Here is a 55,303-nt window from a genome sequence, read left to right as displayed (position 1 = left end):
TCACCCGGTTCCAGCCGCTCTCTTCGACGCCTTTACCGATCAGGATCCCCAGCACCAGACCCGGTACGGCGTTACCCATAATCAGCTGCGCGGCGCCGCCGAAAATCGTCGCCCAGAAGCCTGATTTTTTACCGGCATCGATCGCCGCCAGCCAGAAGATCACCGGCATCACGGTGTTTACCAGCAGGTTTGCCGCCGGCACCAGTACCTTAACGGCGGTCACCTGCAGCGCTTCCGGTACGGACGAGGCGGTCAGGTTGAGGAAGGCGACGACAATCATGCCGATGATGCCGCAGGAGATGGCCATTTTTTTCGGATCGTGCAGCGTTTCGCCGACGTTACGATTTTTCAGCATCAGCGCCGCCGCGCCCCAGTTGGGTATAATGCGGTGGTCAACATCCTGGGTGAAGGAGCCTGCTGCAACGGAAGAGGCCCAGGCGTTAAAGAAGAAGCCAAGGCCAAAGGAGAAGTGGGAGGCCGGATCGCCCTCACAGGAATTCAGCTCGCCCAGGGTTCGAAACGCCCCCATCCCCTGCGTGGTGGGGGCATGAAACATGCGTGCCGCTCCGGCGCCCACGCCGACGCCGACCAGGCCGCCGATGATAAGCGATTTTATTAAAATTATCAGGAACATAGTCAGACCTTATGCTAACAATCAGGTTTGCGTGACGAAATCCACTTTATCGAGATCGATGGCGGTCACGTTGACGGTGACGTCCAGCTCCACGCTGTAGGTCCGTCGTTCACGGCGCAAAAAGAAGAACAGAAACGCCTCTTTTCGTACCGCTTCGCGCGCATGAACAACCGTCACGTCCTGTGGCTCAATACGCAGTAGGATGCGCGAGGATGATTTCATCACCGCAGCCTGCACATGGTTCAGGGCATCGGCGAAGGCCCGTGATTTGCTTTCGCCTTTGCCGGCAACCCTCACCGTGGTGGTGAATTGCTCTTTCATACTTATGCGCCGTATTTCTTTTTCCAGGCTTCTACCAGCCGCTCGCCCAGCTCTTCTTTATCCATAAAGCCGAAGCCCAGCACGTTGCAGCCTTCGTTGATAGCGGTGACGCCCTCATCAATAGAGCGCATACCGTATTTTGCTTTGTAGCCGTATTTGGTCTGGGCGGTGATGGCGCCGGCGCCGCCGCTGCCGCAGAAGGAGATGCCGAAGGTGGCATTTTCCGCTTTCATTATGTCGCCAAGCTTCATGTCGGCCGCAACGCCAGGGACGACCACAGCACGTGCGCCCGCTTTTTCAGCGCCTGCGGCGACTTTTTGGCCTTTACCCAGACGGTCGCCAATGACTACGGTGATTTGTTCCATGTTTTGCTCCTTACAGGTTATCTTTCGCGACTTCGAAGTGGACGGAGAGCAGCCAGGCCTCTTCATCAGGCAGGTTGCCGAACTGTGCGACCACTTCGCGGGCCAGCATCATTGAATCTTCAGAAATTTCTTCGAACAGACTGGCATCCACTTCCGGTAGCGGTTCGCCGCTGATTGACCGGTGGGCCATGGCCCGCACGTGGGAAGTCAGCATTTGCTCCTGAACGTCGTTAGGGACGATGTCGTGACGGCTTAACAGGGCGAATACCTGCTGTAACATCTTGTCAGCCAGGCGTTCGGTCTGCGCCGCCTGCTCCCCTACGTCGTTTATTACCGCTCCGTTATTCACTTGTGTTACCCCGCTGATGTCTCTGGAAATCAAGGTAGCGCCGGGGGTCAGGAGTTTGTAGCGAGTTGTTTTCCACTTCGAAGTGGAAAGGGAGGCGGCAGGGGTGATCGACCCCACATATTCACAGGGAAAAGGTAAAAACGACGGCTATGGCGTGAGATGTATCACAACAATGAGCGTGGACAAGGCGCCCGCGGCAGCGGAAAGGCCGAAAAAAGAGAGTGGAAAAATGTGATATCGGTAGGCTTTCAGGTGGGAGGCATCGGCTGATGCCTCCCGAAAAGAACGGTTAGCGGTACTTCTTATGATAGGTGTTGCGGGTGGTTTTAAACTCCTCCGCGGCGGCCTGCGCCTCTTTCACCTTGCCTTCGTTCGCCAGCTTCAGCGCACCGTCGATCTGGCCGATCAGAATATCCAGACCGTGACGGTAATCTTTCATCTCAGCGCTGTCGGCCGCTTTGCCTTCCAGCTTCGGCGGGGTCTCTTTCTGAGCATCGACCGCGGCGGTACGCATCTTATTCAGCGCCGCTTTCAGCTCGCCGGCGTCGGAGGTCTTCTGTACCACTTGCAGGTTTTCTGCCAGAGTGTCCATGTCTTCGCCCAGGTCGGCGAAGGCCGACGCTGAACCGAGCGCAAAAGCAGAGACAGCCAGCATCGCTAACAGTTTTTTACGCATTGCTCACTTCCTTTTTATTATTTAAGCAAACAGGTGTTATTGCCCGGCGATTTTCATCTCCGGCAGCAGCACAGAACCACACTGAATGTTGCTGCGCGTTTCAATATCATCGCCAATGGTCACGATATTACGCCACATTTCTTTCAGATTACCTGCAATGGTGATCTCACTGACAGGATATTGAATTTCGCCGTTTTCTACCCAGAAGCCGGATGCGCCGCGTGAGTAGTCGCCGGTGACGCCACTGACACCCTGCCCCATCAGTTCGGTAACCACAAGACCGGTGCCCATCTCTTTAAGCATCTTTGCAAAACTCAGGCCGCGGCCGTTAATGCGCCAGTTGTGGATGCCCCCGGCGTGGCCGGTGCTTTTCATCCCCAGCTTGCGCGCTGAGTAATTGGTCAGCAGCCACTGGGTCAGCACGCCGTCTTTGACGATATCGCGACGTTCGGTGCGCACGCCTTCGCTGTCGAACGGCGTGGAGGCCAGCCCTTTCAGCAGGTGCGGATGCTCTTCAATGGTCAGCCACTCCGGCAAAATTTGTTTGCCCAGCGAATCGAGCAGGAAGGTCGATTTACGGTAGACCGCGCCGCCGGCAATCGCTCCGACCAGGTGGCCAAACAACCCGGTCGCCACTTCGTTGGCGAAAATAACCGGCGCCTTCATGGTCGACAGCTTACGCGGCGCCAGGCGTGACAGGGTGCGGCGGGCGCACTCTTCCCCGACCCATTCCGGGGACTGCAGATCCTCGATCGCCCGGCCAATGGTGTAGGCGTAGTCGCGCTCCATATCGCCGTCATCTTCCGCAATGACGCAGCTGGAGAGGGAGTGGCGAGTCGAGCAGTAACTTTGCAGCATGCCGTGACTGTTACCGAACACTTTAATGCCGTAGTGGCTGTTAAAGCTGCCGCCTTCGGTGTTGGTGATGCGTTTATCGGCCTTCAGGGCCGCTTGCTCCGCGCGGGCGGCCAGTTCGATGGCGTCGTCCGGGGAGACCTCCGCCGGGTGGAACAGGTCCAGATCCGGGGCGTCAAAGGCCAGCAGATCTTTATCGGCTACGCCGGCAAACGGGTCCGGGGAGGTATAGCGGGCGATATCCAGCGCCGCCTGCACGGTGCGGGCGATAGCGTCCGGGCTAAGATCGGTGGAGGAGGCGCTGCCCTTGCGGTTCTGATGGTAAACCGTGATGCCTAATGCCCCATCGCTGTTGAATTCTACATTCTCCACTTCGCCATAGCGGGTGCTGACGCCGATGCCCGTGGTTTTGCTGACGGAAACTTCCGCACCATCAGATTTACCTGCCGCCAGTTCCAGTGCCGTGGTAACGGCTTCTTCCAGCGTCTTACGCTGCTGTGCAACTTGAGAGATGACTTTCATTGCTAATGCCATAATGTAAGAAGGAGTTAACTGAAGTCTAACAGAGAACCGTTTTTCAGTGCGCGCCTTAACTGGTAACATTAGCCTCTTTTTTTAAGGAGCCTGAGATGACAAAGCAGCCCGAAGACTGGCTCGACGACGTGCCCGGTGATGACGTTGAAGATGAAGATGATGAAATCATCTGGGTCAGTAAGAGTGAAATTAAGCGCGACGCGGAAGAACTGAAGCGTCTTGGCGCGGAACTCGTTGACCTGGGGAAAAACGCGCTGGATAAAATTCCGCTGGATACCGACCTGCGCGACGCCATCGAACTCGCCCAGCGAATCAAAAAAGAGGGTCGCCGCCGCCAGCTACAGCTTATCGGCAAGATGCTGCGCAACCGCGATGTCGATCCGATTCGTCAGGCGCTGGACAAGCTGAAAAACCGTCACAACCAGCAGGTTGCGCTGTTCCACAAGCTGGAGCAGATCCGCGATCGACTGATTGACGACGGGGATGACGCCATCGCTGAAGTGCTGAACCTGTGGCCAGATGCTGACCGTCAGCAGCTGCGTTCGCTGATTCGCAATGCGAAGAAAGAGAAAGAAGGCAACAAGCCGCCGAAATCGGCGCGCCTGATCTTCCAGTATCTGCGTGAACTGGCGGAAAACGAAGGCTAAGTCCCGCTGTTTTTGCCCGCAATAGTCTCCCGGATGGCGGCGCGCTGCGCCTTATCCGGGCTACGGTTCCCTATATCAAACGGTTACTCAACACCGTAGGCCCGCGCAAGCGCAGCGCCGCCGGGCAAGCTGTACCAGACTCCGTTCCCGTCGTTATGCCGGATGGCGGCTACGCCTTATCCGGCCTACGGAGCCCGGTATATCAAACGGTTATCCAACACCGTAGGCCCGCGCAAGCGCAGCGCCGCCGGGCAAGCTGTACCAGACTCCGTTCCTGTCATTGTGCCGGATGGCGGCTAACGCCTTATCCGGCCTACGGAGCCCTGTATATCAAACGGTTACTCAACACCGTAGGCCCGCGCAAGCGCAGCGCCGCCGGGCAAGCTGTACCAGACCCCGTTCCCGTCGTTGTGCCGGATGGCGGCTAACGCCTTATCCGGGCTACGGTTCCCTATATATCAAACGGTTACTCAACACCGTAGGCCCGCGCAAGCGCAGCGCCGCCGGGCAAGCTGTACCAGACTCCGTTCCCGTCATTGTGCCGGATGGCGGCTAACGCCTTATCCGGCCTACGGAGCCCTGTATATCAAACGGTTACGCAACACCGTAGGCCCGCGCAAGCGCAGCGCCGCCGGGCAAGCTGTACCAGACTCCGTTCCCGTCGTTATGCCGGATGGCGGCTACGCCTTATCCGGCCTACCTTCACCCCACCTCTAAGGCTTGCGCCAGCAGGGGGATTCCCGTCGCATCGCCTGAATCCCCTCATCCACACGACGATACGTTTGTTTATAGCCTGACTTATCAAGCTGAATCGTTAAAGCTAAAAACAATATAGATCACATATTCTGGTGATAAATACGTATTACATAGCAAGATAATACGACTTCCATCCCATTTATCCTCAGCAAATCGGCCGTTTTCTCACCAGGTGAGGCGCTTCACATTTTAATCACCCCCATGCCGGTAGATTTCACACGTCAATGACACAATCGATTCAGCAAAAAGGGAATAAAAATGAAAAAGACATTGGTTCTGACGACGATCGCCCTGCTGGTTTCCGGCTCGGCCGCGGCAAAAACATGGGTGCTGACGAACGCTGAAGAGGGGATGGATAAAGGAAACTGGCAGATCAACAGCGATCAGCTGAAGGTGAAAGATCATGCGTTCAGCATTGAGCAGAAAGTCCTGCACGGCGGTAAGCAGGAAGGCAGCAAAATCCTCACCATTCATAGTAAAGACGGCCTGACCATCACCCTGAGCCCGACACGCGGCATGAACTTGCTGCGTATTGAGGGTTTCGGCAGCCGGATGGGCTGGGATTCGCCGGTTAAAGAGGTCGTCAACCCGGCGTTTATCAACCTGGAAAGCCGCAATGGCCTCGGCTGGCTGGAAGGATTCAACGAGATGATGGTCCGCTGCGGCTATGAATGGACCGGCCATCCGGTGACCGCGGACGGGCAAATTTATACCCTACACGGCAAGGCGGGCAACACGCCGGCCTCTCTGGTGGAGGTGGAGGTGGCCGACAGCGCGCCGTATGAAATCCGCATCCGCGGGCTGGTGAAAGAGAGCACCTTTAAAAAAGCCGATCTGCAGACCCTGACCGAACTGCGCTACGTGCCGGGCAGCAACAGCTTCAGCTTACATGACGTCTTAACCAACCATGCCGACTATCCGCATGATTATCAGATCATCTACCACAGCAACTTCGGCACCCCGATCCTCGAAGAAGGCGCGCGTTTCCTCGCCCCGATGTCCAGCATCAGCCCGTTCAATGATTACGCTAAGAGTGGGTTAAAAACCTGGCAAACCTATCAGGGACCGACCAAAGATTTTGACGAGATGGTATTTAATATTCAGCCCCTGGCCGATGAAAATCACCAGACCCTGGCCGCCGTGGTCAACAAAGCGGGCGATAAAGGGGCCTCTATTCAGTTTGATACCCGTCAGCTGCCGGTCCTGACGCTGTGGAAAAACACCGATACCGTCAAGCAGGGCTACGTCACCGGTATCGAACCGGGGACCAGCTACGCCTATCCGGTCACCATTGAACGCAAACAAAAACGCGTGAAACAGCTGCAGCCGGGCGCCAGCGCGCAGTTTGATCTAACCTACACCCTGCTGCACGACAGCGCCCAGGTAGCCGCCGTTGAGCAGAAAATCGCTAAGATTCAGGGCGATAACAAAGTCGCGGAGAACGAGACGCCGATCGCCAAAGAGTAACAGCGCCGCCAGTCGAATGCCCGGAGCGGTACGCCGAGCCGGGCTACTCCCGCCCCATCACCTCGTGCCCGAGATCCCGGGCAAACTGCTGATACTGCCGCTCATCGATCGGCTGCGGGTAGCTCAGCACCAGCAGCTCATGATCCGCAATGCCCTGATGATAGCTCGGGTGATGATGCGCCCAGGGATTAGCATGGAACCCCATCGACTGATAAAAGCGCAGCCGTTTATGGGCGATGGCCGTGGTTAGCGGATCGATTTCCAGAATGGTCAGCGGGGCGCGCGTCAGGATCTGCGCCAGCAGCTGTTTACCATAGCCGCGGGAGCGCAGCGTGTCGTCGATCGCCAGATGTTCGATATAACCGTAGCCGGCAAACTGCCAGCAGCCGCTGAGGCCGACAAAGACGCCTTCATCGAACCATGCTTCCAGCGCGTAGCGCGGGTGGCTCAGCGCCTGACGTTTGGCCTCGCTTTCGCGCTGCTCGTGCCACGGAAAGGCGCGCGCGTAAAGCGCGTCCAGCATGGCGAAATGGGGCGAGTCGGTAGAACGTACGCTTTCGCAGGTCAGCATCACACAATTCCTGGTAGCTAAAATAAAACTGCCCTCACGCGGAGGGCAGTTACCGGAGGCGTACGCGCTTATTCAGCCGCGGCCGCTTTTTGCGCCAGCTTATCCAGCAGCTTCTGATGAATACCGCCGAAGCCGCCGTTGCTCATCACCAGGATATGGTCGCCCGGGTGGGCGGTTTTGACCACCATCTCCGCCAGGGTATCGACGTCGGCGCTCCAGTGGGCCGGCTGGACGCAGGCTTCCGCCACTTCCGCCACCTGCCACGGAATATGCTGCGGCTGCAGGAGGAACACTTCATCGGCGCGGCCGAGTGACGGCGCCAGATCGTCCTTGCAGACGCCCATTTTCATGGTGTTAGAGCGCGGCTCCAGCACGGCGAGAATGCGCGCGGTACCGCCTACTTTACCGCGCAGCGCCTGCAGCGTGGCGAGGATTGCCGTCGGATGATGGGCGAAATCGTCATACACGGTGACGCCGTTGGCTTCGCCCCGCAGCTCCAGGCGACGGCGGGCGTTGATAAAGCTGCCCAGCGCGTTCGCGGCATCCGCCGGCAGCACGCCGACGTGACGCGCCGCGGCAATCGCCATCAGGCCGTTATGCATATTATGCTCGCCGACCAGCGCCCACTTCACTTCGCCGACCTTTTCGCCGTCGAGTAAGACTTCCCACTGCGAGGCGTCGGCGTTCAGTTTTTTCGCCTGCCAGTGGCCCTGCTCGCCCACCAGCTCCTGCTCGCTCCAGCAGCCCATCGCCATCACCTGCTTCAGGTTGATGTCGTTCTCCGGCAGGATAATTTTGCCTTTGCCCGGCACGATGCGCACCAGATGGTGGAACTGTTTCTGAATCGCCTTCAGGTCATCAAAGATGTCCGCGTGGTCGAACTCAAGGTTGTTGAGGATCAGCGTCCGCGGGCAGTAGTGAACAAACTTGGAGCGCTTGTCGAAGAAGGCGCAGTCATATTCGTCGGCTTCAATGACGAAGAACGGGCTGTCGCCCAGGCGCGCGGAGACGTCGAAATTGCCCGGAACGCCGCCAATCACGAACCCCGGTTTATAGCCGCAGGCTTCAAGGATCCAGGTCGCCATGCCGGCAGTGGTGGTTTTGCCGTGGGTCCCGGCGACGGCCAGCACCCAGCGATCGCGCAGCACGAAGTCGTGCAGCCACTGCGGGCCGGACATATAGGGAATATTATTTTCCAGCACCGCTTCAACGCACGGGTTGCCGCGAGTCATGGCGTTACCGATAATCACCAGGTCCGGCCGGGGCTCCAGCTGGCTGGGGTCATAGCCCTGAATTAAATCAATCCCCTGGTTTTCCAGCAGGGTGCTCATCGGCGGATAGACGTTAGCATCCGACCCCGTTACCTCATGACCGAGGGAGCGCGCCAGCATGGCCAGCCCCCCCATAAACGTGCCACAGATTCCTAAAATATGAATGCGCATTCGTCATTTCCTTTTCTTATCCGGGGCACATTTTACCCATATCCCGGGCCCTGGCGAAATGCATTTCAGGCGAATCTGTATTTTGCTGGCGCGATTCACCTGTGCGCACTTTTTTGATTCTTTGTTAAGATTGTTGCGTTCGTTTTACTCAACATAAAAATGCAGGGAACGAGTTATGAAAACGTTAGGTGAGTTTATTGTTGAAAAGCAGCACGAGTTCTCCCACGCCACCGGTGAGCTGACTGCTTTGTTGTCAGCAATAAAGTTGGGCGCCAAGATCATCCACCGCGATATCAACAAGGCCGGTCTGGTCGATATCCTGGGTGCCAGCGGTGCTGAAAACGTTCAGGGCGAGGTTCAGCAAAAACTCGATCTGTTCGCTAATGAAAAATTAAAAGCCGCACTGCGAGCACGCGATATTGTTGCCGGGATTGCCTCTGAAGAAGAAGATGAGATTGTCGTCTTCGAAGGGTGTGAACACGCCAAATACGTGGTGCTGATGGATCCTCTGGATGGCTCCTCTAACATCGACGTTAACGTCTCTGTCGGTACGATCTTCTCTATCTACCGCCGCGTGACGCCTGTCGGCACGCCGGTGACAGAAGAAGACTTCCTGCAGCCGGGCAACAAGCAGGTGGCCGCGGGCTATGTGGTCTACGGATCGTCGACGATGCTGGTGTATACCACCGGCTGCGGCGTTCACGCCTTCACCTACGACCCGTCCCTTGGCGTCTTCTGTCTATGCCAGGAGCGCATGCGCTTCCCGGAGAAGGGCAATACCTACTCCATCAACGAAGGCAACTACATCAAATTCCCGCAGGGCGTGAAGAAGTACATTAAGTACTGTCAGGAAGAGGACAAAGCGACTCAGCGTCCTTATACCTCACGCTATATCGGCTCGCTGGTGGCGGACTTCCACCGCAACCTGCTGAAAGGCGGCATCTATCTCTATCCGAGCACCGCCAGCCACCCGGAAGGCAAGCTGCGCCTGCTGTATGAATGCAACCCGATGGCCTTCCTCGCCGAACAGGCGGGCGGTAAGGCCAGCGACGGTAAAGAGCGTATTCTGGATATTATCCCGGAAAGCCTGCATCAGCGTCGCTCCTTCTTCGTCGGCAACAACCACATGGTAGAAGACGTCGAGAACTTTATTAAAGCGTTCCCGGACGCCTAAGCGCCCTGCCCGCTCCTCCCGCGCCTGCGGGAGGAGCATTTCTTAGCGACTCCCCGCCCCGCTCACCCGCGTCACCGCCGCATTCTGCCGATTTTCCCACAGCACGGTCAGCCCACGCTGCAGCGCGATAAAGATAAACAGCAAAATGCCGATGGCGATTTTCGTCCACCATGAGCTGAGGGTGCCGTCGAAGTTGATGTAGGTCTGAATCAGTCCCTGGATCGCCACCCCGAACAGCGTTCCCAGCACGGTACCGACGCCACCGCTGAGCAGCGTACCGCCGATCACCACCGAGGCAATCGCATCCAGCTCGACGCCGACGCCCGCCAGCGCATAGCCCGCCTGGGTATAAATGGAAAAGACGATCCCGGCCAGCGTCGCCAGTCCGGTGGAGAGCATATAGATACGGATCGTGGCGCTGCGAGTCGAAATCCCCATCAGATTCGCCGACGTGGCGTTGCCGCCGATGGCATACACCTGGTTGCCAAAGCGGGTGCGATGGGCGACAAAAATACCGGCCACCACCACCAGCAGCATCAGCAGTCCCATGGCGCTGAGACGACCGCCGCCGGGAATGGTCCATGCCAGCCCGGACAGGGTGTCGTACACTGGGTGGTTAATCGGAATCGACTCCTCTGACACCAGATAGCTCACGCCGCGCAGGAAGAACATGCCGGCGAGGGTAATGATAAAGGCCGGGATCTTCAGGGCGTCAATCAGCAGCCCCATAAACGCGCCGAAGGCGCAGCCCATCACCAGCACCAGCGGAAAGGCCACCAGCGGCGAGATTCCCCAAAAGCCAATCGCTTTGGCGAGGAAGACGCCGGTAAAGGCGATCACCGACCCCACCGACAGATCGATCCCGCCGGAGAGGATCACGAAGGTCATGCCCACGGCGATGATCCCGAGGAAGGCATTATCCGTCAGGATATTGCAGATCACCCGCGTTGAGGCAAAACCGGGGAACTGGGTCAGGCAGTAGAGGTAGCCCAGCACAAACACCGCAAGGGTGATCATCAATGGTAAATTACGTTTTATCATGGCCGCGTACCCCTTTCAGTAAACCGATAAAGCGCGGCGACTGGACAATCAGTACGCACAGCACCACCACCGCTTTCACCACCTGGTTGAGCTCCGGCGGGAAGCCGGAGAGCAAAATCCCGGTGTTCATTCCCTGGATAATCAGCGCCCCCACCACCGAGAGCAGCAGGTTAAAGCGCCCGCCCATCAGCGAGGCGCCGCCGATGACCACCGCCAGAATGGCGTCCAGCTCAAGCCATAGCCCGGCGTTATTGGCATCCGCGCCGCGGATGTCCGCCGCCACGATGATCCCGGCGATCGCCGCGCAGACGCCGCTCAGGACATAGGCCAGCATCACCACGATGCGGGTATTGACGCCGGCGTTTTTCGCCGCGCGGATGTTGATCCCTACCGCCTCAATAAACATGCCCAGCGCCGTTTTACGGGTAAACAGCCAGAACAGCAGCAGCGTAGCGGCGGCGACGATCACCGGCGTCGGAAACAGCAGAAACGATCCGCTGCCGAGCCACGCCAGGGCCGGGGAATCAAAGGTGACGATCTGCCCGGCGGTGATCAACTGCGCCACCCCGCGCCCGGCCACCATCAGGATCAGCGTCGCCACAAAGGGCTGGATCTTAAGGACCGCCACGAGGATGCCGTTCCACAATCCGGCCAGCGCGCCCGCGGCCAGCGCGGCCAACAGCACCACCGGCAGGCTGTGCCCGGCGACGGTCATCGAGGCGGCCGTCGCGCCGGCAATCGCCATCACCGCCCCTACCGACAGGTCGATGCCGCCGGTGGCGATCACCAGCGTCATGCCAATCGCCAGCAGCGCCACCGGCGCGGCGCGGTTGAGAATATCGATCGGGCTGCCAAACAGGCGGCCATCCTGGAGCACCACCTGATAAAAATGGGGCGCCACCAGGCTGTCTACCAGCAGAACCAGCAGCAGGGCAATAATCTGCGGGGTGCCCTTCGGCCAGGTGAAGCGTCGCTTCTCCGGGCCGGTTTGCGAAAGAGATCGAGGCATCATGGGTTACTCCTTATGCCGCAATAGCGTTCATGATCGCCGGAACAGAGAGCTCGGCGAGCGGGATCTCCGCCACTTGTCGGCGATCGCGCAGGATAATGACCCGATCGGCGTAACCCACCAGCTCCTCCAGTTCAGAAGAGATAACCAGCAGCGCCAGGCCATCGGCGCAGAGGGTTTCAATCAGGCGAATAATTTCCGCATGGGCGCCGACGTCGATGCCGCGGGTCGGCTCATCGAGGATCAGGAACTGCGGTTTGGTCAGCAGCCAGCGGGAGAGCAGCACCTTCTGCTGGTTGCCGCCGGAGAGAAACTCGATCGGCTGCTCGGCGCTCGGGGTACGGATCCCCAGCTGGCGAATAAAGCGCTCGGCGATCTCATTCTGCTCCCGGCGGGGGATCGGCCGCAGCCAGCCGCGCTGCGCCTGCAGGGCGAGAACGATATTTTCCCGCACCGAGGCAGCGGCGATAATGCCGTCGGTTTTGCGATCTTCAGGACAGAAGCCGATCCCGAGGCAGGAAGCCTGATGCGGGGAGCGCAGGGTCTGAGGTTTGCCTTTGATCCACGCCTTCCCGCTGTCCGCCGTTTTAATGCCGAAGATCACCTCGGCGGTTTCCGTGCGTCCGGAACCCAGCAGGCCGGCGAGGCCTACAATTTCGCCCGGGCGGACCTGCAGGTCAAACGGGGCGATGGTTCCTTTTTTACCGTAGCCTTCAAACGCCGCTACCGGTTTATCGCTCAGCAGGGTACGGCCCGCCCGCTGCAGGGCATTGTGGTCCAGTTCGCGACCCAGCATCATTTTCACCAGCTCAATCTGCGGCAGCTCGCGGGTCTCGCGGCAGCCGACGAAGCTGCCGTTACGCAGCACGGTGATGCGGTCGCTGACCGCATAGACCTGGTCGAGAAAATGGGTGACGAAGATCAGGCTGACGCCGTTATCCCTGAGCTGGCGCATCAGGGTGAACAGCATCTCCACCTCCTGGGTATCGAGGCTGGCGGTGGGCTCGTCGAGGATCAGCACTTTGGCCGACAGGTCGATGGCCCGACAGATAGCGACGATCTGCTGCATCGCCACCGAAAAGCGGTTCAGCGGCTCGCGCACGTCGAGGGAAAAGCCGTAGGAGGCCATCAGCGCCGTCGCCCTGGCCTCCATCTCTTTACGTCGCAGCAGACCAAACCGCCGCGGCTCACGGCCGATGAACAGGTTATCCGCCACCGACATATTGGGCAGCAGGTTCACTTCCTGGTAGACGGTGCCGATCCCCAGCTGCTGGGCATGGGCGGTATTTTTGGGCGAAATAGCCTGGCCTTCCAGCCAGATAGTGCCGCGATCGGCATGGTAAACGCCGGTCAGCGCTTTGATCAGCGTCGATTTTCCGGCGCCGTTTTCGCCCAACAGGGCCATGATTTCGCCGCGCCGCAGGCTAAAGTTGACGTTATCCAGCGCCTTAACGCCGGGGAAGAATTTACTAAGTCCTTCGGTGCGAAGGATCTCCTGGTGTGCCTCGGCGCTCATAATCGATGTCACCTTCAAATGATGTCAGGTTACCCCGGGTCGCGCTTGGCTTCCCGGGGTTTCTGGAACGCTGCTTTTTACCCTCTCCCACCGGGGGGAGGGATGGAATGAGGGGCTCCCCACTCAGTAGCCCATATTTTTCTTCTTCTCTAACTCTTCTTTCGCCGTATCCGGCAGGTACAGCGTCGATTTGGTAATGGTCAGCTTCTCCGGCAGGGTGCCGTCTTTTTTGTATTTCTCCAGCGCATCAAACGCCGGGCCGGCCATATTTGGCGTCAGTTCGACGCTGGCGTTGGCTTCTCCGGCGATCATCGCTTTATAGATATCCGGCACGCCGTCGATGGAGCCGGTCAGAATATCTTTGCCCGGCTTCAGACCAGCTTCTTTAATGGCCTGGATGGCGCCGATGGCCATATCGTCGTTATGAGCGAACACCATGCAGATGTTTTTGCCGTTATTCTCAGCTTTGATAAAGCTCTCCATGACCTCTTTCCCTTTACTGCGGGTGAAGTCGCCGGACTGGGAGCGGATAATTTTGATATTCGACGCTTTGGCAATCGCGTCGGCGAAGCCTTTCTTACGATCGATGGCCACGCTAGCCCCAACGGTGCCCTGCAGTTCAACGACGTTACACGGCTTACCGTCGACGGTTTTCACCAGCCAGTCGCCAATCAGCTGGCCTTCCAGCACGTTGTTGGCGGTCACGGTGGTCATGTAGAGATCTTTATCTTTAACATCAATGGAACGGTCGAGGAGGAAAACCGGGATCTTGGCCTCTTTCGCCTCTTTCAGCACCGGTTCCCAGCCGGTGGCCACCACCGGCGCAATGAAGATCGCGTCGACCCCTTGAGCAATAAAGGAACGCACTGCTTTGATCTGGTTTTCCTGTTTTTGCTGACCATCAGCGATCTTCAGGGTGATACCGCGCTTGGCGGCCTCCTCTTTCGCGACGCTGGTTTCCGCCGCACGCCAGCCGGATTCAGAACCGACCTGCGAAAAACCTACGGTTAGCGGGGCAGCTATCGCCATAGACGACATAGCTGCGGAAACTGCTGTGACAAGAAGTAAGCGCTTCCACATAAGGGTATCCTCGTAGGGTTATTGTTGGTTAAAGTCTCACCTGCGGACAAACTATAGACAATCGGTGATGTAACTGAATGCGTTACATCACACTTCAAAAAAGTAAATGAGATGTTAATGCCGGCCCTACTTCCCAGCGGAGAGCCGATAAGGCTTCGCAGGGAGCGCGGCTGTTGCGGTTTATGACGTTTTTTTAAGCAGTATGATAAATCAATCACATGCAATGAAAACGGTTACATAAATTTATTCATGATGTGGCTATGTTTATGGATTTTCATGTCATTATTACGCGAAAAATTCGGAGCACTCTGCGGCGATATCGGGAAAAAGAAGCGAAGACTTTCGATGTGAGTTGGCTATAATACCGAGCACTTGTTTGCCATACATTTTAAAGGAAACAGACATGAGCTTACTCAACGTACCTGCGGGCAAAGATCTGCCGGAAGACATCTACGTCGTGATCGAAATCCCGGCGAACGCAGATCCTATCAAATACGAAGTCGACAAAGAGAGCGGTGCACTGTTCGTTGACCGTTTCATGTCCACGGCAATGTTCTATCCGTGCAACTACGGCTACATCAACCACACCCTGTCCCTGGACGGCGACCCGGTTGACGTGCTGGTCCCGACTCCGTACCCGCTGCAGCCGGGCTCCGTGATCCGCTGCCGTCCGGTTGGCGTTCTGAAGATGACCGACGAATCTGGTGAAGATGCGAAACTGGTTGCCGTACCGCACACCAAGCTGAGCAAAGAATACGATCACATCAACGATGTGAACGACCTGCCGGAACTGCTGAAAGCCCAGATCACTCATTTCTTTGAGCACTACAAAGATCTGGAAAAAGGCAAGTGGGTTAAAGTCGACGGTTGGGATAACGCGGAAGCGGCGAAAGCCGAAATCGTTGCCTCTTTCGAGCGCGCTAAGCAGAAGTAATTCTGTCTCAGGCAGGGTCATCCCCTGCCTGATTGCGGCACGGATAGCCGCGATAACACCATGGAGGGTGTCCCGTGAAAAGCGTTCGCTATTTCACCCTTAACTTTTCTGGCTTCACGACCGCCGCCTGTGAAAAACAGGGGTATCTGCGTCTTATCGCCGGCGACCATGTCTTTTATACCGATAAACGCTATTTTAACGACCCCTCGCTTTTTGACCGCCTGACGATCAATCAGCCTCTGCACCTTGGCGTCCGCCGCCTGGACAACGGCAGTTACTGGATCCACTGGCTCAGCGATGGCGAAACGCTCCTTGAGCCCAGTCAACGGGTAAAGCGCTGGGCCCGGCCGCTGCTGATTATCAGCCTGCTGACGCTCATCGTCGCTCTTATCCCGCTCGTGATGAGCACCTCAGAATGGGGAAGGTTCGGCTTCGGCATTATCGCGATACTGGCCTTCATCGCGTTGTTAACCGGCCTCTGCGAGCTACTGTTCCACCGGGCGCTAAAAATGCACCCCGCCATGCGCGATCTGTTGGCGAAGATGGCGCAGGCCCGCCGCCGCGACTTTTCCTTTTGCCAGCCGCTACCGACTACGGCGCAAACCCTCCGCCAGTCGGCGAAGCCTTTTACGCAAGCCCTGCCGGAACGCTATGCCGTCCGGACGGGAAAAATTAGCAATATCATTTTTAAGAAATGGTTCGCGGGGAACCCAACGCGGGAATACCATGGCGTTGGGATACAATGCGACACGGCGCCGCTGGCCTTCTTCTGGCAGAACGGCTTCGCCAACTTCGGCCTACATCCCTTTTTTTACCGCCGTCAACCGCCCTTTCTCGCTATCGGCGATCGGATAGTCGTCGTCTACCAACGGAAAGATAACGACGTCCAGGCGTTATACAACGTCAGCGACGGGGGCGCTTTTCTGAAAAATCATCCCTGTTATCCCGGTGATCGGCAAATGTCGCTAGTCTATAACCTGTTTTATGGCATGGTGCTGGTGATTTACCTCCTCATACTCGGCATGTCGCTAAATAACCCATACAAACCAGCCAGGGGATTTGGGTGGTTAATTCAGGATTCACTGGACATGCTGTCCCTATTATTACTCAGTTTCGGCGGGATCCTGGCGGTACTGGAGTTGATTGGCCCGACGGCCTGGTTATTGTCACACCGGGTGGCTGACTGGATGAAGATGCGCTCGGCGATGCGGCACTACCTGCAGGGAGCGGCCCGCCATACCGCGCTCGAGGAGATCATGTAATGTTCAGCACCCCAACACGACGATTATTATTCCTCGCGCTGACGACGTTGGCTTCCGCGATGTGGCTGGCGAAGGATCATCTCCCGCTCTGGTAAGGAGTGGGTCGGCAACGCGTGATACGTAAAACACCATCATTTCATCAAGGAAGGAACCTTGTGAAACAGACCCATTATTTCACCGTGAATTTTACCGGCTTCACCACTGCCGCCTCGGAAGAGCAAAGCTATTTACGCCTCATTGCAGGCGAGCATGCCTTTTATACCGATAAACGCCATTTTAAAGACCCCTCGCTTTTTGACCGTCTGAGGCTCGGCCAGCCGCTACATATCGGCACTTGCCGCCTAAAGGATGGCAGTTACTGGATCCACTGGTTAAGCGATGGCCACATTTTGCTCGAACCTTCCCGGCAGCCGCTGAGTATTAAAAAGCTTCTTCGACCTGTCGGCTTGGTCTTTTTTGTTTGCTTGATCATTCTCGCTTGTGCTCCATGGTTGGATATTTTTTTATTATTATGTTTTATCACAATGTTGGTGAATCCCTTCGGCATCTTCTCTTTTTGCTCTTGCAATTTCTCACTCAGGTTACGTGTTCTCAATGCGAAAATGCAGCGAACGAAGCAAGGCGATATTTCATTCTGTCAGCGTCTGGAAATTCTACCCGCTACTTCTGAAAGGCATCCACCATCGGCCAACAACGAGATAGCGCTGCCAAAAGAATTTGCGCTTGAAGAAGGCGTGATTCTGAATAGTTATTATCAAATATGGTTCGCTACGAGGGTAAGGCCTTATTTTATCAAAGAAGGCGCCTGTTTTCAGCTGGCGACTCGTCACTCGTTTTTTTCAGCGCGCTTGACCTGGCTGAGCGATGCCCTGAATAATCGTTGTCGCCCGCCATTTCTTGCCGATGGGGACTGGGTTATCGCCGCACGCCGGCATGGATACGATGATCTTCAGGCGTTATACAATGTCAGTGATGGCAGTGTTTATTTAAAAAATAGCCCCTTTCATCCCGGCAATCAGCAGATGGCATCAATTTATAAAATCGCGTACGGCCTCGTACTCATAGTGATGTTTTTTACGCTCACCATCAAACTGCACGACCCCATGCTTAATCTGGGCAGTTGGCCATTTTATCGTGAAATGCTTACCAGGCTGACAGGCACCCTGCTCCCGATTAACCTGCTGTTAATAGTGATGGAGTTTGTCCGTATGATTGCCCATCCCCTGTCACGTCGGGTGGCCGGTAGAGTGAAGGTACATCAGGCCATATTACGTTATGCCAGACGTCAGGGCGCCAGAATGACGCCATGGGAACTGAAGTAATAAAAAACAACGCCACCCGAAGGTGGCGCTGTCGTGGTTAATACTGGTCGCGATCCAACCAGTTGCCGTTCGCTATCAACGTACAACCCTCAACGGAACGTTGATAGACATACATCCATGCGCTGCCGTAAGGCGTCTGAATCAGGTGGCGCGCATACTCGCCCCCCTTGGTGCGCAGCGCATCCAGTTCGGCCAGCGTCGATGCATCAATACGATAAACTTCACCATGTACTGTGCCTTCGCCGGGCACCGCGCCTGGATAGTGGCCCAGGCTGTACAGCTGATAATCGTCGACACTATGAGCGCCCAGCCACTGGGCGTTGGTCATCCAGTGGCTGTTGCCTTGTTTGCGTCGTAAACTGCCGTAAACAAATATTCGCATTGCTAAAACTCAAACTGATAGAGCAAATCGAGCGCCTGGTCGATGCCAGACACCGCTTCCACATATAGCTTAGGCATCAGGCGATAACGTAAAGTCAGCGTCGCCAGGGAATCGAAGATACCGACCCCGTATTTTACCTGCAGACCCGGCAGTACATAGCCGCTGACCACCACCTGGGAAGAATCGCCTACCCCTTCGGTGTCCAACGCCAAGTTGCTTACGCCAAACGTCTCGCCGATTTTACCCACAACCTGACCACTTTGTGCAACCCCCATACCAATAAGCATTGAGGTCATCGCGGCGCTATCGCTCTGACCACTACTCAAACCCTGGCCGCGCAGCAGATAAGACAGCGCTTCCTGCTGGGACATAACCGGATCAGAGAAGATCTCCGCTTTCGGCTGATCGGCGGAGCCAGTGACGCGAACGCCGGCGATCACATCGTCTTCGGTGGCATCCGGGTTACGAATCGCTTCGATATTCAGCAACGGCTGATCCGGCGGACCGGAGAACAGCAGCTCCCCTTTGCGGACAATCAAGTCCTGACCATAGGCGTGGAAACGGCCGTCCGGAATATTAATCTGCCCGTTGAGGCCCAGCCCCTGCTTGTCCTGCGCCACTTTCAAATCACCGGTCAGACGCGCTTTCAGGCCGAAGGCTTCCAGACGAACGTTGTTGCCGACGTGAATGGTCAGGTTGCTGTTGATCGGGATGCTGGCGCTCTGCTGCTTAATCGGCTTGAGGTTTTTATCCAGCATCACTTCATCAGAGGAGACACCGACCGCGCTCTCCGGCACCTCGTTGACCACGATCCGCGCCCAGGGCACATCCACTTTGCCGTCGAGATTGAACAGGCTTGGCGTGGCGGTAAACACCACATCCGGCGATACATCGAGACGCACCATCGGCGGCACCGTGATCCGCACCCGGCTGCCTTTCGCCGCAATTTGCGCCCGCCAGTTATCGATCTGCGTCCAGTCGGCGTTACCGCTGAGGGCGATTTGCCCCTGGCGGGTGTTCACCGTCCCCTGCAGGGTCGAGCGCGTGCCGTTGAAGTTCATCGCCAGCTGGCTCGGCTGCATATCAAACGGCATAAAGTTGCCGTCGATATCCACCCCGCTCAGCTGCATCTGGCCGAACAGCTGCGGACTTTTCACATTGCCGCCCAGACGCAGACGGGCGTTGAGCCTTCCCTCTGCCTTTTCACCACGAGCGAAAATCGGGTTGATCATCGCCAGCGAGAAGTTGCTGATATTGACGTTGCCGCCGAGATTACGCCGCCCCTGCGGGTCGGTAACCTGCACTTGCCCATCCAGTTGACCATTGTTGGTCAGGCGGATAAGCCAGCCCAGCTCGGCGCGATTGTTGTGCAGGTCGGCGCTGAGGTTCAGCGTATCGAACGCCACCGGCAACGGCGCGTCGTTGACGACCTGGGTCACCTTGACGTTGCGCCCGCTGAGGGTCACTTTGCCCTGCGGCAGTCCCTCTTTGGTGGTGTCCCAGCTCACATCGGCATTACCAGTAAACACGCCGCTGGCCTGGGTCGCCTCCGGCATAAACGGCTTGAGCATCGCCAGATCGAAGCGGTTGAGATTCACCCGCGCCCGTCCGCTGGCGCCCGCGTCAATGGTTTCAGGCACGCAGAGCTCGGCGTTCGGGTTGGTCCAGCAGTGTGGCCCGATGCTGATTTTCTGCTCCAGATTGCGATAGTCCAGCGCAATGCTGCGCGTCAGCGCTACCGGCCCCACCGGCGTCTGGAAGCGGGTATCGCTCAGCGAGCCTTTCCAGCGTTCGGCCTGACGATCGAAGCTGCCTGCCAGCGCCAGCTGGCCGGAAACCGGCTCGCCCTGCACGCGCAGCCGCAGCTCATGCTGTTTCTCTGTACCTTTGGCATTGAGCTGCACCAGGCTGATATTGACCCCCGGCTGGCTGATGCGATCCACCCGCACGTCCAGGTTACCGCCAATCTGATCGGTGGATTTCACATCCCCTTTGACGTTGACCTGGGCGATGGTCAGCTCCTGCCAGCGCAGCGCCCGGGCGGTGATATCGGCCAGCAGCTGCGGCGCATCGACTGTGCCGCGCACTTTTACCAAGCCCTTCGCCGTCCCGCCGAGCCCCGGCAGCGCATTATCCAGGTGCGGCGCATCGATGGTGGCGTCGAGATTAAGATCCTTCACCCCCAGCTCGCCTTTGATATCAGCGCTGTTCGGGCCTAACGCCAGATGCAGTCCCGGGATTTTCCACTGCAGATAGCTGTTACCCTGCAGCGAGCCCGCCACATCCACTTTGTTCTGCTTCACGTTGCCGGTAATTTTCAGCTCCGGCACCGACATCTGCCAGCTGCCGCCGTACAGGCTGCCCTGGGTCTTGATCCGGCCGTTAAGCTTCGACGGCCAGTCCGGCACCTCTTTGGCGGTGTTGATGCCGTCGAGGGTCAGCTCGCCGCGCCAGCTGATCGCCTGCTGCCAGTCTAGCAGCGCCTTCAGCTCGGTTTTCCCTTCCAGGGCATTGACCGTCAGCTTGTCGAGATTGATCTGCCGTTCATTGCCTTTGGCGTTGAGGGCGATTTTCGCCGGCGGCAGCGATTGACCTTTCACCGCGGTGGAGAAGGCCAGCGCATAGTCGGTCATTTTGCCGCTGAACTTCAGCTGGACATCGTCGGCCTGAAACTGCTTCTCGCCGCTGAACGGCCAGGCGAGCTGCTTACTCTTCAGCTCCATATTGAGCGGCAGCCCTACCTCCGCCAGCTGCGCATCCGCGCGCAGCGTGGCCGCGACCGGCCCGCTTAAGTCCACTCCGACTTTGAGCGTTTTACGCACTTCGCCGCCCACCTTCAGCTGCACCTTCTCCCCTTTCATCGGGTCGACGTTCAGGGTTCCGGCGAGGGTAATGTCCACCGGCCAGTTATCCTGCAGCTGCGCGCTGCCCGAGGCGCTAACCTTGCCCTGATCGGAGTCGATATCAAGGGCGTCGAGCTTCATCTGGCCGTCAATACTGCTGACTTTCAGCAGCAGGTTATACACGGTGATATCGGTATCGCCGGTCAGGCGCAGCTGCTCGCCGCGGAACGCCTGAATATTGAGGTTCAGCGGCAGATGGACATCGGTCATCGCCGGCAGCACCGGCTGCGAGAAGAGGTCGGTCATCGTCTCGCCGAGCGGTTTTTCCTGCGGCTGCGGGTTGTCAATTTTCGGCTCAACCACCTGCTCCTGCGCCACTTTCGCCACCTTAGGCAGGGCGATCAGCAGCCCCTGCAGCGAGGTCGGCGTCAGGGTCAGATTTTTCTCCTGCCAGTTCAGGCCGGTGGAAAAGTCGCGTACGGAGACCGCGGTATCATCGATTTTGACGTTGACGTTATGCAGCGCGACGCGGCTGAGGGTGATCGGATAAGGAGTGGAGAGATTCAGCGGCCCGCTGTCCTCTTCCTCGACCGGCGCTGAGGGCGGCATCTTCTTGGTATCGACGGCGACGTAAATATCGCGCAGCGCGATGTCGTTTACGCACAGGCTGCTGTCCCACAGGCAGCGCAACCTGACGCTGAGGTGAAACTGACCGGCGGTCACCGCCACGCCGGGCTGTTCGTAGCGAACATTATCGAGGGTTAAATCACGCCAGCCACCGGTCACTTTGCCGATTTCCAGCCCCGGTACCCAGCGATCCGCCGCTTTGAACACCAGATGCAAGCCGGTGGTGGTCCCCACCAGGAACCCGACGGTGCCCAGCAGGAGCACCAACACGATTAAGACGCCGAGGCTTATCTTCTTCCATAAACTCATAATTCAGGCCCCAGACCGATGTAAAACTGTAAACCATGCTCTTCTTTGTCGCCGATCGGCCGGGCGATATCCAGCTTGATCGGCCCCACCGGCGACTGCCAGCGCACGCCCACCCCGGCGCCGGTTTTGAAATCGCTCTCGCGAATATCGCTGACCGCTTCGCCGCTATCGACAAACACGGCGCCCCACCATTTACCACTGACGTTGTACTGATACTCCAGCGAGCCGGTGGCCAGCTTCGAGGCCCCGATCAGCTTGCCGTCATCGTCCTTCGGCGAGATAGATTTGTATTTATAGCCGCGAATACTGCGATCGCCCCCGGCGAAAAAACGCAGATCTGGCGGCACCTTGTCAAAGTTGTCCGCTTCGATCCAGCCAAGGTTGCCGCGCACCACAAAGCGGTGGCGGTCATAGAGGGTACGGATCCAGACGTCCTGGGCCTGCATCACGATGAAGTTGATGTCCGAGCCCCACATGGTGTTGGAGTAGTCCACCGAGTAGCGCTGGGAATCGCCCCAGGTAGGCATCAGGCCGCCGCGGGAGCGAGTGCGGTTCACCGAGACCCCAGGATAAATCAGCATGGTGGTGTTGGTGACGTTCGCCTGGGTAAAGTGATCCAGGCTCCAGCGCAGGTTAATCGCTCGCTGCCAGCCGCTCGACATCTCCCAGAAACGCGAGACACCCAGGGTGGTAGAGTCGGCCTGGGTATCATTGAGGTCGGTACGCTTAAAACCGCCCTGCATCAGATAATACTGTTCGAGGGGGCTCTTCAGCAGTGGGACTTTATAGGTAAAGTCGAACTGCTGCTCCGGGGCGGAGAGGCTGACGCTGGAGGTCAGGCTGTGGCCATACGAGTTGACCCATGGTTTTTTCCACGTGGCTTTCACCCGCGGACCGACGTCTGTGGAATAGCCGACCCCGGTTTCCACGGTGTTCTCTTTGCGAGGCGAGACAACGCCCTGCAGAGGCAGCACCTTGGTTTTCCGCGACTTAGCAAAATCAGGCGCCACCACCACCGAACTGAACCAGCCGGTCGCCGCCAGGCGGCGGTTTAGCTCGGCCAGGTCCTGTGAGGTGTAGTAGTCGCCCTCTTTAAACGGCACGAGGTTTTGCAGGTATTCATCGCGGATTTGCGAGCCAGAGAAAGTGACGTGGCCAAAGCGATAGCGTTCGCCGCTGTCGTAATCGATATCCCAGAACGCCTGATGACGGTCGAGGGAGACCCCGAGCTGGCTCTTAAGAAACTCGCTGTCAAAGTAGCCTTTGCGCAGGGCGACGCGGGTCAGCGAGCTCTTGAAGCCGTCATAATCCCCGTGGTTGAGCACCGTCCCGATGGCCGGGCGCGTTTTCAGCAGCGCCAGGTAGTCGCTATCGGTGCGGGCGCCGCCGCGCAGAATCACCTCGGTTCCGCCAATGCGCACCGGTTCTCCCGGGGTCACTTTGGCGATCAGCACCTGACGTCCCCTTTTCGGCGGCGGACGCAAATCAAATTCAATCGTCGGCTCGTAATAACCCAGCGCTTTCAGGCCTTCGCGAATGGCGTCATCGACGCGCGCGCGAAAGCGACGATCCGGCGTGACTTCATCGCTCTGGATGGTGGAAAGCTGGGCGCGAACGTTTTTCTCCAGCTCCCCGGATAATCCCTCAACCTGCAAACGCACATTCGCTGCGCTGGCGACCCCGCTGACCAGCAAAAGGCTGGTGACACATAACTGGCGGATTTTTAGCACATTTTCTCCTGAATATCCCTGTTTCCTCTACAGGAAACACTGGCGCCGCTCCACGGCTTAACAAAACCCTAACAACATAGGGTTGAAAAAGTGGCAATAACCCAAATAATTCTTATGTATTAATCTAGACGTATTACGCGTATTTATTGTGTTAAAAGACACGCTTCGTTACAACCTTAACGACGATTTCTGTATTGAGAGGCCAACCGTGAGTCTATTTGATAAAACGCATCTTGTCGCCCAGGCGGATGCGCTGCCTGGACGCAATACCCCCATGCCAGTGGCGACGCTCCACGCAGTTAACGGCCACTCGATGACCAACGTCCCGGCGGGGATGGAAGTGGCGCTGTTCGCCATGGGCTGCTTCTGGGGAGTTGAGCGCCTGTTCTGGCAATTGCCGGGGGTTTACAGCACCGCCGCAGGTTACACTGGCGGCTATACGCCCAATCCGACCTATCGCGAAGTGTGCAGCGGCCAGACCGGTCACGCGGAAGCGGTACGCGTAGTTTATGATCCGCAGGTGATTAGCTATGAGCAGTTATTGCAGGTGTTCTGGGAAAACCACGATCCGGCGCAGGGTATGCGACAGGGTAACGACCACGGCACCCAGTACCGCTCGGCGATTTACCCGCTGACCCCGGAACAGACGGAGGCGGCAAAGGCCAGCCTCGCGCGCTTCCAGGCGGCGATGAACGACGCGCACGATACCCGTCACATCACCACCGAGATCGCCACCGCCAAACCGTTCTACTATGCCGAGGACGATCACCAGCAGTATCTGTATAAAAATCCGCACGGCTATTGCGGCATCGGCGGCATTGGCGTCTGCCTGCCGCCTCAGGCGTAATTCTGATTTCCGCCTCAACAGCGAGGCGGTCAATGAACGCTCTGGCGGCTTTACATTCCCTTACGCTATACTAGCCAGTGTGACAGCCGGTCCAGCGCCTTCGGACCGGTTTTTTATGTATTCCACATTTGAGTTATCAACTTCCCTTCCGAGGATCTGGCCTCAACGGTCAGAAAAGATATGTTAAACAGTATTTTAGTAATACTCTGTCTGATAGCCGTCAGTGCGTTTTTTTCGATATCGGAAATTTCACTGGCCGCCTCACGTAAAATCAAACTGAAACTGCTGGCCGATGAAGGCAACGTCAACGCACAGCGGGTGCTGAAGATGCAGGAGAACCCGGGCACCTTCTTTACCGTCGTGCAGATTGGCCTCAACGCCGTCGCCATTCTTGGCGGTATTGTGGGCGACGCGGCTTTCTCACCGGCGTTTCATAGCCTGCTCAGCGGGTATTTGTCGCCGGAGCTCTCCGAGCAGCTGAGCTTCATCATCTCTTTTACCCTGGTCACCAGCTTGTTCATCCTGTTTGCTGACCTGACTCCGAAACGCATCGGTATGATTGCGCCCGAAACAGTGGCCCTGCGCATCATCAACCCGATGCGCTTCTGCCTGTTAGTCTTCCGCCCGCTGGTGTGGTTGTTTAACGGCATGGCCAACATGATCTTCCGCATCTTCAAACTGCCGATGGTGCGGAAAGACGATATCACTTCCGATGATATATATGCCGTGGTCGAGGCCGGCGCGCTGGCCGGGGTGCTGCGCAAGCAGGAGCATGAGCTAATTGAGAACGTGTTCGAGCTGGAGTCCCGCACCGTTCCTTCCTCCATGACCCCGCGTGAAAGCGTCATTTGGTTTGATTTGCACGAAGACGAGCAGAGCCTGAAGAATAAAGTGGCCGAACATCCGCACTCGAAGTTCCTCGTCTGTAATGAAGATATCGACCACATTATCGGTTACGTCGATTCAAAAGATCTGCTGAACCGCGTGCTGGCGAACCAGAGCCTGGTGCTGACCGGCGGCGTACAGATCCGCAACACGTTGATCGTGCCGGACACCCTGACCCTGTCGGAAGCGCTGGAAAGCTTCAAAACCGCCGGGGAAGACTTCGCGGTGATCATGAATGAATACGCGCTGGTGGTCGGGATCATCACTCTCAACGACGTAATGACCACCCTGATGGGCGACCTCGTCGGCCAGGGGCTGGAAGAGCAGATTGTCGCCCGCGATGAAAACTCGTGGCTGATCGATGGCGGTACGCCGATTGATGACGTGATGCGCGTGCTGGATATCGACGAGTTCCCGCAGTCCGGGAATTACGAGACCATCGGCGGCTTTATGATGTTTATGCTGCGTAAAATCCCCAAACGCACCGACGCGGTGAAGTTCTCCGGCTATAAGTTTGAGGTCGTGGATATCGATAACTACCGTATCGACCAGCTGCTGGTGACCCGCATCGATAACAAGCCAACGGTGCTGGTGCCGAAGCAGGCGGAAACGGCGGAAAGCCAGAACGCCTGAGCGTAATCTTTTCTCTCTCCTAAGGGCGGATGACCATCCGCCCTTTTTTATGGCCCAAATGGTTATCCCACACTCCCACTTAACAAAATTGCTTTATCGGTGGGCTACAGCGATCCGGTCTATTTCACCCGCTTGTTTCGTAAACATAACGGCATCCCACCGGGCGAATATCGCAAACGCTATGCGGAAATGAAGGGCTAAAAACATCAACGGCTCCCATCGGGAGCCGTCTTTTACCTACTACGTACTGCTACGTGCCAGGCTATGCCATCTCAGTTTGCAGACGCAACACCTGACGATTGACTTCGGACATCACTGACAGATGCAGCTTGTCCTTGACCTTCGGGATAAGGATTTTGCCCTTATCAAATTCAAATGCGCCAACGTCCTTGATGTACAACCGTCCACGAAACAGGATCTTCACGTACTTCGCCACTTGCAGCGGATTGTAGCGTTGGAAAATTTTCATTCTTCTCTCCTGCCAGGGTTACGCTCTTGTGGTGCCACAGTTAGCCCACGTCTTGGGAGCGCAAATTTTAATGCCCTAAAACTATAGTCCAGAATCTCAGAGGGACCCAGTATGTATAAGTTTATTTACCCTTTGATGACAATAATTCAGAATTTTCGTTTCAGACATACGATGAAGTAAGTATAAGTCGCCGTTTTACGACTAATTTGTGCGTCAACACGCAAACTGGCATCCTCATTGCGGGTAATCACCGTCAATCGCACTTATGATTAAACGAGACCAAGTGGTCGGATCACCTGCATAAAAATGATTAAGGATTGCGCATGACCCTACGTAGCATACTGGCCGCCTCGTTACTGCTTCTCCCGCTGCTGGCCACAGCGCATAACTTCGTCGACGGCCAGCGCGTGGCGCCCGTTGGCGTCGCGGATCGGGGAGAGCTTATTCTGGATAAGGATAAGTTTAGCTATAAAAACTGGAATAGCGCCCAGCTGGCGGGAAAAGTGCGCGTGGTCCAGCACATCGCCGGACGCTCGTCAGCAAAAGAGAAGAATGCCAACCTGATCGAGGCGATTAAAGCGGCGGGCTTCCCGCACGATCGCTATCAGACCACCACCATTGTAAACACTGACGACGCCATCCCGGGCACCGGGATGTTTGTACGCAACAGCATTGAAAGTAATAAAAAGCTCTTCCCATGGTCGCAATTTATCGTCGACAGCAACGGCCTGGTGCGGAAGGCCTGGCAGCTGGACGAGAAGAGCTCAGCGATCGTGGTGCTGGATAAGAACGGGCGTGTGCAGTGGGCTAAAGACGGCGCCCTCACCCAACAAGAGGTGCAGCAGGTGATCGACCTGCTGCATAAATTGCTTAATAAATAGAGACCCGGAAGCCGGGGTTAAGGAAGGATTCACGCGGCGTGTAGTCGAGGGTTTTCCCCTGCCAGTCGTGAACATGCGCCCCGGCGGCCACCGCGACCGCATGGCCGGCGGCGGTGTCCCAGGTGCTGGTCGGCCCGAAGCGCGGATAGAGCTGGGCCTGACCTTCCGCCACCAGGCAGAATTTCAGCGACGAACCGATTGAGGTGGTCTGGTGTTCGCCAAGTTGCTCAAGATACTCCTGCAGCTCCGGATCGTTGCTATGGGAGCGGCTAATCACCACCAGCGGCGGACGGGCATCGCGGACCTGGATCTGCTTGCGTACGCCGCACTCTTCTTTCCAGGCTTTGCCATTTTGCGCGCTGTACATCACCTTCATCACCGGCGCATAGACAACGCCCAGCGTCGGCTTGCCGTTTTCAATCAGCGCGATATTGACGGTGAATTCGCCGTTACGCTTAATAAACTCTTTGGTGCCGTCCAGCGGGTCGACCAACCAGTAGCGCTGCCAGTGCTGGCGCACTTCCCAGGACGGCGGGTCCTCCTCGGAGAGGATCGGGGTATCCGGATCCAGCGCCTGCAGGCCGCTGACAATGACTTTATGCGCTGCGATATCCGCCGCCGTGACCGGAGAATCATCTTTCTTGCTGGCGACGTTGATCGGCTGGTTTCCATCGTAGACTTCCATGATGGCATCGCCCGCATTCCGTGCAAGCTGACATACTTGTTCTAACATTCTCCACCTCGTCTGGTTACAGTGGCGTTAACTCGTTGTTTTATTTATATCGCATCACCGCGAGTTCCGCTATCTGTGATAACGATGGCGGTTTCTCTGCCCGCTTTTCTGGCAAGATTCACATTTCTGTAAGCAACAGAATATAAATACATTTTCTTCTGTGCTATCGCTCATAAAAAAGGACGCCTCTGATGATTAAGTTTAGCGCAACGCTCCTGGCCACGCTGATCGCCGCCAGCGTCAACGCCGCGACGGTCGACCTGCGGATCATGGAAACCACCGATCTGCACAGCAATATGATGGACTTCGACTATTACAAAGATGCCGCCACGGAGAAATTCGGCCTGGTGCGTACCGCCAGCCTGATCGAACAGGCGCGGGCAGAAGTTAAAAACAGCGTGCTGGTGGATAACGGGGATGTGATCCAGGGGAGCCCGTTAGGCGACTATATGGCGGCAAAAGGGCTCAAAGAGGGCGATGTACATCCGGTGTATAAGGCGATGAACACCCTGAATTACGCCGTCGGCAACCTGGGCAACCATGAGTTCAATTACGGTCTCGACTTCCTGCACAAGGCGCTGGCCGGGGCGAAGTTCACCTACGTGAACGCCAATATCATCGATGCCAAAACCGGCAAACCGATGTTTACGCCGTACCTGATCCAGGATACCCGGGTCGTGGACAGCGACGGTCAAATCCACACCCTGCGCATCGGCTATATCGGCTTTGTGCCGCCGCAGATCATGACCTGGGATAAAGCCAATCTTAACGGCAAGGTGACGGTCAATGACATTACCGAAACCGCGCGCAAATATATCCCGGAGATGCGGGCGAAAGGGGCTGATGTGGTGGTAGTGGTCGCTCACTCCGGCCTCTCCGCCGACCCGTATCAGGCGATGGCCGAGAATTCGGTTTACTACTTAAGCCAGGTGCCCGGCGTGGACGCCATTATGTTCGGCCATGCCCACGCGGTGTTCCCGGGTAAAGACTTCGCCAACATCAAAGGCGCGGATATCGCCAAAGGGACGCTGAACGGCGTACCGGCGGTGATGCCGGGAATGTGGGGCGATCATCTCGGGGTGGTCGATCTGGTGCTAAATAACGACAGCGGTAAATGGCAGGTAACTCAGAGTAAAGCGGAAGCGCGGCCAATCTATGACGCGGTGGCGAAGAAATCACTGGCGGCCGAAGATGGCAAGCTGGTGGCGGTGCTGAAAGCCGATCATGACGCCACTCGCGAATTCGTCAGCAAGCCGATCGGCAAGTCCGCCGACAACATGTACAGCTATCTGGCGCTGGTGCAGGACGACCCGACGGTGCAGGTGGTCAACATGGCGCAGAAAGCCTACGTCGAACACTATATTCAGGGCGACCCGGATCTGGCGAAGCTGCCGGTGCTCTCCGCCGCCGCGCCGTTTAAAGTCGGCGGGCGTAAAAACGATCCGGCGAGCTTTGTCGAAGTGGAGAAAGGCCAGCTCACCTTCCGCAATGCCGCCGACCTCTATCTCTACCCCAACACCCTGGTGGTGATGAAGGTCAGCGGGAAAGAGGTTAAGGAGTGGCTGGAATGCTCTGCCGGACAGTTTAACCAGATCGATCCCGCCAGCAGCAAGCCGCAGTCGCTGATCAACTGGGACGGCTTCCGCACCTACAACTTCGACGTCATTGACGGGGTGAACTACCAGATCGACGTCACTCAGCCGGCCCGCTACGACGGCGAATGTCAGATGATCCATCCGCAGGCAGAGCGTATTAAGCACCTGACCTTCAATGGAAAACCGGTTGATCCGCAGGCTACTTTCCTGGTCGCGACCAATAACTATCGCGCTTACGGCGGCAAATTCGCCGGCACCGGTGAGAGCCATATCGCCTTCGCCTCACCGGATGAAAACCGTTCGGTGCTGGCGGCATGGATTGGCGCGCAATCGAAGAAGGAAGGCGCGATCCATCCGGCGGCGGATAACAACTGGCGTCTGGCGCCGATCCACAGCAACACGCCGTTGGATATTCGTTTTGAGACCTCGCCTGGCGACAAAGCCGCGGCGTTTATCAAAGAGAAAGCGCAGTATCCAATGCGCCAGGTGGCCACCGATGATATCGGCTTCGCCATTTATCAGCTGGATTTGAGCAAGTAATGCCTGTTCCCCGGCGGCGCTGCGCTTACCGGGGCTACAGGGAGTGATACATTTTCACTCCCCGTGGTTAGCCAGCACCGAGGGCAGATTAACCTCGATCCAGTCCGCCAGGGCGGCCACCTTCTCGCTCACCTGCAGGCCGAGCGGCGTCAGGCTATATTCAACGTGCGGGGGCACCACCGGATAAGAGACGCGGTCGATAAAACCATCCTGCTCCAGCGCCTGCAGCGACTGCGCCAGCATCTTTTCGCTGACCCCGCCCATCTTACGGCGCAGATCGCTGAAACGGTGGGTTCCCTCGCGCAGCGCCACCAGAATCAACACGCCCCAGCGGCTGGTGACATGTTTAAGCACATCGCGCGACGGGCACTGTTCCGCAAACAAATTGCCGGTGCGCAATTTCTCGCTCAGCGTCGGTTCGGCCATTTCACACTTACCTTTTTGTACGTACTTACTAAAAGTTAGTTAAGGTGGTAGCTTACCACAACTGCCAATAAATACGAAGGAGAAGACCCATGATCGCTCTTACCGGTGCCACCGGCCAGCTTGGCCACTACGTTCTGCAAGACCTGCTTAACACCGTCCCTGCCAGCCAGATTGTGGCGATTGTCCGCAACCCGGCCAAAGCCCAGGCGCTCAGCCAGCAGGGCGTGGTTGTCCGCCAGGCCGACTACAGCGACGAAGCGGCGCTGACCGCCGCGCTGCAGGGCGTGGATAAACTGCTGTTAATCTCCTCCAGCGAAGTCGGCCAGCGTGCTGTACAGCACCGCAACGTCATTAACGCCGCCAAAGCCGCCGGGGTAAAATTCATCGCCTATACCAGCCTGCTGCATGCCGACACTTCGCCGCTGGGTCTGGCCGCAGAGCATATCGAAACCGAGCAGATGCTGGCCGACTCTGGTATCGCTTACGCCCTGCTGCGTAACGGCTGGTATACCGAAAACTATCTGGCCAGCGCGCCGCCGGCGCTGGAGCATGGCGTGTTTATCGGCGCCGCCGGCGAGGGTAAAATCGCCTCCGCCACCCGCGCCGATTATGCCGCCGCTGCCGCCCGCGTTATCGCCAGTGAGGGTCATGAAGGCAAAATTTACGAACTGGCGGGTGATAACGCCTGGACGCTGAGCGACCTGGCTGCCGAGCTGAGCAAGCAAAGCGGGAAAAACGTGGTCTACCAGAACCTCAGCGAAGCCGATTTCGCCGCCGCGCTGAAAAGCGTCGGCCTGCCGGCCGGGCTTGCCGATATGCTGGCGGATTCCGATGTCGGCGCGTCGAAAGGCGGACTGTTTGACGACAGCCGCACCCTGAGTACGCTGATCGGCCGCCCGACCACCTCCCTTGCCGAGAGTGTAAAAGGCATTCTGTAACCGCCCCTCTCAGCTTTTGCGGTTGCGTCCCGGCGGTTCCTCTCCCATATTGAAGGGATAACCGTCGGGAGGCAGGCATGCAGGGCGTACCACTCCAATTTAGTGATGAAAAAGACCGCGCGCGCTTTCGCCATCTCGAACAGCTGCCCGGGGTGGAGCTTTACCACGCCCATATATCCCGCTACGCCTTTGAACCCCATACCCACGAAGCCTTCGGCATCGGCGTGATTGAGCAAGGCGCGGAGCGCTTTCGCTACCGCGGCAGTCAGCATATTGCCGCCGCAAACTCAATTGTCACCATGAATCCCGACGAGCTGCACACCGGCGAAGCGGAAACCGCCGACGGCTGGCGCTACCGGATGATTTATCTGGAGCCGGACCGTCTTGAAGCCATCACCGGGGTGCGAGACTGGTGGTTCAGCGAGGTGGTCCGCGAGGATCCTCTACGTTCCCGACAGATTGGCCAGCTGATTTATGGCCTGTGGCATAGCGACGATCCGCTGGCCCAGCAGGGACTGCTGCTCGACCTCATCGACGCCTTCCGCCCTCTGGCCCACCATGCCTCTGCGCAAGGTGAGGCCGGGCATCGCTTTGACCGCGTGCGCGACTACCTGCACGATAACTATATGCGTCCCATCACCCTCGACGAGCTGGCGCAGGTGGCGGCGCTGAGCCCGTACCACTTTCAGCGCCAGTTTAAAGCCCACTATCACGTAACGCCCCATCAGATGCTGATGGCCATCCGTCTGTGGCGCGCCAAAGCGTTCCTCACCCACGGCATGCCCGCCGCCGAAGTGGCGATAGCCGTCGGCCTCACCGACCAGTCCCACCTGACCCGCGCCTTCACCCAGCGTTACGGCATTACGCCGGTGCGCTATCAGAAGCAGGTCGCCAGGCGCTAATGCGCAATCTCATACAATATTCCTGCCCGGCCCCCTTCTACACTGCAGACAACGGTAATGACAACGGATGCAATGATGATTAGTGGTGTGTTATACGCCCTGCTGGCGGGGCTGATGTGGGGTTTAATTTTCGTCGGGCCTTTGCTGGTGCCAGAGTATCCGGCGATGCTGCAGTCGATGGGACGCTATCTGGCGCTGGGCCTGATCGCCCTGCCGCTGGCGTGGCTCGGGCGCGCGCGACTGCGCCAGTTGAGCCGGCACGACTGGTGGACCGCGCTGGGCCTGACAATGATGGGGAACCTTATCTATTACGTCTGCCTGGCCAGCGCCATTCAGCGCACCGGGGCGCCGGTTTCCACCATGATTATCGGCACGCTGCCGGTGGTACTGCCGGTGTTCGCCAATCTGCTCTACAGCCAGCGCGACGGGAAGCTGCCGTGGCGGCGCCTGTTTCCGGCGCTGATCTGCATCGCCGTGGGCCTGATCTGCGTTAACGTCGCGGAGCTGCGTCAGGGGCTGCCGAATTTTAGCCCGTGGCGCTACGGCTCCGGCATTGCGCTGGCGCTGGGATCGGTGGTCTGCTGGGCCTGGTATGCCCTGCGCAACGCCCGCTGGCTGCGGGAGAACCCGCATCAACCGCCAATGATGTGGGCTACCGCTCAGGCGCTGGTGACGCTTCCGGTTTCGCTGGCCGGCTATCTCGCCGCCTGCGCCTGGCTGCACGGTCAGCAGGCCGGGTTTCCCCTGCCCTTCGGCCCGCGTCCTGCGGTGTTTATTACGCTGATGCTGGCCATCGCGGTGCTCTGCTCATGGGTCGGCGCGCTATGCTGGAATATTGCCAGCCAGCGGCTGCCGACGGTGATCCTCGGCCCGCTTATCGTCTTCGAAACCCTGGCCGGACTGCTGTATACCTTCCTGCTGCGGCAAAGCTTACCGCCGCTGCTGACCCTGAGCGGGATCCTGCTGCTGGTGCTCGGCGTGGTCTCTGCCGTACGCGCCAGACCGGAAAAACCGATGCTGCAGCCGCTGGCGGACGAAAAAAAGTAGCCTCGCCTCCTTAAGGGGTATTCCCTCGCCAAAAAGATGCATTTAAAATACATCTTATATTCCTGATGACGAGGTAACTGCTATGGCTTTCCGTGACCAACCTTTAGGCGAGCTGGCGCTGACCATCCCGCGCGCCTCCGCCCTGTTCCGTCAATACGATATGGATTACTGCTGCGGCGGCAAACAGACCCTGGCGCGCGCCGCGTCGCGCAAAGCGCTGGATGTCGCGGTGATTGAAGCCGAGCTGGCGAAACTGGCCGAACAGCCTCTCTCCCGCGACTGGCGCGCGGCGCCCCTCGCGGAGATTATCGACCATATCATCGTTCGCTATCACGACCGGCACCGTGAACAGCTGCCGGAGCTGATCCTGCAGGCCACCAAGGTTGAACGCGTCCATGCCGATAAACCGAACGTGCCGAAAGGACTGACTAAGTACCTGACCATGCTGCATCAGGAGCTTTCCAGCCACATGATGAAAGAGGAGCAGATCCTGTTCCCGATGATCAAACAGGGAATGGGCGCCCAGGCCGGGGGGCCGATCAGCGTGATGGAAAGCGAGCATGATGAAGCGGGTGAACTGCTGGAAGTCATTAAGCACATCACCCACAACGTGACGCCGCCGCCGGAAGCCTGTACCACCTGGAAGGCGATGTATAACGGTATCAACGAGATGATCGACGATCTGATGGAACACATCAGCCTGGAAAATAATGTGCTGTTCCCGCGCGCCCTCGGCGGAAAGTAAAGAAAAAGGCGCCCGCGGGCGCCCTCGACATTGTCCGTCTTATTTGGCCACTCCGGGTGGTCTTTTTTATGACGGGCCGTTGCAAGCAACGTTAAAATTTTCGTTTATTTCGCCAGCCGTTTTTTGCCGGCAAACAGCCAGCCCGCGCCCAGCAGCACAAACCACAGCGGGGTGACCATCAGCGCTTCACGGGTATCGTCTTCCAGGGTCAACAGCACCAGCACAAAGACGAAGAAGGCCATGCACACCCAGCACATGACTTTACCCAGCGGCATCTTGTAGCTCGACTTCTCATGCAGCTGAGGGCGGTTTTTGCGATACGCCAGGTAAGAGCAAAGGATGATGGTCCAGACGAACATAAACAGGATCGCCGACACCGTGGTGATCATGGTGAAGGCGGCAATCACGCTCGGGTTGACCATCAGCATCACCACCCCGCCCAGCAGACACATGCAGGAGAAGGTTAAGCCCTTCGCCGGCACCGCACGCTTCGACAGCTTGGCGAACATCTTCGGCGCCTGACCATCCTGCGCCAGACCGAACAGCATACGGCTGGTAGAGAACACGCCGCTGTTGGCCGAGGAGGCCGCGGAGGTCAGCACCACGAAGTTGATCAGGCTCGCCGCCGCCGGCAGACCAACCAGCACGAACAGCTCAACGAACGGGCTCTTGCTCGGCACCACGGAGCTCCACGGCGTCACCGACATAATCACAATCAGCGCGAAGACGTAGAACATAATGATACGCAGCGGGATGGAGTTAATCGCCCGCGGCAGGGACTTTTCCGGGTCTTTGGTTTCGGCGGCGGTGGTACCCACCAGCTCAATCCCCACGAAGGCAAACACCGCAATCTGGAAGCCGGCGAAGAAGCCGCTCAGCCCTTTCGGGAACCAGCCGCCGTCATTCCACAGGTGGGCGAAAGAGGCTTCGACCCCGGTCGGCGATTTGAAATGCATCATCACCATTACCAGGCCGACCACGATCAGCGCCACGATGGCGACAATTTTGATCATCGCGAACCAGAACTCCATTTCGCCAAACATCTTGACGGTGGCCAGGTTCAGGCCCAGCAGCAGCAGGATCACCGCCAGCGAGGCGACCCAGTCGGAGAGTCCGGGAAACCAGAACTGCGCGTAGGCGGTGATGGCGACAACGTCCGCCATCCCGGTCACTACCCAGCAGAACCAGTAGGTCCAGCCGGTAAAGTAGCCCGCCCACGGCCCCAGCAGATCGGCCGCGAAGTCGCTAAAGGATTTATATTCGAGGTTCGACAGCAGTAATTCGCCCATGGCACGCATCACGAAAAACAGCATAAAACCGATAATCATATAAACAAAGATAATGGATGGTCCGGCAAGGCTGATGGTTTTGCCAGAACCCATAAATAACCCGGTGCCGATCGCTCCGCCAATCGCGATCAGCTGAATATGTCGGTTTGTGAGATTTCGCCGTAGCGATTGTTCAGTCGGCTCCTGCTCGACAGCAGCGACTTTAACCTGATCTACCATGTGATTTCTTCCTGTTGTACCTGTCTGTGTTGTTCAGGCTCTGATGGCCCGTCGTCTGTCATTAACCCCAGCAAGGGCTAGTCGATATTAGGTAAGAATCGGAGGGATGAATACTATGATTTAGATATAATGTTAATTTTATGTTTAAAGTGAGTGTTATATCACTCATCTAACGCGAAATATCTCACAAAAATACACCCATACGTGATGAATGCAAAACATAATTCCAATTAATTTTTAACTTAAGGATTTTACGCTATTTTTATGGCTTCCCCTGCCGCGGGGAAGAGGAAGCCGCTGCTGTTTAGATAATGTCCAGCAGTTCAACTTCGAAGATCAGGGTGCTGAACGGAGGAATCGATGCGCCAGCGCCGCGCTCACCGTAGGCGAGGTTGTGCGGGATCGTCAGTTCCCATTTGGAACCTACCGGCATCAGAGTCAGCGCTTCAATCCAGCCGCCGATCACGCCGGTCACCGGGAATTCAGCCGGTTCACCGCGAGCAACGGAGCTGTCGAAGACGGTGCCGTCGATCAGTTTGCCAGTGTAGTGCACGCGAACGCGGTCAGTACGCGCCGGGATCGGGCCTTCGCCCTGGGTCAGTACGCGGAACTGCAGACCAGACTCGGTGCTGTTCACACCCTCTTTCTCGCGGTTTTCATCAAGGTATTTTTGGCCGTCAGCGGCCATGGCCTGAAAACGCTCGCGACGCACAGCGTCAGCACGCTCGTGGATTTCACGCAGCGCGCGGTGAACGGCTTCCACCGGCACCTGCGGCTGGTTACCTTCCAGCGCATCGGCGATACCCGCCACCAGCGCTTCCGGCAGCAGCCCCTGCAGGCCGGATTCGCTCAGCTGTTGTCCAACCTGCAAGCCGATACCGTAACTTGCCTGCGCTTCGATAGTGTCAAAAGTTGGGGTTGCCATCGTTGTTCCTTTTTGGGTGATAAACATCAAGATAAAAGCGTGCGAAAGCATAACAGCCATAGCGAAATGGGTAAAACTTTGTCGGCGGATGATGACAAATCTCAGCGAAAAAGAAACAATAGGCGGCAGCAGGTTAACTTCACTTTGTTCCGGTCATCAGGACGTTAGCCATCTATACTCATGAGCAGGATATAAATATGCGGAGCAGGAGGAAAGCCATGCCCGGGCGCTTTGAACTGACATCTACCCTGGCGAAAATCTGGCACGCCCCGGATCATTTTCGCCTCCTGGACCCGCTGCCTCCGATGCACCGCCGGGGAATTATCGCTGGCTTCCTGTTGGTTATTATCGGTATTCTGCTTCCCTCCGATGATAGCCAAAGCCCGGCGTCCACCAGCCGTGAAGCGAACCTGAACCTACAGTCGCAGTCCCAGCCGCAAGCTGGCGGCAATCAGGCCGTTCCGCTGCCGCCGATCACTAATACGCCTACCGTGAGCGACGCCGATCAGATGGCGCCGGTCGCCCCGGAGCCGATTCAGGATGAGCAGCCGGATCAGGCGCAGACGCAGCAGCCCGCCGCCTCCCAGCCTTATCAATCCTCATCACAGCAGTCCGCGCCGGGTATTGAGCAGCAATGGCGGACCTATCGCATCGAGTCAGGCAAAACCCTGGCGCAGCTGTTCCGCGATCATGGGCTGCCGGCCACTGACGTCTACGCCATGGCGCAGGTTGAAGGCGCTGGCAAGCCGCTAAGTACTTTGCAGAGCGGACAGACGGTGCAGATTCGGCAGAACGCCAACGGCGTGGTCACCGGGCTCACTATCGATACCGGCAACGGCCAGCAGGTGCTGTTTACCCGCCAGTCGAACGGCAGCTTTGTGCGTGCGCGATAGCAGAGAAGACGACAGCAAGCGTTACGCCGCCGCAAAATGAAAGGCGCTAAAAAGCAAAACGCCGGCACAAGGCCGGCGGTTTGTTGTTACCAGAACGTCAGAGGCCGATTACTCAGCAACCACGTTGATGATAACTTTAGCGAATACTTCGCTGTGAACCTGGAAGTTCACTTCGTGCTCGCCAACGTTACGCAGAACGCCGTTCGGCAGGCGAACTTCGCTCTTAGCAACTTTAACGCCTGCTGCAGTAACAGCGTCAGCGATGTCGCGAGTACCGATGGAACCGAACAGTTTACCTTCGTCGCCAGCTTTAGACGCGATGGTTACGGATTCCAGGGCGTTGATCTGCTCAGCACGAGCTTCAGCTGCTGCCAGAACGTCAGCCAGTTTGGCTTCCAGTTCAGCACGACGTGCTTCGAAGAATTCAACGTTTTTCTTGGTAGCAGGAACAGCTTTACCCTGCGGGACCAGGAAGTTACGAGCGTAGCCCGCTTTAACGTTAACCTGATCACCCAGGCTACCCAGGTTTGCTACTTTATCAAGCAGAATAACTTGCATTACCTTATCCTCTCAAAGTCGTATTAATGGACCGTGACCGATTACTGATGACGATCAGTGTACGGCAGCAGGGACAGGTAGCGAGCGCGTTTGATAGCGCGAGCCAGCTGACGCTGGTATTTTGCACGGGTACCGGTGATACGGCTCGGGACAATCTTACCGCTTTCGGTGATGTAGTTTTTCAGCGTAGCGATATCTTTATAGTCGATCTCTTGAACGCCTTCCGCGGTGAAACGGCAGAACTTGCGACGACGGAAATAACGTGCCATATGGCTAGTCTCCAGAATCTATCAATTCAATCTGCTCGGCATGCAGAACCATTTTGCTCAAGCCGTTCTTTGCCTTATGGCAAGAGATGAACCCTCGAACGGTTACTGCGCTACCGACCGTTATACTGTGAGTAATGGCCTGGTTCTCATGACCGCTAATAATAACGGGCATCTGACACCATGCCTGCCGGTGAAAACCGGCTTCCTCCTGCACTGAACGATGCTCAAGCACGAACTGGCAGTGAGGAATTCCTGACGGGCTGACCTTACGAAGTGGAGTCCTGCAAATAATGCCGGACAGCTCCAGACGGTTGGTCATCAGGATTACTCTTCAGAATCCCCAGCTTCAGAATCATCTGCGGTTTCGTTGGCGAAATCTTCGCGACGCTCACGGCGCTCGTCTTTCGCTTTAACCATCGGAGATGCTTCGGTAACAGCGTGCTTAGTACGCATTACCATGCTGCGGATAACGGCGTCGTTGAAGCGGAAGTTAGTTTCCAGCTCATCGATCGCTTCCTGCGGCGCTTCAACGTTCATCAGAACGTAGTGAGCTTTGTGCAGTTTGTTGATCGGATAAGCCAGCTGACGGCGGCCCCAGTCTTCCAGACGGTGGATCGTACCTGCTGCTGCAGTAATTGCACCAGTGTAACGTTCGATCATGCCCGGAACCTGTTCGCTCTGGTCAGGATGGACCATAAAAACGATTTCGTAATGACGCATCGAATTGCTCCTTACGGATTATTCAGCCTCCTGTCTGGGTCAGCCGCGGCCCATGGAGGCAAGGAACGTGTTAAAGGGCGGCTGAAAAATTGACGCGTCATTCTAATGGCGGCCCCTCAGGAACACAAGCGCATTTGCACAAATAATTCGCACTAAGCGCCAAGCTGGGCTAAGTGGGTGATTTAAAATTAACCAATAAAGGAAGCGGCATTTTTTTGAACAACTGCATCAGAAAAGGTCGCCATGCGATGAACGCGCAGCGATTACACTTATATCAAAGCCTAACGACCACAGGAGAGCCCCGAGTCAGCGTCAGGACTGTCAGTCAGGAGCGTAGTATATGAAACTGAAAATCATCGCCATGATGGCTGCGCTTTTCTTCAGCGCCAACGCGCTGGCAGCTATCCAAATCACCGAACGTCAGGCCCGCAACATGGACGACGTGCAGAGCCTCGGCGTTATCTATATCAATCACAATATGGCCACTGAGCACGAGGCCGAACAGGCCCTTAGCCAGATGAGCGATGCGCAGGGGGCGAAATACTTTCAGCCTATCCTGATGCACGAACCCGAAACCAACGGCCCGCTTCGCGCCAGCGCGGTGATATACCGCTAACGCCTGCCCGATTCTTCGCCTCTCCTCGCGAGGGGCGAAGCGAGGTCTGCGCCTAAACGCAATTGAGAATTATTTTACAAACCGACTTACCAGCGTCATCGCAACCTGATTTAATCAGCCACTCGCCATTTGATAATCAGGAGTGATTGATGGTTCCGCGTTTCGCCACCTTAGGCCGTATCCCCAAAGGCGTTTGGGTACTCGGCGGCGTCAGCCTGCTGATGGATGTCTCCTCCGAGATGATCCACAGCCTCTTACCGCTGTTTATGGCCACTACCCTCGGCGCCAGCGTGATAATTATCGGTCTTATCGAGGGACTGGCGGAAGCCACCGCCCTGATCCTGAAGGTCTTCTCCGGCGCAATCAGCGACTATGTCGGCAAGCGTAAAGGACTGGCGCTGCTGGGCTACGGCCTGGGCGCGCTCAGTAAGCCGCTGTTTGCCATCGCCCCTACCGCCGGGGTGGTGTTTAGCGCCCGCATGATTGACCGCGTAGGCAAAGGTATTCGCGGCGCGCCGCGCGATGCGCTGGTCGCCGATGTCACCCCGCCGGAGATCCGCGGCGCCGCCTACGGACTACGCCAGGCGCTGGATACCGTCGGCGCCTTTCTCGGCCCGCTGCTGGCGGTGCTGCTGATGTTTATCTGGGCCAACGATTTTCACGCTATTTTCTGGGTGGCGGTCATTCCCGCCGTGCTCTCCATTCTCCTGCTCGGATTCGGCCTACAGGAGCCAAAATCCGCCATCGCGCACAAACGCAGCAATCCGCTGAAGCGCGAAAACCTGAAAAAGCTCTCCGCCGCCTACTGGTGGGTGGTCGCGATCGGCAGCATTTTCACCCTCGCCCGCTTCAGCGAAGCCTTTCTGGTGCTGCGCGCCCAGCAGATGGAGATCCCGCTCTATACCATCCCGCTGGTGATGGTGGCGATGAACCTGGTCTACAGCCTCACGGCTTACCCGTTCGGTAAACTCTCAGACAGCATGAGCCACAGCAAACTGCTGCAGTGGGGGCTGCTGGTGTTGATCCTCGCCGATATCGTGCTGGCGCTCAGCAGCCACTGGAGCACGCTGCTGATCGGCGTCGCGCTGTGGGGGATTCATATGGGAATGACCCAGGGCCTGCTGGCGGCGATGGTCGCCCATACGGCGCCACCGGAGCTACGCGGCACGGCGTTCGGTATGTTTAATCTGATGAGTGGCCTGGCTCTGCTGCTGGCCAGCACCGGCGCGGGGGTACTGTGGGAAACCTTCGGCGCCGCCTCGACGTTTTACGCCGGGGCGATAATTTGCGTGGTCACGCTCATCGGCATGCGCGTGATGCCGTCGGCCTATCGTCAGGATTAAAAACGGCTCCGGGGCCAGACCAGTTGCTTCACCGTGAGGGGTGAAAGCCCCGGAGCGCGCTATCTACTTTTGCCCATAGTAGGCGTTTGGCCCATGCTTACGCTGAAAATGCTTATTCATCAGCCAGCTATCGATGGGCTGCAACTGCGGATTAATGCCGCGGGCAATCCACGCCATGCGCGCCACCTCTTCCATCACCACCGCGTTGTGTACCGCCTCGTGGGCGTCTTTGCCCCAGGCAAATGGCCCGTGCTGATAGACGACGATCCCCGGCGTATGCAGCGGATTGGCCTCACCCAGCGTTTCGATAATCACCTGCCCGGTGTTCAGCTCGTAGGCCTCGTCCACCTCCTGTGCGCTAAGCGCCCGGGTGCAGGGAATATCGCCGAAGAAGTAGTCCGCATGGGTGGTGCCGAGCGCCGGGATCGCCAGCCCCGCCTGCGCCCAGGCGGTGGCGTGCGTCGAATGGGTATGCACCACCCCGCCAAGGTCGGGATAACGGCGATAGAGCGCCAGATGGGTGGCGGTATCAGAGGAGGGACGCCAGCGCCCTTCCACCACGTGCCCCTGCAGATCAACCACCGACATGTCATCGACGGTCATTGACTCGTAGGCGATGCCGCTGGGCTTAATCACCACCAGCCCACGCTGCCGATCAATGGCGCTAACGTTACCCCAGGTAAAGGTCACCAGGCCGTAGCGCGGCAGATCCATATTGGCCTCGAACACCTGCTGTTTCAGCTGTTGCATTATGCCGCCTCCATCAGGCCCGCGCGGGCCATCCGCGCCTTCACCCAGTCACGCGCCTTCGCCACCTCCGCCAGCGGGTCAGCGCTGGTTTCGCTCCACATCTCAATCAGGTACGGGCCGCAGTAGCCGGTCTGCTTGAGCGTTTCGAAGCAGCGTTCAAAATCGACCACCCCTTCGCCGAACGGCACGTTTTTAAAGACGCCGGGCTTCGTGTCTTTGACGTGTACCGCCACGATATGCCCGCTCCCCGCCTTCAGCTCCATCTGGACGTCGTTATCCCACGCCGACAGATTGCCGATATCCGGGTAAAGCTGGAACCACGGATTATTCAGGTAATGGGCATAGCCCAGCGCTTTACTGATCGAGTTCATCAGCGGGTAGTCCATGATCTCCATCGCCAGGGTTACCTGGGCTCGGCTGGCCATCTCGACGCTCTGTTTCAGGCCGTCGCGAAAGCGGCGGCGCGTCTCATCGTTCGCCTGCTGGTAATAGACGTCGTAGCCTGCCAGCTGGATCACCCGAATCCCCACATCCTGCGCCAGGCGGATGGCTTTACGCATGATCTCCAGCCCCTGATGCCGCACCGCGTCGTCTTCACTACCCAGCGGAAAACGGCGATGGGCGCTAAGGCACATCGACGGCACCCGGACGCCGGTTTCAGCCACCGCCTTGACCAGCGCCAGACGCTGCTCCGGGCTCCAGTCCAGCCGCGCAAGGCGGGCGTCCGTTTCATCGAGAGACATCTCAACGAAATCAAAGCCCAGCGCTTTTGCAAGCTTTAGCCGCTCCAGCCAGCACTCCCCGGCGGGGAGCGCTTTTTCATAGATGCCGAGCGGAATGGATTTCGCCAACATAGTCGCTCCTTAACCCCACAGCTGGGCGATAGAGCGTTTAAACTGGCGCGCCGCTTCCACCGGCGAGGCAGCATCGCGGATGCTGCGTCCGGCAATAAAGACGTGAACAGGGATCCCGGCAAACAGCGGCAGGTCTTCCAGCGCCAGCCCGCCGGTGACGGTCACTTTGAAGCCCATATCAGACAGACGCTTAATCGCGCTGATATCCGCCTCACTCCACGCCACGCCTGCCGCCTGCGCGTCGCGGCTGCGGTGATAGACCACCTGCTGAATACCCGCCTCGCGCCACGCCTGCGCCTGCTCCCAGGTCCAGAAGCCGGTCAGCTCAATTTGCACATCGCCGTTGAACTCTTTGGCGACATCCAGCGCCCCTTTGGCGGTGTTGATATCGGCGCAGCAGATCACCGTGACCCAGTCGGCGTTGGCTTCGAAGCACATCCGCGACAGGATCTTGCCGGCATCGGCAATTTTGGCGTCCGCCAGCACGATTTTATGCGGATACAGCGCTTTCAGATCGCGCACCGCGCGTACACCTTCACCGACGCAGAGGATAGTGCCGACTTCAATGATATCTACCTCTTCGGCGATCAGACGGGTTGTTTCATAAGCGCTGGCCAGCGTTTGGTTGTCGAGGGCGACCTGTAACATAGGTAATGACATGATAGTGTTCCTTTTAAACAGCCGCCGCGGTGGCGTTTTTGATTAAATCCAGCACTTCCTGCTCGCTGCGGCAGGCGCGTAAACGGTCGAAATTGGCTTCGTCATCAAACAGGTTAACGATCTGCATGATGCCCACTTCCTGGTGGGTGGTGGCGTCAACCGCCGCCATGGTGATCAGGATGTCGACCGGGTCGTTATCTTCGTGGTTGAAAATCAGCGGTTTCTTTAGCGTGACCAGCGCAAAGCCGGTTTTTTTGACGCCCTCTTCCGGCCGCCCGTGCGGCATGGCTAATCCCGGAGCGATCACAAAATAGGGGCCGTGCTGCGCGACGCCGTCGAGGATTGCCTGGTAGTAGCGCGGCTCCACCACGTCGGCGGCCACCAGCAGATCGACGCCGATTTTCACCGCCTCCTGCCAGGTTTCCGCTTCCGCCTGCAGGCGAATGGAGTGATTCTGCGCCAGTGATTCATGGAGTTTCATGGCCGCTCCTTATTTCACGTCCTGCGGGAAATGAGCTTTAATCACCTCCAGCAGCTTTGGCCCGAAATCCGCGGGGGAAAGCATATTACGCACCCCCACCACGTGTTTATTGCCGGAGACGGTAATCTCCCCCGCGATATGGGTTGAAGCGATGATGATATCCGCGCCGTTTAGTTCGCTTTTGTATTCACCCACCGCGCAGCTGTTCACCGTGTGGTCGATATTGGATTGCGTCAGGAACTGATCCACTTTCATTTTCATGATCATAGAACTGCCTTGCCCGTTACCACACACAGCCAGAATACGTACGGTCATAATCAGAATTCCTTATTGGGCAGAGGCCTCTGCCAGTTGTTTTTCCGCGTCTTCTTCGGCGCGCAGCGCGCGGCCAGCGAAGAACATATAAGCGAGAGCAATCAGGATGATGACGGCCATAAACGCCAGCCCGATGGAGGCGAAGCCCTGCATCATCGGCGGCGCCAGAATCGACCAGTCCGCCATTCCCATCCAGGCGCTCATACCGGTGAGCTTCACCGCCCACACGCAACCGAAAATTTCAACCATGCCCATCACCAGGCAGATCTTGAGCGCCGCGCGCCAGCCGCCGAAGTGGTTGGCAAAGACGCCAATCGTCGCGTTGGAGAAGAACATCGGGATAAAGCCCGGAATAATCAGAATTGAAGAGCCAATGCCAACCAGAATGCCGACGGCAATCAGCTGGCCGATGGTGCCCCACATAAAGCCCCACACCACCGCATTCGGCGCAAAGCTATAAATCGCGGCGCAGTCAATCGCCAGCACCGCGCCGGGGATCAGGCGTTGCGAGATACCGTTGAAGGCTTCGGACAGTTCGGCGACGAACATCCGCACGCCCTGGGTAATGATGAAAATGGCCACCGCGAAGGAGAAACCGGTCTGTAGGATATAGACCGTCCAGTGGGTTTTCCCCGCCATCGCCTGCACGACGTCAATACCAAAGGAAAGCAGGATCGCGCCAAAGAAAATGGTCATGACAATCGCGGTGGAAACGATGTTGTCGTGGAAGATATTGAGCCAGCCTGGCAGCTTGAGGTCTTCCACACTCTCCTCTTTTTTCCCCAGATACGGCGCCACTTTGTAGGCAATCCACGAGGCAAACTGCTGCTGGTGACCGATGGAGAAGCCGCAGCCGTCGGTGACCAGCTGAGTCGGCTTGAACATCATGTTGGAGGTGATACCCCAGTACAGGGAGACCAGCACGGCGGTACAGATGATGGTCGTCCACATTCCGTAACCAAAGATAAAGAACGAGACGGCGATCAGCCCCGCCTGCTGAAACATGATATGGCCAGTCAGCATGATGGTGCGGATGCCGGTTATCCGGCGCAGCAGGACGTAACAGATGTTGAGCGCCAGCGCCAGCAGCACCGCATAGCCCACCCAGCTATAGGCCTCGCCCATCCGGTCGATGGTCGCCATCATCGAGGCATAGGTGTCAGAGATCGCGCCGTTGATGCCGTACACCTCTGACATTTTCGCCACCACCGGTTTAAAAGTGCTGGTGAGGATGCCGGAGCCGGCCTGTAACAGCATGAAGCCGATAATGGTTTTGATCGTGCCTTTAATAATCACGCTGACGCTTTTGCGCAGCAGGATATAGCCCAGGCAGGTGACGATACCCAGCAGCAGCGGGGCATTGGTCATCACCTGATTAAAGAAAACGGTAAAGATGTTGTAGAGGATTGCCATAACACACTCCCGATGGTGAAGGCGCTGAACGCGCCTTACGCTCAGCATTTCTCGCTGCCCACTCTAATAATCAAAAATAATCACAACAAGATTGAATTTGATTAAATGTGACGCGCGCCGCAATAATCCTCTATTTCATTGTGACTATTGCCGAGCAGTAGCGCCGAAACATAATTAAACATTTTCAAATCATATAGATAAAACAAAGCACAACCTTTATGAATGCTGGAACCCCTGAGAGGTGATGCGCATCTCTTCGTAAAATTGATGGAAAACAAGATTGCAATCTTGAAAATCCAGTGACAACATAAATCAAAACCAATCAAAATTTGATTACTATTGAAAATACGAGGAAGAGCACGATGAGTAAAGTACAGACCATCACCCGTGAATCATGGATCCTGAACACCTTTCCGGAATGGGGCAGCTGGCTGAATGAAGAGATTGAGCAGGAGCAGGTTACGCCCGGCACCTTCGCCATGTGGTGGCTCGGCTGTACCGGTATCTGGTTAAAATCCGAAGGCGGGGCTAACGTCTGCGTCGATTTCTGGTGCGGCACTGGCAAACAGAGCCACGGCAATCCGCTGATGAAAACCGGCCACCAGATGCAGCGGATGGCAGGCGTGAAAAAATTACAGCCTAACCTGCGCACCACGCCGTTCGTGCTGGATCCGTTCGCCATTCGCCAGATTGACGCGGTCCTCGCGACCCACGATCACAACGATCATATTGACGTCAACGTCGCCGCCGCCGTCATGCAGAACTGCCCGGCCGATGTGCCGTTTATCGGCCCGAAAACCTGCGTCGACCTGTGGATCGGTTGGGGCGTGCCGAAAGCGCGCTGTATCGTCATGAAACCTGGCGATGTCGTGAAGATCAAAGACATTGAGATCCATGCGCTCGATGCGTTCGATCGCACCGCGCTGATCACCCTCCCGGCGGACCAAAAAGCCGCTGGCGTACTGCCGGACGGCATGGACCAGCGCGCGGTCAACTACCTGTTTAAAACACCGGGCGGCAACCTGTACCACAGCGGCGATTCCCACTACTCCAACTACTACGCGAAGCATGGCAACGAGCATCGGATTGACGTCGCCCTCGGCTCGTATGGCGAGAACCCGCGCGGGATCACCGACAAAATGACCAGCGCCGATATCCTGCGCATGGCAGAGTCGCTCAACGCCAAAGTTGTGATCCCGTTCCACCATGATATCTGGTCAAACTTTCAGGCCGATCCGCAGGAGATCCGCGTTCTGTGGGAGATGAAAAAGGATCGTCTGAAGTACGGCTTCAAGCCGTTTATCTGGCAGGTCGGCGGCAAATTTACCTGGCCGCTGGATAAAGACAATTTCGAATATCACTACCCGCGCGGTTTCGACGATTGCTTCACCATTGAGCCGGATCTGCCTTTCAAATCCTTCCTGTAAGTCGCCGCCGGCAGGCCCTGCCTGCCGGAAATACCCCGCCGCAGGGTTAGTATTTTCACATGATTTCAAATATCATCTTTGCTGTTCACTTTTAATCGGATTCGCTCATGACGGAAGCGCAAAGGCACCAAATTCTGCTGGATCTGCTCGCCCAAACGGGGTTTGTTACCGTGGAGCAGGTGATGTCGCGGCTCGGGATCTCACCCGCTACCGCCCGACGTGATATCAACAAGCTGGATGAAAGCGGCAAACTGAAAAAGGTTCGTAATGGCGCGGAAGCCATTAGCGAACAGCGCCCCCGCTGGACGCCGATGAACATCCACCAGGCGCAAAATCTGGATGAAAAAGTGCGTATTGCACGCGCCGCTTCGCAACTGATCGCGCCGGGTGAGAGCATCGTCATTAACTGCGGCTCCACCGCCTTTCTGTTGGGTCGGGAACTGTGCGGCAAACCGGTGCAGATCATCACCAACTATCTGCCGCTGGCTAACTACCTGATCGACCAGGAGCATGACAGCGTGATTATCATGGGCGGCCAGTACAACCGCAGCCACGCCATCACCCTCAGCCCCCACGGTAGCGAGAACAGCCTCTATGCCGGACACTGGATGTTTACCAGCGGCAAAGGGCTCACCGCCGAAGGCCTCTACAAAACGGATATGTTGACCGCCATGGCCGAGCAAAAAATGCTTAACGTGGTCGGCAAACTGGCGGTGCTGGTCGACAGCAGCAAGATCGGCGAGCGCGCCGGGATGCTATTCAGCCAGGCCGGACAAATAGACGTGGTGATCACCGGCAAACAGGCCGATGCCGCGATCCTCAAACAGCTTGAGGATCAGGGCCTCAGCGTAATCCGCGTTTAAAGGTGCTGCTGAAAAAAGGCGACCGTGGTAGCCAGCGCCTCTGGCGTAATGCGATGGCGGACGCCTTTCTGCCAGACGCAGGTCAGCCTGGCGGCAAGGTCAGCCTGCCGGAGCGCCTGCTCTAGTCGAAAGGTTTCTTCCGGCGGCACCACGTCATCGGCATCGCCATGCCAGAGCAGCAGCGGTCGCCGGGCAAGGGACGCCAGCTGATGGCTGACATCCCATTCGCGGAGACTGTCAGCATCAAAGCCAGGCGAGGGAAACAGGGTTTGCGACAGGGAACGAAAATAGCCCGACCCCATCAGACAGGCGACGCTGTTCAGCTCGGGGTGATGCGTCATGATGCCCAACGCCGTCATTCCCCCCATCGAAGCGCCCGCCACCGCCAGCCGCTCCCCTTCCAGCCATCCTTCAGCGATTATCGCCTCGCGCAGCGCAGGAAACTCCCTGAAATTCTGCTGCAGAATCGGCCAGAAGCGCTGCATCCGCCCGGCCTCATCGCCCTGATAGCGCGCCCCATGCTCCGGCGCGTCCGGCATGATCACCCGGAATCCGGCCTCGGCCAGCGCCACCGCAAAGTAGCTGTAGACCAGCTTCGACGAGGTAAAGCCATGATAAAAGACGATACAGGGCAAGGGCTTATCCAGACTCTCCTGCGGACAGGCATGTAAAATTTCACCACCGCCGAGGTTGCGCATTTCTAGTGCAATCATTTATCGTCTTCCTTCTCTATCGTGGTTAGGCGTCATGGGAAAATTCATTCACCAGGCAACCCAGTTTGCTACGATTCATAATGTTGAGAACCCGGTTACGCTTTCACAACATTTTCATTCGAAAATCGCGTCAGAGATAACAGTTCGGGAACATTCCCCGGCAATCCTGTTAAGGCTACCACTACACTATCACTATCAGGAAACGAGATATGGTTATGCGCAGGTTTTCACCGTGGTTACTGGCTATCGTCCTCAGCGGGTGTAGCGCCCTGCAGGGAACGCCGGAAGCCCCGCCGCCCGCCACCGACCATCCGCAGGAGATCCAGCGCTACCAGACGGCTGGCCTGCAGAAAATGGCCACGGTAAGCGTACTGATGTACGGTTCGCCGATGGATGTCGAAGCGGCGCTGAAGGCCAAAGCAGAAGCGGCCAAAGCCGATTACTACGTCATCATCATGATCGATGACACCATGGTACCCGGCCAGTGGTATTCGCAGGCGATCCTCTATCGTCGATAACGAGGCGGCGTCTTTAAATCTGCTTTACACAGCTTTGCGTCCATTCACGTTCTCCTGTGCATAATAACGTTCGGCCAGCCACCTGGCAGGACGTTAGCAACGGACTGCCCTTGGGACTACGTGAAATGGAGCTGACGATGAAACGATCTTTTACCCTATCCAGCCTGCTGTTAACCGCTGCGACGGCCAATACGTCCGCGCAGTCAGCCGAATTCGCCAGCGCGGATTGCGTCACTGGCCTGAATGAAATCGGTCTGATCTCCGTCACTAATCTTTCCGGTAGCCAACAGGATGTAGAGCACGCCATTGCCCGCAAAGCAGACGAGCAAGGCGCCTCCTGGTATCGCATTATTCAGATGTACGAGGAACAACAGCCGGACAGCTGGCGCGTGCAGGCCATTCTCTACGCCTGAGGCGCCTGGCGCCCGCGCCCCATAGCCCGCAGCAGCAGGTCGTCGAGGGTCGGCGCGTCAAGACGTATGCCGCCGCGGGTGTCGAGCATCATCCGGCACCAGGCTTCGGCCAGCGGCGGCGAAGCATGGCGCAGCATCTGCGCCCCCGCGCCAAGACGATAGACCAGCCGGGCAATCTCTCTCCCCTGCTCTTCGGCGGGTCGTTTCAGCAGTTGCTGCAGCTGACGCCATGCGCGGTCGAGATGGCGGTTCTGTCCTTTCACCTCCGCACACTCCGCGGCCAGCAGCTCCATCGCCGCCGGCTGCTTGCTCAGCACCCGCATCACATCGAGGCACATAATATTGCCGGAGCCCTCCCAGATGCTGTTGACCGGCATCTCACGGTAGAGGCGCGGGAGTTCGCTCTCCTCGCAATAGCCGATGCCGCCCAGCACTTCCATCGCCTCGGCGACAAACGGGATACCGGCCTTACAGATGGCAAACTTGGCCGCAGGCGTAAACAGGCGCGCCCAGGCGCTTTCCCGGGCATCATCCCGACGGTCCCAGGCCCGCGCCAGGCGAAACAGAAACGCGGTCTGCCCCTCCAGACGGAGCGCCATTTGCCCCAGCAGCTGGCGCATCATCGGCTGTTCGACCAGGTTTTTGCCAAACGCCTGACGCTGTAGCGCGTGATACAGCGCCACCGAGAAGGCGCGACGCATCAGGGCATGGCTGCCCAGCGCGCAGTCAAAGCGGGTCAGGCCGCCCATCCTGAGGATCTGCCGCACGCCGTCGCCTTCGTCGCCCACCAGCCAGCCGCAGGCCTCATAAAACTCCACTTCGCTACTGGCGTTGGAGCGGTTGCCGAGCTTCTCTTTTAAGCGTTCAAGACGCACGCTGTTACGCTGCCCGTCGGGCAGCAGACGCGGCACAAAGAAGCATGAGAGCCCCGCCGGAGCCTGAGCCAGCACCAGGTGAGCATCGCTCTGCGGCACCGAGAAGAACCACTTGTGTCCCACCAGTCGGTAAAACCCTTCCGCCGTTTTCTCCGCGCGAGTGGTATTGCTCAGCACATCAGACCCCCCTTGCTTCTCGGTCATCCCCATGCCGATCAGCAGGCCGCGCTTCTGGCCGCCAGGCGCAAGGTGCGGATCGTAACGGTCGCTCAGCAGTGGCGACAGCCAGTCGCGAAAGGGCGCGGGCAGGGCGTGCTGCAGCAGGGGCGTCGCGGCGAAGGTCATGGTAATCGGACACAACGTCCCGGCCTCCACCTGGGCATGGAGCAGAAAGCGGGCGGCGCGGGCGACAAACGCGCCTTCGCGGGCATCCTCCTGCCAGGCGAGGTTATGTACCCGATTCGCGCACAGCCCCTGCATCAGCAGGTGCCAGGCGGGATGAAAGCGCACGTCGTCCAGCCGGGCGCCGGTGGCGTCATAGCGCAGCAGCTCCGGCGGATTGCTGTTGGCCAGGCGTCCCAGCTCCAGCGATTCGGCTGTCCCCAGCTGCTGGCCAATGCTGGCGAGCAGATCGCCATCCCAGCCGGCGCCTTCGCGGACCACTGCTTCACGCAGAGCGGTATCGGACAGAAACAGATTGCTGTTATTCAGCGGGGTGGGTTGATTAAAAACGGTGTGCGTTTGCCAGTGCATCGTGTCTCCCTCCATCAATGGCGATAGCCATAAGTATGGTTATCCGGAGGGATACTCGCCCGCGAGAGCGGTCACAAAAAAGCCATCCCGGAGGATGGCTTTTTTTGATTCGTCGATGGTTCAGCTTAGCTGCGCTGACGTACTGCTTCAAACAGACAGATGCCGGTAGCCACCGAGACGTTCAGCGAGGAGACGCTGCCCGCCATCGGGATGCTGATCAGCTCATCGCAGTGTTCGCGGGTCAGACGACGCATGCCTTCGCCTTCCGCGCCCATCACCAGCGCCATCGGGCCGGTCATTTTGCTCTGGAACAGCGTATGGTCGGCTTCCCCTGCGGTTCCGACGATCCAGACGTTCTCTTCCTGCAGCAGACGCATGGTGCGCGCCAGGTTGGTGACGCGGATCAGCGGGACGTTCTCCGCCGCGCCGCAGGCCACTTTCTTCGCCGTCGCATTCAACTGAGCGGAACGATCTTTTGGCACGATCACCGCATGCACGCCGGCGGCGTCAGCGCTACGCAGGCAGGCGCCGAGGTTGTGCGGATCGGTTACGCCGTCGAGGATCAGCAGGAACGGTTGATCGAGCTGCGCCAGCAGATCCGGCAGATCGTTCTCCTGATACTGACGCCCCGGCTTCACGCGGGCAATGATCCCCTGGTGCACAGCGCCTTCGCTCTTCTCATCAAGAAACTGACGGTTGGCCAGCTGAATCACCACGCCCTGCGCTTCCAGGGCATGGATCAGCGGCAGCAAGCGCTTATCCTCACGGCCTTTCAGAATATAAACTTCCTGAAAACGCTCAGGTGCGCGCTCCAGCAGTGCCTGCACCGCATGGATGCCGTAAATCATTTCACTCATTGATGTACTCGTTTTAGGTTCTGTTATCTGCCCCCTTCACCCCATCCTGCGTCAGCAGACTTCAGGGTGAAGGGAGGTCAATCACTCGGCGATCTTCTTCTTGGCCGCGCGCTTGGCTTTCGTCGCGGCGGCGATTTTCTGTGTTTTCGCCGACGGTTTTTTCGCTTTTTTCTCTTTCTTCGGTCGGGCGGTCTCTTTCTCTTTACGGAAAGCGCTGTCCGGCTCGAAGTTTACCTGCTTACCCACCTGGCGGCGACGGCCGCCCGGCTTGCCAGAGGTACTCTTTTTCGCTTTCTCACGGGCGGTCTTGCCGACATTACGCGGCGCACGCTCGCTGGAGATCAGGGTAAAGTCGATTTTCCGCTCGTCCATGTTGACCGCTTCCACACGGACTTCCACGCGGTCGCCCAGGCGATAGGTCTGGCCGCCGGACTCACCAATAAGACGCTGCCCCACCTGGTCGAAACGATAATAGTCGTTATCCAGGCTGGAAACATGCACCAGACCGTCGATAAACAGATCGTTCAGGCGGACGAAGAAGCCAAAGCCGGTCACGCTGGCGATCACGCCGGAGAAGATGTTGCCCACCTGATCCTGCATGAAGTCGCACTTCAGCCAGTCAGACACTTCGCGCGTCGCTTCGTCGGCGCGGCGCTCGGTCATCGAACAGTGCTGACCCAGCTGGAGCATCTCTTCCATGCTGTAGTGCCAGCCGCCGGTCTCGGTGCTGTTGCCTTTATGTCCCTGCTCTTTGGCCAGCAGATACTTGATAGCGCGGTGCAGCGACAGGTCCGGGTAACGACGAATCGGCGAGGTGAAGTGGGCGTATGACTGCAGCGCCAGGCCAAAGTGACCGCGGTTTTCCGGATCGTAGACCGCCTGCTTCATGGAGCGCAGGAGCATCGTCTGCAGCATTTCCGCATCCGGGCGATCGGCGATGGAGGTTAGCAGCTCTGCGTAATCACGCGGCTCCGGCTTGTTGCCGCCAGGCAGCTCCAGTCCCAGCTCAGCCAGCACGGTACGGAAGGAGGTAATCGCTTCGGTGGTTGGCTTATCATGGATACGGAACAGCGCCGGCTCCTGCGCCTTCTCAACGAAGCGCGCGGCGGAGATGTTCGCCAGGATCATGCACTCTTCAATCAGCTTATGCGCATCGTTACGCTGAGTCTGTTCGATACGCTCAATACGGCGTTCGGCATTGAAGATGAATTTAGCTTCTTCACTTTCAAATGAGATACCACCGCGCTCTTCGCGGGCGCTCTCCAGCACTTTGTAGAGGTTATGCAGCTCTTCAATGTGCTTCACCAGCGGCGCGTAGTGTTCGCGCAGTTCCTGGTCACCCTGCAGCATATGCCACACTTTGGTGTAGGTCAGGCGAGCATGTGAACTCATCACCGCTTCATAGAATTTATAACCGGTCAGACGGCCTTTTGACGAAATCGTCATCTCGCACACCATACACAGGCGATCGACCTGCGGGTTCAGCGAGCATAGACCGTTAGACAGCACTTCCGGCAGCATCGGCACTACCTGCGACGGGAAGTAGACCGAGGTGCCACGACTGCGCGCTTCCGCATCCAGCGGCGTCCCCGGGCGCACGTAGTAGCTGACGTCGGCAATGGCTACCCACAGGCGCCAGCCGCCGCCGCGTTTCTTCTCGCAGTACACCGCGTCATCGAAGTCGCGGGCATCTTCGCCGTCAATGGTAACCAGCGGCAGCGAGCGTAAATCGACGCGGCCGGCCTTCGCCTCTTCCGGCACCTGTTCTTTGAGACCGGAAACCTGTTTTTCCACCGCCGGCGGCCAGACATAAGGAATCTCATGGGTACGCAGCGCCATATCGACGGCCATGCCGGTGCCCATGTTGTCGCCCAGCACTTCGACGATTTTACCCACCGCTTTGGTGCGGCGGGTTGGTCGCTGGGTCAGCTCGACCACGACCACGTAGCCCATCCGCGCGCCCATTATCTCTTCCGGCGGGATCAGGATATCGAAGCTCAGGCGGCTGTCGTCCGGGACGACAAAGCCGACGCCAGCGTCGGTGAAGTAACGGCCAACTATCTGGCTGGTTTTCGGCACGAGGACGCGGACGATGCGCGCTTCGCGGCGGCCCTTACGGTCCGCGCCCAGCGGCTGAGCCAGCACCTGGTCGACGTGAATACAGGTTTTCATCTGTTCTGACGACAGGTACAGATCGTCTTTGCGCCCTTCAACGCGCAGGAAACCATAGCCATCGCGGTGGCCAATAACGGTTCCTTTGAGGAGATCGAGGCGTTCCGGCAGGGCATAGCACTGGCGGCGGGTGAAGACCAGCTGACCGTCGCGCTCCATCGCGCGCAGGCGGCGGCGCAGCGCTTCGGTTTGCTCTTCGCCCTCGATATTTAACTCGATGGCCAGCTCATCGCGGCTGGCAGGCTTTTCCCGTTTAGTTAAATGTTCGAGGATAAATTCCCGGCTCGGGATAGGGTTCGCGTACTTCTCAGCTTCGCGTTCCTGGAATGGATCTTGTGACATATCGGTTCCTCCGTTGTCATCTCCGGCAGAGTGGCGTCACTCCACCAGCAATAATTTATAAAGCGGTTGATTCTTCTCAACCAAATCAGCCAGCGTATAGTTATCCAGTTCCTTGAGAAAACTCTGCGCGGCTTCAGCTAGTGCCTGTTTCAGACGACAGGCTGGTGTAATGTGGCAAAACTCGCTGCTGCAGTTGACCAGCGATAAGGGTTCAAGGTCACGCACCACGTCACCGACGCGGATCTGTCCTGCTGGTTTGCCGAGGCGAATGCCCCCGTTCTTCCCCCGCACGGCAGTCACGTAGCCCATGCGACTTAACTGATTGATTATTTTAACCATATGATTACGGGAGACGCCATAGACCTCGGTCACTTCCGAGATACTGGTCATTCGTCCTTCCGGCAGCGACGCCATATAAATCAGCGCGCGTAGTCCGTAATCGGTGAAACTCGTTAACTGCACATAAACCTCAGGGAAAAGAAAACGGGGTATGTCGAGCGACATCATTATTATTGATGATAAACCAGCCAGCGCTCAGGCCGCTAATTTATTTGAAATGGGGCGGGCGAACAGCAAAA

At 57.6% G+C, this 55,303-nt stretch carries 58 protein-coding genes (1 of these 58 running past the window's edge); 23 read left to right on the top strand and 35 right to left on the bottom strand.

Translation table 11 applies throughout. From position 1 onward, the window contains the following. The 4 genes in view from KPHS_04810 to KPHS_04780 are tightly spaced (at most 21 nt apart) and all read right to left on the bottom strand, a layout consistent with a single transcriptional unit that may run on beyond the window. On the bottom strand, positions 1-634 hold the 5' portion of the coding sequence (locus KPHS_04810) for a putative inner membrane protein (RefSeq protein ID YP_005224781.1). It extends 143 nt beyond the left edge of the window; the window shows 634 of its 777 coding nt (coding positions 1-634); it begins with the start codon at positions 632-634; the stop codon falls past the left edge of the window. Positions 635-655: 21 nt separating this feature from the next. Then, complete coding sequence (locus KPHS_04800; protein YP_005224780.1) at positions 656-955, bottom strand: putative cytoplasmic protein; 300 nt, start codon at positions 953-955, stop codon at positions 656-658. A 2-nt stretch (positions 956-957) separates the two neighbouring features. Beyond that, positions 958-1,320, bottom strand: a complete 363-nt coding sequence (locus tag KPHS_04790; RefSeq protein ID YP_005224779.1) for a putative cytoplasmic protein — start codon at positions 1,318-1,320, stop codon at positions 958-960. A 10-nt stretch (positions 1,321-1,330) separates the two neighbouring features. After that, on the bottom strand, positions 1,331-1,669 hold the full coding sequence (locus KPHS_04780) for a glycine dehydrogenase (RefSeq protein ID YP_005224778.1): 339 nt from the start codon (positions 1,667-1,669) through the stop codon (positions 1,331-1,333). Between the two features lie 103 nt (positions 1,670-1,772). Here KPHS_04780 and KPHS_04770 point away from each other — a divergent pair, with 103 nt between their 5' ends. Further along, positions 1,773-1,904, top strand: coding sequence for a hypothetical protein (locus tag KPHS_04770; protein YP_005224777.1), 132 nt, complete (start codon positions 1,773-1,775; stop codon positions 1,902-1,904). A 54-nt stretch (positions 1,905-1,958) separates the two neighbouring features. Here the strand turns inward: KPHS_04770 and KPHS_04760 are convergent, their stop codons facing one another. After that, positions 1,959-2,345, bottom strand: a complete 387-nt coding sequence (locus tag KPHS_04760) for a cytochrome b(562) (protein YP_005224776.1) — start codon at positions 2,343-2,345, stop codon at positions 1,959-1,961. Between the two features lie 36 nt (positions 2,346-2,381). Next, positions 2,382-3,722, bottom strand: coding sequence for a peptidase PmbA (locus tag KPHS_04750; protein YP_005224775.1), 1,341 nt, complete (start codon positions 3,720-3,722; stop codon positions 2,382-2,384). Between the two features lie 107 nt (positions 3,723-3,829). Here KPHS_04750 and KPHS_04740 point away from each other — a divergent pair, with 107 nt between their 5' ends. After that, a complete protein-coding gene (locus KPHS_04740) occupies positions 3,830-4,381 on the top strand; it encodes a ribosome-associated protein (RefSeq protein YP_005224774.1) in 552 nt (183 codons plus the stop codon). Between the two features lie 713 nt (positions 4,382-5,094). Here the strand turns inward: KPHS_04740 and KPHS_04730 are convergent. Further along, complete coding sequence (locus tag KPHS_04730) at positions 5,095-5,211, bottom strand: hypothetical protein (RefSeq protein YP_005224773.1); 117 nt, start codon at positions 5,209-5,211, stop codon at positions 5,095-5,097. A 184-nt stretch (positions 5,212-5,395) separates the two neighbouring features. On the opposite strand from KPHS_04730, the gene KPHS_04720 reads away from it, so the two are divergent. Then, entirely contained in the window at positions 5,396-6,604 is a 1,209-nt protein-coding gene (locus KPHS_04720; RefSeq protein YP_005224772.1) for a putative thioredoxin-like protein, read from the top strand. Between the two features lie 43 nt (positions 6,605-6,647). On the opposite strand, the gene KPHS_04710 is transcribed toward KPHS_04720, so the two are convergent. Further along, positions 6,648-7,175 (bottom strand): putative acyltransferase domain protein, encoded by a 528-nt coding sequence (locus KPHS_04710; protein ID YP_005224771.1) that lies wholly within the window; start codon positions 7,173-7,175, stop codon positions 6,648-6,650. A gap of 68 nt (positions 7,176-7,243) precedes the next feature. After that, a complete protein-coding gene (locus tag KPHS_04700) occupies positions 7,244-8,617 on the bottom strand; it encodes a UDP-N-acetylmuramate:L-alanyl-gamma-D-glutamyl-meso-diaminopimelate ligase (protein ID YP_005224770.1) in 1,374 nt (457 codons plus the stop codon). A 175-nt stretch (positions 8,618-8,792) separates the two neighbouring features. Between KPHS_04700 and KPHS_04690 the strand changes: the two genes are divergently transcribed. After that, complete coding sequence (locus tag KPHS_04690; protein ID YP_005224769.1) at positions 8,793-9,791, top strand: fructose-1,6-bisphosphatase; 999 nt, start codon at positions 8,793-8,795, stop codon at positions 9,789-9,791. Positions 9,792-9,833: 42 nt separating this feature from the next. Here the strand turns inward: KPHS_04690 and KPHS_04680 are convergent, their stop codons facing one another. The 3 genes from KPHS_04680 to KPHS_04650 are packed head-to-tail and all read right to left on the bottom strand — an operon-like array spanning position 9,834 to position 13,357. Then, positions 9,834-10,808, bottom strand: coding sequence for an inner membrane ABC transporter permease YjfF (locus KPHS_04680; RefSeq protein ID YP_005224768.1), 975 nt, complete (start codon positions 10,806-10,808; stop codon positions 9,834-9,836). A gap of 10 nt (positions 10,809-10,818) precedes the next feature. After that, entirely contained in the window at positions 10,819-11,844 is a 1,026-nt protein-coding gene (locus KPHS_04670) for a sugar ABC transporter membrane protein (protein YP_005224767.1), read from the bottom strand. A 10-nt stretch (positions 11,845-11,854) separates the two neighbouring features. Then, complete coding sequence (locus KPHS_04650; RefSeq protein YP_005224766.1) at positions 11,855-13,357, bottom strand: sugar ABC transporter ATP-binding protein; 1,503 nt, start codon at positions 13,355-13,357, stop codon at positions 11,855-11,857. On the opposite strand from KPHS_04650, the gene KPHS_04660 reads away from it, so the two are divergent. Next, entirely contained in the window at positions 13,340-13,468 is a 129-nt protein-coding gene (locus KPHS_04660; RefSeq protein YP_005224765.1) for a hypothetical protein, read from the top strand. The two genes, KPHS_04650 and KPHS_04660, sit on opposite strands and share 18 nt — an antisense overlap. Positions 13,469-13,480: 12 nt before the next feature. On the opposite strand, the gene KPHS_04640 is transcribed toward KPHS_04660, so the two are convergent. Beyond that, positions 13,481-14,386 (bottom strand): putative D-ribose transport system periplasmic binding component, encoded by a 906-nt coding sequence (locus tag KPHS_04640; protein YP_005224764.1) that lies wholly within the window; start codon positions 14,384-14,386, stop codon positions 13,481-13,483. 454 nt (positions 14,387-14,840) lie between these two features. On the opposite strand from KPHS_04640, the gene KPHS_04630 reads away from it, so the two are divergent. The 3 genes from KPHS_04630 to KPHS_04610 all read left to right on the top strand — a co-directional run bounded on the left by KPHS_04630 (position 14,841) and on the right by KPHS_04610 (position 17,955). Then, on the top strand, positions 14,841-15,371 hold the full coding sequence (locus tag KPHS_04630) for an inorganic diphosphatase (RefSeq protein YP_005224763.1): 531 nt from the start codon (positions 14,841-14,843) through the stop codon (positions 15,369-15,371). Positions 15,372-15,445: 74 nt separating this feature from the next. Further along, a complete protein-coding gene (locus KPHS_04620) occupies positions 15,446-16,633 on the top strand; it encodes a hypothetical protein (protein YP_005224762.1) in 1,188 nt (395 codons plus the stop codon). A gap of 155 nt (positions 16,634-16,788) precedes the next feature. Then, a complete protein-coding gene (locus tag KPHS_04610; RefSeq protein YP_005224761.1) occupies positions 16,789-17,955 on the top strand; it encodes a hypothetical protein in 1,167 nt (388 codons plus the stop codon). A gap of 37 nt (positions 17,956-17,992) precedes the next feature. On the opposite strand, the gene KPHS_04600 is transcribed toward KPHS_04610, so the two are convergent. Genes KPHS_04600 through KPHS_04580 form a run of 3 tightly spaced genes read right to left on the bottom strand, consistent with a single transcriptional unit; the run spans position 17,993 to position 23,846 of the window. Then, positions 17,993-18,283: a gamma-glutamylcyclotransferase gene (locus tag KPHS_04600; RefSeq protein YP_005224760.1), complete on the bottom strand. Its 291-nt coding sequence runs from the start codon at positions 18,281-18,283 to the stop codon at positions 17,993-17,995. Positions 18,284-18,339: 56 nt separating this feature from the next. Continuing rightward, on the bottom strand, positions 18,340-22,116 hold the full coding sequence (locus tag KPHS_04590; protein ID YP_005224759.1) for an autotransporter assembly complex protein TamB: 3,777 nt from the start codon (positions 22,114-22,116) through the stop codon (positions 18,340-18,342). After that, a complete protein-coding gene (locus tag KPHS_04580) occupies positions 22,113-23,846 on the bottom strand; it encodes a putative outer membrane protein (protein ID YP_005224758.1) in 1,734 nt (577 codons plus the stop codon). Before KPHS_04580 ends, KPHS_04590 begins: the two co-directional genes overlap by 4 nt. Positions 23,847-24,054: 208 nt before the next feature. Between KPHS_04580 and KPHS_04570 the strand changes: the two genes are divergently transcribed. Both KPHS_04570 and KPHS_04560 read left to right on the top strand, forming a co-directional pair. Continuing rightward, complete coding sequence (locus tag KPHS_04570) at positions 24,055-24,693, top strand: methionine sulfoxide reductase A (protein YP_005224757.1); 639 nt, start codon at positions 24,055-24,057, stop codon at positions 24,691-24,693. 180 nt (positions 24,694-24,873) lie between these two features. Continuing rightward, a complete protein-coding gene (locus KPHS_04560; protein YP_005224756.1) occupies positions 24,874-26,211 on the top strand; it encodes a putative hemolysin-related membrane protein in 1,338 nt (445 codons plus the stop codon). 262 nt (positions 26,212-26,473) lie between these two features. Here KPHS_04560 and KPHS_04550 read toward each other — a convergent pair whose 3' ends face one another. Beyond that, complete coding sequence (locus KPHS_04550; RefSeq protein ID YP_005224755.1) at positions 26,474-26,680, bottom strand: DUF1107 domain-containing protein; 207 nt, start codon at positions 26,678-26,680, stop codon at positions 26,474-26,476. A gap of 323 nt (positions 26,681-27,003) precedes the next feature. Here KPHS_04550 and KPHS_04540 point away from each other — a divergent pair, with 323 nt between their 5' ends. Then, on the top strand, positions 27,004-27,561 hold the full coding sequence (locus tag KPHS_04540) for a YtfJ family protein (protein ID YP_005224754.1): 558 nt from the start codon (positions 27,004-27,006) through the stop codon (positions 27,559-27,561). Here the strand turns inward: KPHS_04540 and KPHS_04530 are convergent. Further along, positions 27,551-28,246, bottom strand: coding sequence for a 3'(2'),5'-bisphosphate nucleotidase CysQ (locus KPHS_04530; RefSeq protein ID YP_005224753.1), 696 nt, complete (start codon positions 28,244-28,246; stop codon positions 27,551-27,553). The genes KPHS_04540 and KPHS_04530 overlap by 11 nt on opposite strands. Before the next feature lie 239 nt (positions 28,247-28,485). Between KPHS_04530 and KPHS_04520 the strand changes: the two genes are divergently transcribed. Further along, on the top strand, positions 28,486-30,429 hold the full coding sequence (locus KPHS_04520; RefSeq protein YP_005224752.1) for a 2',3'-cyclic-nucleotide 2'-phosphodiesterase: 1,944 nt from the start codon (positions 28,486-28,488) through the stop codon (positions 30,427-30,429). A 54-nt stretch (positions 30,430-30,483) separates the two neighbouring features. On the opposite strand, the gene KPHS_04510 is transcribed toward KPHS_04520, so the two are convergent. Then, positions 30,484-30,855, bottom strand: coding sequence for a putative transcriptional regulator (locus tag KPHS_04510; protein YP_005224751.1), 372 nt, complete (start codon positions 30,853-30,855; stop codon positions 30,484-30,486). Positions 30,856-30,944: 89 nt separating this feature from the next. Between KPHS_04510 and KPHS_04500 the strand changes: the two genes are divergently transcribed. The 4 genes from KPHS_04500 to KPHS_04470 all read left to right on the top strand — a co-directional run bounded on the left by KPHS_04500 (position 30,945) and on the right by KPHS_04470 (position 34,487). Then, a complete protein-coding gene (locus tag KPHS_04500) occupies positions 30,945-31,793 on the top strand; it encodes a putative oxidoreductase (protein YP_005224750.1) in 849 nt (282 codons plus the stop codon). Positions 31,794-31,870: 77 nt separating this feature from the next. After that, entirely contained in the window at positions 31,871-32,695 is an 825-nt protein-coding gene (locus KPHS_04490; RefSeq protein YP_005224749.1) for a putative helix-turn-helix AraC-type transcriptional regulator, read from the top strand. A 75-nt stretch (positions 32,696-32,770) separates the two neighbouring features. Continuing rightward, positions 32,771-33,742, top strand: coding sequence for a putative cationic amino acid transport protein (locus tag KPHS_04480; protein ID YP_005224748.1), 972 nt, complete (start codon positions 32,771-32,773; stop codon positions 33,740-33,742). A gap of 82 nt (positions 33,743-33,824) precedes the next feature. Then, on the top strand, positions 33,825-34,487 hold the full coding sequence (locus tag KPHS_04470; RefSeq protein ID YP_005224747.1) for a cell morphogenesis/cell wall metabolism regulator: 663 nt from the start codon (positions 33,825-33,827) through the stop codon (positions 34,485-34,487). A 104-nt stretch (positions 34,488-34,591) separates the two neighbouring features. Here the strand turns inward: KPHS_04470 and KPHS_04460 are convergent, their stop codons facing one another. Beyond that, positions 34,592-35,995: a D-alanine/D-serine/glycine permease gene (locus KPHS_04460; RefSeq protein YP_005224746.1), complete on the bottom strand. Its 1,404-nt coding sequence runs from the start codon at positions 35,993-35,995 to the stop codon at positions 34,592-34,594. A gap of 304 nt (positions 35,996-36,299) precedes the next feature. Then, complete coding sequence (locus tag KPHS_04450) at positions 36,300-36,920, bottom strand: peptidyl-prolyl cis-trans isomerase (RefSeq protein YP_005224745.1); 621 nt, start codon at positions 36,918-36,920, stop codon at positions 36,300-36,302. A 218-nt stretch (positions 36,921-37,138) separates the two neighbouring features. Between KPHS_04450 and KPHS_04440 the strand changes: the two genes are divergently transcribed. Further along, positions 37,139-37,813: a putative cell envelope opacity-associated protein A gene (locus KPHS_04440; protein YP_005224744.1), complete on the top strand. Its 675-nt coding sequence runs from the start codon at positions 37,139-37,141 to the stop codon at positions 37,811-37,813. A 108-nt stretch (positions 37,814-37,921) separates the two neighbouring features. On the opposite strand, the gene KPHS_04430 is transcribed toward KPHS_04440, so the two are convergent. The 3 genes from KPHS_04430 to KPHS_04410 form a co-directional block, all read right to left on the bottom strand. Beyond that, positions 37,922-38,371 (bottom strand): 50S ribosomal protein L9, encoded by a 450-nt coding sequence (locus KPHS_04430; RefSeq protein ID YP_005224743.1) that lies wholly within the window; start codon positions 38,369-38,371, stop codon positions 37,922-37,924. 41 nt (positions 38,372-38,412) lie between these two features. After that, positions 38,413-38,640: a 30S ribosomal protein S18 gene (locus tag KPHS_04420; RefSeq protein YP_005224742.1), complete on the bottom strand. Its 228-nt coding sequence runs from the start codon at positions 38,638-38,640 to the stop codon at positions 38,413-38,415. A 324-nt stretch (positions 38,641-38,964) separates the two neighbouring features. Beyond that, a complete protein-coding gene (locus KPHS_04410; protein ID YP_005224741.1) occupies positions 38,965-39,360 on the bottom strand; it encodes a 30S ribosomal protein S6 in 396 nt (131 codons plus the stop codon). Positions 39,361-39,700: 340 nt separating this feature from the next. Here KPHS_04410 and KPHS_04400 point away from each other — a divergent pair, with 340 nt between their 5' ends. Both KPHS_04400 and KPHS_04390 read left to right on the top strand, forming a co-directional pair. After that, entirely contained in the window at positions 39,701-39,976 is a 276-nt protein-coding gene (locus KPHS_04400; protein YP_005224740.1) for a DUF1471 domain-containing protein, read from the top strand. A gap of 149 nt (positions 39,977-40,125) precedes the next feature. Continuing rightward, on the top strand, positions 40,126-41,319 hold the full coding sequence (locus KPHS_04390; protein YP_005224739.1) for an MFS transporter: 1,194 nt from the start codon (positions 40,126-40,128) through the stop codon (positions 41,317-41,319). A 63-nt stretch (positions 41,320-41,382) separates the two neighbouring features. Here KPHS_04390 and KPHS_04380 read toward each other — a convergent pair whose 3' ends face one another. From KPHS_04380 to KPHS_04330, 6 genes are read right to left on the bottom strand one after another with little or no spacing between them, the layout of a single operon-like run. Then, a complete protein-coding gene (locus KPHS_04380) occupies positions 41,383-42,069 on the bottom strand; it encodes an L-ribulose-5-phosphate 4-epimerase (protein YP_005224738.1) in 687 nt (228 codons plus the stop codon). Continuing rightward, positions 42,069-42,923, bottom strand: coding sequence for an L-xylulose 5-phosphate 3-epimerase (locus tag KPHS_04370; protein ID YP_005224737.1), 855 nt, complete (start codon positions 42,921-42,923; stop codon positions 42,069-42,071). The genes KPHS_04380 and KPHS_04370 overlap by 1 nt, the downstream gene beginning before the upstream one ends. A gap of 9 nt (positions 42,924-42,932) precedes the next feature. Further along, a complete protein-coding gene (locus tag KPHS_04360) occupies positions 42,933-43,583 on the bottom strand; it encodes a 3-dehydro-L-gulonate-6-phosphate decarboxylase (protein ID YP_005224736.1) in 651 nt (216 codons plus the stop codon). Between the two features lie 13 nt (positions 43,584-43,596). Continuing rightward, a complete protein-coding gene (locus tag KPHS_04350) occupies positions 43,597-44,064 on the bottom strand; it encodes an L-ascorbate-specific enzyme IIA component of PTS (protein YP_005224735.1) in 468 nt (155 codons plus the stop codon). A gap of 9 nt (positions 44,065-44,073) precedes the next feature. Next, the gene (locus tag KPHS_04340; RefSeq protein ID YP_005224734.1) at positions 44,074-44,331 is read right to left on the bottom strand and encodes an L-ascorbate-specific enzyme IIB component of PTS; all 258 of its coding nucleotides are present in this window, start codon (positions 44,329-44,331) and stop codon (positions 44,074-44,076) included. Between the two features lie 60 nt (positions 44,332-44,391). Beyond that, positions 44,392-45,792: a PTS system ascorbate-specific transporter subunit IIC gene (locus tag KPHS_04330; RefSeq protein ID YP_005224733.1), complete on the bottom strand. Its 1,401-nt coding sequence runs from the start codon at positions 45,790-45,792 to the stop codon at positions 44,392-44,394. Positions 45,793-46,154: 362 nt separating this feature from the next. On the opposite strand from KPHS_04330, the gene KPHS_04320 reads away from it, so the two are divergent. Both KPHS_04320 and KPHS_04310 read left to right on the top strand, forming a co-directional pair. After that, positions 46,155-47,219 carry a putative L-ascorbate 6-phosphate lactonase gene (locus KPHS_04320; protein ID YP_005224732.1) on the top strand — a complete coding sequence of 355 codons (1,065 nt, stop codon included), beginning with the start codon at positions 46,155-46,157 and terminating at the stop codon, positions 47,217-47,219. Between the two features lie 107 nt (positions 47,220-47,326). Continuing rightward, on the top strand, positions 47,327-48,082 hold the full coding sequence (locus KPHS_04310) for a transcriptional repressor UlaR (protein ID YP_005224731.1): 756 nt from the start codon (positions 47,327-47,329) through the stop codon (positions 48,080-48,082). On the opposite strand, the gene KPHS_04300 is transcribed toward KPHS_04310, so the two are convergent. Beyond that, positions 48,079-48,795 (bottom strand): putative hydrolase, encoded by a 717-nt coding sequence (locus KPHS_04300; protein YP_005224730.1) that lies wholly within the window; start codon positions 48,793-48,795, stop codon positions 48,079-48,081. The two genes, KPHS_04310 and KPHS_04300, sit on opposite strands and share 4 nt — an antisense overlap. A gap of 209 nt (positions 48,796-49,004) precedes the next feature. On the opposite strand from KPHS_04300, the gene KPHS_04290 reads away from it, so the two are divergent. Further along, positions 49,005-49,313: a biofilm peroxide resistance protein BsmA gene (locus tag KPHS_04290; protein ID YP_005224729.1), complete on the top strand. Its 309-nt coding sequence runs from the start codon at positions 49,005-49,007 to the stop codon at positions 49,311-49,313. A gap of 137 nt (positions 49,314-49,450) precedes the next feature. Further along, positions 49,451-49,726 carry a DUF1471 domain-containing protein gene (locus KPHS_04280; protein ID YP_005224728.1) on the top strand — a complete coding sequence of 92 codons (276 nt, stop codon included), beginning with the start codon at positions 49,451-49,453 and terminating at the stop codon, positions 49,724-49,726. Here KPHS_04280 and KPHS_04270 read toward each other — a convergent pair. From KPHS_04270 to KPHS_04240, 4 genes are all read right to left on the bottom strand, one after another. After that, a complete protein-coding gene (locus tag KPHS_04270) occupies positions 49,717-51,354 on the bottom strand; it encodes an isovaleryl CoA dehydrogenase (RefSeq protein ID YP_005224727.1) in 1,638 nt (545 codons plus the stop codon). The two genes, KPHS_04280 and KPHS_04270, sit on opposite strands and share 10 nt — an antisense overlap. Before the next feature lie 125 nt (positions 51,355-51,479). Next, positions 51,480-52,202, bottom strand: coding sequence for a 23S rRNA (guanosine-2'-O-)-methyltransferase (locus tag KPHS_04260; RefSeq protein YP_005224726.1), 723 nt, complete (start codon positions 52,200-52,202; stop codon positions 51,480-51,482). A gap of 90 nt (positions 52,203-52,292) precedes the next feature. Next, positions 52,293-54,725: a ribonuclease R gene (locus tag KPHS_04250; protein YP_005224725.1), complete on the bottom strand. Its 2,433-nt coding sequence runs from the start codon at positions 54,723-54,725 to the stop codon at positions 52,293-52,295. A gap of 36 nt (positions 54,726-54,761) precedes the next feature. Next, entirely contained in the window at positions 54,762-55,187 is a 426-nt protein-coding gene (locus KPHS_04240; RefSeq protein ID YP_005224724.1) for a transcriptional repressor NsrR, read from the bottom strand. Positions 55,188-55,303 lie beyond the last annotated feature (116 nt).

Source organism: Klebsiella pneumoniae subsp. pneumoniae HS11286 (assembly GCF_000240185.1).
Lineage (GTDB): Bacteria > Pseudomonadota > Gammaproteobacteria > Enterobacterales > Enterobacteriaceae > Klebsiella > Klebsiella pneumoniae.
The sequence above is the reverse complement of the archived record's forward strand: the minus strand, read 5'-3'. Positions and strand labels throughout refer to the sequence as shown.

Excerpts from the sequence above, each read along its gene's own strand:
- KPHS_04650 (YP_005224766.1), bottom strand. The coding sequence starts at position 13,357 with ATGAGCGCCGAGGCACACCAGGAGATCCTTCGCACCGAAGGACTTAGT.
- KPHS_04450 (YP_005224745.1), bottom strand. The coding sequence starts at position 36,920 with ATGGCAACCCCAACTTTTGACACTATCGAAGCGCAGGCAAGTTACGGT.
- KPHS_04300 (YP_005224730.1), bottom strand. The coding sequence starts at position 48,795 with ATGATTGCACTAGAAATGCGCAACCTCGGCGGTGGTGAAATTTTACAT.
- KPHS_04340 (YP_005224734.1), bottom strand. The coding sequence starts at position 44,331 with ATGATCATGAAAATGAAAGTGGATCAGTTCCTGACGCAATCCAATATC.
- KPHS_04740 (YP_005224774.1), top strand. The coding sequence starts at position 3,830 with ATGACAAAGCAGCCCGAAGACTGGCTCGACGACGTGCCCGGTGATGAC.
- KPHS_04280 (YP_005224728.1), top strand. The coding sequence starts at position 49,451 with ATGAAACGATCTTTTACCCTATCCAGCCTGCTGTTAACCGCTGCGACG.
- KPHS_04520 (YP_005224752.1), top strand. The coding sequence starts at position 28,486 with ATGATTAAGTTTAGCGCAACGCTCCTGGCCACGCTGATCGCCGCCAGC.
- KPHS_04550 (YP_005224755.1), bottom strand. The coding sequence starts at position 26,680 with ATGAAAATTTTCCAACGCTACAATCCGCTGCAAGTGGCGAAGTACGTG.
- KPHS_04590 (YP_005224759.1), bottom strand. The coding sequence starts at position 22,116 with ATGAGTTTATGGAAGAAGATAAGCCTCGGCGTCTTAATCGTGTTGGTG.
- KPHS_04360 (YP_005224736.1), bottom strand. The coding sequence starts at position 43,583 with ATGTCATTACCTATGTTACAGGTCGCCCTCGACAACCAAACGCTGGCC.
- KPHS_04260 (YP_005224726.1), bottom strand. The coding sequence starts at position 52,202 with ATGATTTACGGCATCCATGCGGTGCAGGCACTGCTGGAGCGCGCACCT.
- KPHS_04410 (YP_005224741.1), bottom strand. The coding sequence starts at position 39,360 with ATGCGTCATTACGAAATCGTTTTTATGGTCCATCCTGACCAGAGCGAA.
- KPHS_04530 (YP_005224753.1), bottom strand. The coding sequence starts at position 28,246 with ATGGAAGTCTACGATGGAAACCAGCCGATCAACGTCGCCAGCAAGAAA.
- KPHS_04290 (YP_005224729.1), top strand. The coding sequence starts at position 49,005 with ATGGTTATGCGCAGGTTTTCACCGTGGTTACTGGCTATCGTCCTCAGC.
- KPHS_04790 (YP_005224779.1), bottom strand. The coding sequence starts at position 1,320 with ATGGAACAAATCACCGTAGTCATTGGCGACCGTCTGGGTAAAGGCCAA.
- KPHS_04640 (YP_005224764.1), bottom strand. The coding sequence starts at position 14,386 with ATGGCGATAGCTGCCCCGCTAACCGTAGGTTTTTCGCAGGTCGGTTCT.
- KPHS_04330 (YP_005224733.1), bottom strand. The coding sequence starts at position 45,792 with ATGGCAATCCTCTACAACATCTTTACCGTTTTCTTTAATCAGGTGATG.
- KPHS_04510 (YP_005224751.1), bottom strand. The coding sequence starts at position 30,855 with ATGGCCGAACCGACGCTGAGCGAGAAATTGCGCACCGGCAATTTGTTT.
- KPHS_04380 (YP_005224738.1), bottom strand. The coding sequence starts at position 42,069 with ATGCAACAGCTGAAACAGCAGGTGTTCGAGGCCAATATGGATCTGCCG.
- KPHS_04310 (YP_005224731.1), top strand. The coding sequence starts at position 47,327 with ATGACGGAAGCGCAAAGGCACCAAATTCTGCTGGATCTGCTCGCCCAA.
- KPHS_04270 (YP_005224727.1), bottom strand. The coding sequence starts at position 51,354 with ATGCACTGGCAAACGCACACCGTTTTTAATCAACCCACCCCGCTGAAT.
- KPHS_04710 (YP_005224771.1), bottom strand. The coding sequence starts at position 7,175 with ATGCTGACCTGCGAAAGCGTACGTTCTACCGACTCGCCCCATTTCGCC.
- KPHS_04680 (YP_005224768.1), bottom strand. The coding sequence starts at position 10,808 with ATGATCACCCTTGCGGTGTTTGTGCTGGGCTACCTCTACTGCCTGACC.
- KPHS_04750 (YP_005224775.1), bottom strand. The coding sequence starts at position 3,722 with ATGAAAGTCATCTCTCAAGTTGCACAGCAGCGTAAGACGCTGGAAGAA.
- KPHS_04670 (YP_005224767.1), bottom strand. The coding sequence starts at position 11,844 with ATGATGCCTCGATCTCTTTCGCAAACCGGCCCGGAGAAGCGACGCTTC.
- KPHS_04250 (YP_005224725.1), bottom strand. The coding sequence starts at position 54,725 with ATGTCACAAGATCCATTCCAGGAACGCGAAGCTGAGAAGTACGCGAAC.
- KPHS_04390 (YP_005224739.1), top strand. The coding sequence starts at position 40,126 with ATGGTTCCGCGTTTCGCCACCTTAGGCCGTATCCCCAAAGGCGTTTGG.
- KPHS_04500 (YP_005224750.1), top strand. The coding sequence starts at position 30,945 with ATGATCGCTCTTACCGGTGCCACCGGCCAGCTTGGCCACTACGTTCTG.
- KPHS_04320 (YP_005224732.1), top strand. The coding sequence starts at position 46,155 with ATGAGTAAAGTACAGACCATCACCCGTGAATCATGGATCCTGAACACC.
- KPHS_04490 (YP_005224749.1), top strand. The coding sequence starts at position 31,871 with ATGCAGGGCGTACCACTCCAATTTAGTGATGAAAAAGACCGCGCGCGC.
- KPHS_04370 (YP_005224737.1), bottom strand. The coding sequence starts at position 42,923 with ATGTTGGCGAAATCCATTCCGCTCGGCATCTATGAAAAAGCGCTCCCC.
- KPHS_04690 (YP_005224769.1), top strand. The coding sequence starts at position 8,793 with ATGAAAACGTTAGGTGAGTTTATTGTTGAAAAGCAGCACGAGTTCTCC.
- KPHS_04440 (YP_005224744.1), top strand. The coding sequence starts at position 37,139 with ATGCCCGGGCGCTTTGAACTGACATCTACCCTGGCGAAAATCTGGCAC.
- KPHS_04470 (YP_005224747.1), top strand. The coding sequence starts at position 33,825 with ATGGCTTTCCGTGACCAACCTTTAGGCGAGCTGGCGCTGACCATCCCG.
- KPHS_04600 (YP_005224760.1), bottom strand. The coding sequence starts at position 18,283 with ATGACCAACGCCCAGTGGCTGGGCGCTCATAGTGTCGACGATTATCAG.
- KPHS_04480 (YP_005224748.1), top strand. The coding sequence starts at position 32,771 with ATGATTAGTGGTGTGTTATACGCCCTGCTGGCGGGGCTGATGTGGGGT.
- KPHS_04630 (YP_005224763.1), top strand. The coding sequence starts at position 14,841 with ATGAGCTTACTCAACGTACCTGCGGGCAAAGATCTGCCGGAAGACATC.
- KPHS_04760 (YP_005224776.1), bottom strand. The coding sequence starts at position 2,345 with ATGCGTAAAAAACTGTTAGCGATGCTGGCTGTCTCTGCTTTTGCGCTC.
- KPHS_04700 (YP_005224770.1), bottom strand. The coding sequence starts at position 8,617 with ATGCGCATTCATATTTTAGGAATCTGTGGCACGTTTATGGGGGGGCTG.
- KPHS_04420 (YP_005224742.1), bottom strand. The coding sequence starts at position 38,640 with ATGGCACGTTATTTCCGTCGTCGCAAGTTCTGCCGTTTCACCGCGGAA.
- KPHS_04350 (YP_005224735.1), bottom strand. The coding sequence starts at position 44,064 with ATGAAACTCCATGAATCACTGGCGCAGAATCACTCCATTCGCCTGCAG.
- KPHS_04400 (YP_005224740.1), top strand. The coding sequence starts at position 39,701 with ATGAAACTGAAAATCATCGCCATGATGGCTGCGCTTTTCTTCAGCGCC.
- KPHS_04430 (YP_005224743.1), bottom strand. The coding sequence starts at position 38,371 with ATGCAAGTTATTCTGCTTGATAAAGTAGCAAACCTGGGTAGCCTGGGT.
- KPHS_04540 (YP_005224754.1), top strand. The coding sequence starts at position 27,004 with ATGACCCTACGTAGCATACTGGCCGCCTCGTTACTGCTTCTCCCGCTG.
- KPHS_04560 (YP_005224756.1), top strand. The coding sequence starts at position 24,874 with ATGTTAAACAGTATTTTAGTAATACTCTGTCTGATAGCCGTCAGTGCG.
- KPHS_04800 (YP_005224780.1), bottom strand. The coding sequence starts at position 955 with ATGAAAGAGCAATTCACCACCACGGTGAGGGTTGCCGGCAAAGGCGAA.
- KPHS_04460 (YP_005224746.1), bottom strand. The coding sequence starts at position 35,995 with ATGGTAGATCAGGTTAAAGTCGCTGCTGTCGAGCAGGAGCCGACTGAA.
- KPHS_04720 (YP_005224772.1), top strand. The coding sequence starts at position 5,396 with ATGAAAAAGACATTGGTTCTGACGACGATCGCCCTGCTGGTTTCCGGC.